The organism is Lujinxingia vulgaris (genome assembly GCF_007997015.1).
In the GTDB taxonomy this organism is placed as follows: Bacteria; Myxococcota_A; Bradymonadia; order Bradymonadales; family Bradymonadaceae; genus Lujinxingia; species Lujinxingia vulgaris.
Map to the genome: position 1 here is coordinate 115,344 of NZ_VOSM01000007.1, position 57,671 is coordinate 173,014.

Below are 57,671 nucleotides of genomic sequence, written 5' to 3' on the forward strand. Positions count from 1 at the left end.
TGGGATCGCGGCGCGCGCGTGGCCTGGGTTGTGTGGGTCTTGCGAGAAGGGTGTAGCGATGAAGACGAGCTGGAAGGTTGGGCGCGCCGCGCTGGCGCTTTGTGTGATGACGTGCGTGGTGGGCTGCGCCGACGGCGGCATTTTTGGCGGTTCGGGCGGTGACGATGACATCCGCGTCGATACGCGCCCCGATACGGGCGATGCCCCCGACGCCGGCGACCTCTCCGACGCTGGCGAGGATGCGGGCCTGGACGACGCCGGCAACCTCCCCGACGCCGACGACGTGCCCGATGCTGATACAGAGCCCGACACCAACACCGAGCCTGACACCGACGTCGAGCCCGAGCTGACCTGCGCGGACATCCTCGACACCAACTCGACCTGGAGCTTGCCGCTGGTCGGCCAGGCGCAGCTTCAGGCGCGCGCCGCCTTCGATGGGGAGGGCGTGTGGGTGACCTACGTGCAGCGCCCCGGCGAGTCCGGCACGCCGGAGCGGGTGTACGCCGCAAAAATGGGCTGCGACGCTGAGCTTCTGGTCGAGCCTTTTGAGGTTTCTACCTCGCCAGAGGTTCGTAGCCTTCAGGCGTCGCTGGCCGTCAGTGAGACGACGCTTTTTGTGGTCTGGAGCGAAGATGACCTCGAGGGCACCGTTCGCGCGCGCGCCTTCGACCTGGATGGCACGCCGCGCCAGGCGGAGTCGTTCGAGGTGACCCCCATTCTGAGCTCCGGCGGCGCCGTCAACACCATCTGGCAACCCGACGTCGCTGTCCTCGACAACGACGAAGCCATACTCGCCGCCTCCGCCCTCACCACCGAAGGCGCTCGGCTGGTCTTGCAGCGCTTCAACGCCGATGGCGAGCGCCTGCTCGACGGCTTTTTCCCTTACGCCATCGACACCTACGGCGATCAGACCGACCCGAGCGTGGCCGCCGACGACAACCGCCTGATCACCATGAGCTTTGTGGGCGGCGGATTCGACACCCCGCGCGTCTACCACGGCCAGATTTTGGCGGGCGAAACCAAAGCCACCCCCGCTGAAGCCATCGTCGCCCACCCCACCATCGACCTGAACCGGGGCGGTCGCCTCTCCAAAGGCCAGAACAACGGCCGCCACTGGCTGGCGTACAGCGGCGGCGTGGGCTTTGGAAACGAGATCATCGTCAAAGACGGCTCGCGCATGAGCGCCGGCAGCGACACCACCTCCAGCGCTATCGCCAACCGCGAAGCGCTCCTGGGCGACGTGGCCGCTGGCCCCACCGGCGGCGCGGTGGCCTGGATCACCCGCCAGTCCAGCGGCACTGCCCTCAACGTGCATGCGCGGCGCTTCCTGGCCAACGCGTCGGGCGACTTCACCTCCCAGGCCGCCCGTGTCGACCTGCACACCGGCGATCAGGCACGCATGCCCTACGGCGTCAGCATCGACCACGTCGCAGGCTCGGTCTACGTGGTGCTGTGGGGCGAGGGCGATGCGCCCAATACGCAGCGGGTGCGGGGGCGTTTTGTGAATCTCAATTAGTGTCGATCGGGGGGGCGTTGCGGGTGAGGCGGTCACACTTCATGGTAGATTTCACCACGGACGTGAAACGGTGCAGGAGAATGCCGATGGCAAGCGCAAAAGAAGAGCTGATCGCGTTTATTCGCGAGCTTCCGGATGACCTGACCTGGGGTGAAATGAAGCAGGAGGTTCTGTCCTATTTGCAGTATGTTCATTACGTCCGGTCGTTGGTGGAGCGTGGAGAGCGCGACATCGACGAGGGCAATACGACACCTCACGACGTTTTTAAGAAGAAGCGGGGGCTCGGTTGAGCGTCCGGCTTCGACTTAATCATTTCTTCTAAGCTCAAGCCCCCCATTCCATGCCCGCATTCATCATGAACAAACCCCCCGGCTGCATCACCGCCCGGGTGGATTTTGAGGACCGCCCGACGGTCTACGACCACGTGCCGAAGCATTTTGAGCCTCTGCCGCATGTGGGTCGCCTCGACTTCAACACCGAAGGTCTTTTGCTCTTCACCGACGACGGCAAACTCGCCCAGGCTCTTCTCAACAAGGACTACGCCGGGCCGACCTCGATGGAGGGGGACGCCTCGGACCTTTCGCCGATCGAGAAGGTCTATCACGTCAAAGTGAAGGCGAAGCTCGGGCCGGACGATCCGGTTCTCACAGCCCTGCAGGAGCCCCTGGAGTACGAGCCCGGTAAGTTCACGTTGCCGGCGCGCACCGGGTGGGTGGCGGAGCGCTCGAGTTGCACGTGGATCGAGATCGCCATCACCGAGGGGCGCCACCGGCAGGTGCGAAAGCTCTGCGATCGCAGCGGCCTGCAGATTCGCAAGCTGCGGCGCGTGCGCCTGGGCCCGCTGGAGCTGGGGGAGCTGAAGCTGCGCTGGTGTCGGCATCTGAGCGACGAAGAGCTCAAAGAGCTCTATGTGGCGGCCTTCGGCCATGACCCGCGGCCCTGGCCCGAGGGGTAAGGGGTCTGAGTCGCGCTTCTGTTCACGACAGAACGCCAGCTAAGGGGGCTGAGTCGTGGTTCTGTTCAGCCCAGAACGGGAGGTAAGGGGTCTGAGTAGCGGTTCTGTTCACGACAGATAGAGAGGTAAGGGGGCTTACCTGCGGTTCTGTTCACGACAGATAGAGAGGTAAGGGGGCTTACCTGCGGTTCTGGCTGTCGAGAATGGCAACTCAGCCTGCTTAGCTGCGGATTTACCTGAGTAAAACGCCAACTCAGGGGTCTGAGCTGTGGATTTACCTGAGTAAAACGCCAACTCAGGGGTCTGAGCTGCGGATCTACCTGAGTAAAACGCCAACTCAGGGGTCTGAGCTGCGGATCTACCTGAGTAAAACGCCAACTCAGGGGTCTGAGCTGTGGATTTACCTGAGTAAAACGCCAACTCAGGGGTCTGAGCTGCGGATCTACCTGAGTAAAACGCCAACTCAGGGGTCTGAGCTGCGGATCTACCTGAGTAAAACGCCAACTCAGGGGTCTGAGCTGTGGATTTACCTGAGTAAAACGTCAACTCAGCCCGCTTAGCTGTGGATTTGCCTGAGTAAAACACCAACTCGGTGTCCCGAGTCGTTGTCCTAAACAAAAAAACCCGGCGGCCGCGATGGCCTGCCGGGTTTTTTTGATCAGGGCAGGGGAGAAGGTGCGAGTCTTCGCCCCTGGCTGAAACTCAGGCCTGGATTTTTGAGATATCGGCGACGCCGAAGAAGAGGTCGCGCAGGCCGCTTAAGAGGGCGAGTCGGTTCTGGCGCAGGGCGGTGTCGTCGGTCATGACCATGACGTCGTCGAAGAAGCTGTCGACGGGGGCTTTGAGGCCGATGAGCTGGGCGCAGGCTTTTTGCCAGTCGCTCCTGGCGAGCGCGGCGTCGACCTCGGTGCGGGTGGAGGTGAAGGCGTCGAAGAGGGCTTTTTCGGCGTCTTCTTGCAGGAGCTCCGGGTTGACCTTGGGAGCTTCGCCGAGCTCGGAGGCCTGCTTGGCGAGAATGTTGACGACGCGTTTGAAGCCGATGGCCAGGGGCTCGAAGTCGGCCTGGTCGCGGAGGCCGGCCAGGGCTTTGACGCGGCCGCGGACCGAGGGGATGTCGGTGACGCCGGCAGCGAGCACAGCGTTGACCACATCGGTGGGGGCGGCGTCGCGCAAGAGATAGTCGAGGCGAGTGACGAGGAAGGCTTTGACTGCGCTGGCGAGGCTGGCGGTGTCGTCGTTAAGGACGCCGGGGTTTTTGGCCTGGTAGGTGGCGATGGCCGCGTCGATGAGCTGGTCGAGGGTGACGTTGTAGCCTGCGGCGTCGAGGATGCGGATGACGCCCAGGGCGGCGCGGCGCAGGCCGTAGGGGTCGGCGTTGGACGAAGGCACAAGACCGATGCCGAAGCAGCCGACGATGGCGTCGAGTTTTTCGGCGATGGCGACCGCCGCGCCCACATCGGAGCCGGGGAGCTCTTCGTCGGCGCCTTTCGGCAAATACTGGTCGTAGATGGCCTGCGCGACGGCCTCGTTTTCACCGGATTTTTGGGCGTAGGCGCGGCCCATCACGCCCTGGAGGTCGGTGAACTCGAAGACGAGCTGGGTGACGAGGTCGGCTTTGGAGAGGAGACCTGCGCGCTCGGCGTCTTGAAGGGCCTGGCCCTCCAGCCCCAGGGTTTTGCCGACGCGTCCGGCCAGCTCACCGATGCGTTCGGTGCGCTCTTTCATGGTGCCGATCTTGGCGAGCCAGACGACGCGCTCCAGGTCCTGGATGCGAGCTTCGAGCGGGGTCTTGAGGTCGCGGTCCCAGAAGAAGCGGGCGTCGTCGAGGCGAGCCTTGAGGACGCGCAGGTTGCCCTTGGCGACGAGCTCGGGGTCGCGGACGGGGGTGTTGTAGATGATGACGCAGGCGGCCATCAGGCCTGTGCCGTCGGGGTTTTCCAGCGCGAAGTAGCGCTGGTGGGAGCGCATCGAGCTGATGAGCACCTCCGGCGGCAGCTCCAGGTAGGCTTCGCTGAAGGGCAGGGTGACGGCGAAGGGTTTTTCGACGAGGTAGGTGACCTCGTCGACGAGCTCGGGGTCTTCGATGACGCGGGCGCCGATGGTCTCGGCGTGCTCTTTGAGGGCGACCTCGATGGTGGCTTTGCGGGCGGCGGGGTCGGGCTCGACTTCTGCCGCGCGCAGGTCGTCGAGGTAACCCGCGATGGAGCTGACCTCGATGGGGCCGGGGGCGGCGAAGCGGTGACCGTAGGTCTGGGTCTGGCTGGTGACGCCGGCGAAGCTCATCTTGACGAGCTCACCGCCGGCCACGGCCACGATCCAGCGCACGGGGCGCGCGAAGCTGAGCGAGAGATCGGCCCAGCGCATGGATTTGGGGAAGTTCAACTTGGCCAGGATGCCTTCGAGGAGGGCGGGAAGGATCTCGGTGGCGGGCTGGCCCTTTTCGAAAACTTTGGCGGCGATGTAGTCGCCCTTCTCGGTCTCGACGGTGTAGAGGTCTTCGAGGGCGACGCCCTGGCCGCGGGCGAAGCCTTCGGCGGCTTTGGTGGGCTGGCCGTCGCGGTAGGCGGCTTTGAGGGGGGGGCCTGTGCGCTCTTCGCTCAGGTCTTCTTGAGCGCTGGCGAGCTCGTCGATCAAAAGGGTGAGGCGGCGCGGGGTGCCCATGGTGCGGACGGCCCCGTGGGTGAGGCGGGCGTCGGCGGCGGCCTCAACGAAAAAGTCGCGCAGCTGGTCGAGGGCGGCCGGGACGAAGCGGGCGGGCAGCTCTTCGCAGCCGATTTCAAAGATAAATTCCATAGCATCACACCGGGGTCTGAAGCGGTTTAAACGTGGGGGGAGGCCGCAGGGGGCGCGGTTGGCCGGGGGCGTCGCTCAGCGCTGAAGGAGCGGGAAGCCCAGGGCCTCGCGATTGTCGAGGTGGGCGCGGGCGATGCCGCGGGCCAGGTTGCGGATGCGGCCGATGTACTTCTGGCGCTCGGTGACGCTGATGGCGCCGCGGGCGTCGAGCACGTTGAAGGTGTGGCTGGCCTTCATGATGTAGTCGTAGGCCGGCTGCACGAGCGCCTTCTCGATGAGCACTTTGGCCTGGGCCTCGAACTCGTCGAACCAGCGGAAATGCAGCTCGGTGTCGGCCTCTTCAAAGTTGAAGTGGCTGAACTCGACCTCTTCCTGGTGGCGGATTTGCCCGTAGCTGACGTCTTCGGTCCACTTCAGATCGTAGACGCTGTCGACGCCCTGCAAGAACATGGCGATGCGCTCCAGACCGTAGGTGATTTCTGCCGGGATGGGGCTGAGCTCAATGCCGCCGACCTGCTGGAAGTACGTAAACTGCGTGGCTTCCATGCCGTCGATCCAGACCTCCCAGCCGAGGCCCCAGGCGCCGAGGGTGGGCTGCTCCCAGTCGTCTTCGACCAGGCGCAGGTCGTGCTCGAGCGGGTCGACGCCGATGGCGCGCAGGCTGTCGAAGTAGAGATCGAGCACGTTGTCGGGGCCCGGTTTGAGCAAGACCTGAAACTGAAAGTAGCTTCCCAGGCGGTTGGGGTTTTCGCCGTAGCGACCGTCGGTGGGGCGGCGGCAGGGCTCGACGTAGGCCACCTTCCAGGGCTCCGGGCCTAAGGCGCGAAGGAAGGTGTGGGCGTTGTAGGTGCCGGCACCCTTCTCCACATCCCAGGGCTGGGCGACGATGCAGCCCTGCTCGGCCCAGAAGTTTTGGAGGGTGAGGATGAGATCCTGAAAAGTCGCTGCGCTCATGGTCGCTCGTGACAAAGTTGGGAGGTTCAATTTCTCAGACAGGCAAGGACATCAAAAAGGGGGCGCGCGCGGCGAACATGACCCGGGTACGAGGGCGTTACGCGCGACGGGCGCCGTTTATAGAGCCAAAAAAGCCCCATCACAAGGGGGCCATATCAAGGGAGCGTGGGAGGGCCCCGAAGTGGTCTGCCCGCGCCGCGTGCCCCGCCGGTTGCCGTGTGGGAGGGCCTTCTGTAGGGTGGCGGCCTTCTGCGGCCGGGCCGCCCGGGCGCGCGTTTTCGTCGAGGTTGCGCGCTGCGATCGGGAAGGCCAACGAGCCCCGCAGAAGAGCCATTTCTAACGACGATTTTTGAACGACGAGCGACGAACCATGGCGCAAGCGACGATGAAAAAACCAAACGTGGCCCTGGTGGGTGCAACCGGCGCGGTAGGCCGCGAGATGCTGGCGATCTTAGAAGAGCGCGATTTCCCGCTTGGCGAGCTGCGCCTGATGGCCTCGTCGCGCTCGGCCGGGGCGACGGTCCAGGCGATGGGTCGGACCACGGTGATCGAAGATCTGGATGAAGCCAGCTTTGAGGGCGTGGACATCGTGCTCAGCTCGGCCGGCGGCGCGGTGAGCAAGGCCTTTGCGCCGCGGGCGGTCGAGGCGGGCGCGGTGGTCATCGACAACACCAGCGCGTTTCGCATGGACCCGGACGTGCCGTTGGTGGTGCCGGAGGTCAACCCGCAGGCAATTGCGCAGCATAAGGGCATTATCGCCAACCCGAACTGCTCGACGATCCAGCTGGTGTGTGTGCTGGAGCCCTTGAAGAAGGCCGCGGGCCTGAAACGCGTGGTCGTGAGCACCTACCAGTCGGCCTCGGGCGCGGGTCAAAAAGGCGTCGACGAGCTCCTGGCCGGGGCGCGGGCGTATCTGGGCGGGGAACAAGAATCGAAGCCGGCGACGTTTGCGCATCCACTGGCGTTTGAGGCACTGCCGCAGATCGACGTGTTTATGGATGACGGCTTTACCCGCGAAGAAGAAAAGATGATGCGCGAGACACGCAAAATCATGGGTCTTGAAGGCGTGGAGATCGCCGCGACCTGTGTGCGCGTGCCGGTGGTGCGTGGTCACGGAGAGTCGGTGATGGTCGATCTGGAGCGGGCATTGGGCGTAGAGGAGGTTCGCGAGCTTTTGAGAGAAGCTGCGGGCGTGGCGGTGCTTGATGATCCGGCGCAGAACGCGTATCCGCTGGCTCGCAAGGCCGCCGGCACCGACCCCTGCTGGGTGGGCCGACTTCGCCAGGACCGCGACCGCCCCAACACGCTGCATTTCTGGGTGGTGGCCGACAATTTGCGAAAGGGCGCGGCGCTCAACGCCGTGCAGATCGCCGAGGCGCTCATCGCGCAGTAAGCAGGGCGCGGGCGAGCTAACTATGTTTCGATGGTGGATGGAGATTCGAGCATGATGAATTCGAAGAAATGGGCGTTGGCGCTGCTGGGAGCCACCGCGTTGGGGACGGTGCCTACTGGTGAGGCGGAGGCGCGCGACCCGCGCCAGTCTCAGTATGTGCAGAGTACGGAGGCTGCCGCGCTGGGTGACGCGCTCATCAGCGACAACGGCGCCACCATCACAGCGGGCATCGACGTCTGCCGCAAGCAGATTGAAGCCGACGCGCAGGTGAAGTTCTCCTTTACGACCACCTACGCCAGCGATCCCGCCGTGGGCAGCGCCGAGCAGTTCTTTGAAGGGCCCTACATCTACGAGCTGTCGCGGGGGGCGAACGACGCGGTCAACTGTCGTGAAGATGAGGCCCCCGACTGCCAGACGCTCGATGAGGATGCGCTCACCCTGGTCGATGGCGTGGCGGAGGTGGAGGTCGCGCTGCGCGAGCTGGTGGGGTTCAGCAACGCGGAGCTCTGCGAGACGGAAGCCACCGATATGGAGCATTTTGTGCAGCTTCATATCCTGACCGATCTCAGCAACCTGGAGACGGGAGCCGACTATACCGAGGGGCGGGTCATCATGGATCTGATCCGCCCGGAGGCTCCCGCGCTGGATAGCGAGGCGTACGCCACGGCCACCACGATGCGCCTTACCCTGGAGCTCTCCGAGGACGACGAAGACGATCTCTCCTACTACGCCGTGGTGAGCGCCGAACCCTTTGAGGCGGGGCAGCTCGATGAGGTGCCCGCCAGAGGGGATGGGATTTCGTTCACCGTTAACCCGGCCACTGGCGAGGGGGAGGTCGCGGTGAACCTCGAAGAGGGCACCGTGGCCTATGTGGCCGTGGCCGCGCGGGATGAAGCGGGCAACTACAGCCTGCTCTCCAACGACATTGAAGTCGAGGTGCTTGAGACCGAGGACTTCTGGGACTACTACGTCGATGCCGGCGGCGCGGAAACCGGCGGCTACGGGTGCGCCAGCACCGGCGGCAGCTCGACCAGCCTGTGGACGCTTCTGGTGGCGACGATGGTGCTGGGTGTGGGGCGACGCCGTCGCCGCCAATCTGACGATGATGCGCGCTGCGCTTGAACCTTATTCAATCTCTTCATGCTGTCTTTTGCAGACGCTCAAGGAGCCTGCTGATGAACCTCCCCAACCGAGCTCGCCGCATCTTCGGCCCGCTCGTCAGTGCCAGTGTCGTGATGATGGCCGCCACGCTGTGGGCGGCCTCGGCCAGCGCGCAGTCGCCGGCCAATGGTTTTTTTGAGTTTAAGGGTGGCGCGTACCGCCCGATGGTCGACCAGGAGTTCGGCGAGGGGGGCGGCCCCTTTGAGGCGTTCTTCGGGGGCGACTCGATGTTTCTGGGGGAGGTGCAGTACGACCACCACCTCTGGGATGGCTTTGGGAAACTGGGCCTGGCGTTTAACGCCGGCTACGGCTCGGTGAGCGGGCGTCTGCGCCTGCCCGACGGCGCGGAGGTGGATCTGACCGATGAGGCGCGTTTCCGGGTTATTCCGCTGCGCGCCGGGCTGGTGTACCGCTACGACTACAGCGCGCTGCATCACCGCATCCCGCTGGTGCCCAAGCTCGCTGCCGGGCTCGACTACCACCTCTGGCGCGTGGTCGGGGCCGATGGCGAGACCGCGGGCACGGAAGCGCAACGCGCCTCGGGGGGTAAGTTCGGCTGGCACGTTACCGCCGGTCTGAACTTCCACCTGGACTTCATCGACGAGGGTAGCGCGGCGGCCTTTGATATGAGCTGGGGCATCAACAACTCGTATCTTTTTGCCGAATACACCTGGGCCAACGTCGACAACTTTGGCGGCGAAGGCATCGACCTGAGCGCGCGTCATTTCGCGTTCGGGCTGGCGTTTGAGTACTGAGTGTGAGGGCGCCTCTTAAAGAGGCGCCTCAAGGCTCAGCGGCAGGAGCACCCGATGGTGCGAATCAGGCTGCATATCGCGTATCGGGGAACGGCGTACCACGGCTGGCAGATCCAGCCCGAAGACCGCACGGTGGAGGGGGAGCTGACCCGGGCGGTGAAGACGGTGCTGGCCACGGATGCGCCGGTGAAGGTGCAGGGCGCAAGCCGCACCGACGCCGGGGTGCACGCGCTGGGGCAGGTGGCGCATGTAGACCATGAGAGCCCCAGGCGGCTGTGGGATTTTGTGCGCGCGCTCAACGCGCTGACCGACGATGATATCTGCGTGACCCGCGCCGAGCTTGCTGGCGAGGGCTTTCATGCGCGGCATTCGGCCCGCGGCAAGATCTACCGCTACCGCATCTGGAACCACCGCTTTAACCACCCCTTTTTAGGCGATCGGGTCTGGCAGATGGGAAGCCGGCTGGACCTGGGGCTGATGCGTCAGGCCGCAGCGAGGATGGTGGGGACCCATGACTTCGGGGGCTTTCGGACCGCGGGCTGCGACAGCCCGACGACGGTGCGGGAGATGCGCCGCATTGAGGTGATTGAGGCCGGCCCCTCGATGCTGGAGGTGGAGGTCGAGGGCACGGCCTTTCTCAAGCATATGGTGCGCATCATGGTGGGCACGCTTGTGGATATCGGCACCGGGCGCATGGCGCTGGAGCGTCTCGATGAGGTCTTTGAGACTGGCGAGCGTCGGCTGGCCGGCCAGACGGCACCGGCCTGCGGGCTGACCCTGGAGCGTGTGTTTTACCCGGATTATCCCTGGGAGGATCCGCAGCCGGAGCTCGGCGGTGCTTACCTCTCGGAGGTGGGGGAGGGCTGAGCGCTGGCTTCGGGAGCCGGCGCTGGTTGAGGCGCGGCGTTTTGCTCGGCCACAAACGCGCTCTGTTCTTCTTTGCTCATCAGGGGGTAGCGCTGGCGCACCGGCTCCAGGTTGACGGTGATGTTGCGCTCGTCGCGGGTTTTCTGGACGAACTCCTGGTTAAAGCGCTGCGCGTTTCGGGCCATAAAGGTCTCGCGGAAGGCTTCGCGCTCGGCCTCGAACGCGTCGCGCTCGGCGCGGCTGCGGTCGACCATGCGGAAGACGTAGACGTCGTCGCGCGACTGCACCGGGGCGTTGACCGTGGGGTTGTTAAGCGTCAGTGAGGCGGTGGCCTGAACGACGTCTTCGACAAGCCCGATGCCCGGCACAAGGCCGCGGCCCTGAAGCGAGAAGGGCTCGGAGCGCACCGCTTCAAAGCCGGCGTTTTCAAGCTCGGTGACCATCGTCTCGATCTGGGCGTCGCTCAGCGCCTCGCCAACCGGAAATTTTTCCATGATGCCCAGGGCGGGCTCCAGGCGTCGGCGCGCCGAGTCGACCACCCCGCGGCTGCGCAGCAGGTGGGAGGCGATTTCGCGCTTGAGGGGGCGAGTCAACTCGAGGGGTTGTGGGGGTATGCGCTCGAGCACTTTGTAGGCGTACTGGCCGCGGGGGCCGCTCATCTCAAAGCCGATGTCTTTTGCGTCTTCTTCAAAGATCGCCGGGTTCTCGGGTTTGATCAGGAAGGCTTCCGGGCGCAGCTCCAGGCCCAGGCCGGCGGCGATGGCCTCGGCGTCTTCGCCGGCTTCCAGGCGTCGGGCAGCCTCGCGCACCGCCTCGGGCTTATCGCCGCCTTTGGGGCGGAGCACGGTCAGGCGCGCGGTCTCCGGGCGCATGTAGCGCTGGGGGTTGTCGCGGTAGTAGGCCTCGATCTCGTCGGCCATCGCCACCACGGCCTCATCGATCTCGCGGCTGGTGGGGGTGTTGGTGCCGCGCACGACGACCAGCGTGGCGGTGTCGTTGGCGGCCTCGTAGATGGCCCAGAGGGCCTCATCGTCAAAACGCTCGACCAGCTGCTGATGGACCTTTTCGGCGTAGACCATGTCGTCGACCAGGTGGCGGACGTCGTCTTCGCTTAAGCCGGCCTCATTGAGGTGTTTGCGCAGCGTGGCGCTCTCGTCGCTCTCTTCGAAGAGGGGCAAAAATGGCGCGAGCTGCTCCTGCTCGCGCACAAGTTTGATGCGATCTTCGGGGGTGATGCTCAGCTCCCACTCCTCGGCAGCCAGGCGCATCACCTTAAAGTGCAGCAGGTTGTTGACCAGGCTGGACTGGGCCTGCGGGGTGCGAAACCAGCGCTCGTCGGGCGCGGCAAAGGAGCCGTCTTCGCCGCGGGGGGCGAAGATGCGCAGGCGATCCACAGCTTTTTCCACCTCACCCAGGGTCAGCGAGACGCCTTCGCCACGGATGACCTCGGAGGTGGGGGCGGGGGGATCGGCGGGGTGTTCGGCTGAGTTATCAGCCGAAGCCTCCTGCGCGGCGGAGGTGTTCTCCGGGGCGCTCTCCTCGGAGCTGTCGCAGGCGGCCAGCACCAGGGCCAGCGCTAAAGCCAGCGAGGGCAGGGGGAGGCCGGGGCGGAAGGGATGTCGTCGTCGCGTCGAGCTTGCGCGCATGGGGACTCTCTGTTAGGAGGGGGCTCGCGTGAGCGGCCCTGAAAATTCAGGCGACCTTTCGCGAAGTGACCTTGCCACGGTGTGCCGTGGCGCTCAACAAACGATCGGTGCGCCTGTGTTCCGAAGACTCGGAGGGCGCGCCCGCGGTGGCTGCCATAGCAGCGTCGCCCCCCATGGCTGCTCCCAGCCCGGAGGCGAAGGCTCAGGGCGGCGCCGTACTTTCAAAAGGGAGACCTGTTATGGCCAAGAAAACCCCGCTGCAGATTGTCAAAGATGAGTTCGGTTCCAAAGCGGCGCTCGCTGAAAAGGTGATCGCGGTGCTCGATCGTCCCGAAGACGAGGAAGAAGCCCAGGCGTTTGAGCATGGCGTCAAGACCATGAGCAACACCAAGCTGCTTCGTCTGTGGAACGCCCACCAGCTTGTCAGCAGCAAGTTCGGCACCAAGGCCGAGCTGGTTGACGCCATCACCAAGGCGCGCTTCAAAGGCGGCAACGAAGACTACGCCCGCAAGCTGGGCACCTTCACCCTGCCCAAGCTTCTGGATGTGGCGCGTCAGCACAACCTGATCAAGATCAGCGAGCTTTCTCGCTAAAGCACCTGTGGCACCCGCCCGCGCTTCGTCCTGAAGCGCGGGCGTTTTTCTCTCTGGCGCACGCTCCTCTGCGTCCCTCCCTGCGAAATCCCCCCGCAACATAGTTGTGTTTGAGCCGCCAACAGACTACACTGTTGGGGCTTTATCGTGCGCCGGGCACGACGAGCTGAGCTGCGCGCAAACGATGGAATGCGGCGCGTTTAGGCAGGGTTACTCCCTCCTCGTAGCTCAGCGTTGTCGACTTGTCCAGCGCTCTCTCAGTCCCCCCAGCGCCGGTGGAATGTGCGTCCTCGCCATAGAGCCCAACGCTTGTACCCCGAACCCCTCGGGAGGCGCCAAACCCCGAGCGCTCCGCCCGCGCTCATTCCGTTTGAAGATGTGACATCGGCCTGGCGAGTTGGGCCCGTGCGCACTCCAGCGGCGAATCGGCATCGTACAGGGCCCCGGCCCCATCGCCTCGTTGAGCGATGGCGTCGTCAGTTGCAGGCCCTCGCCACACAGCCTCATTGGTAAGGAGAAGTCAAGGTGACCCCGTTTAAGGTTGGAGATAAGGCCGTCTACCCCGCACAGGGGGTGGCGGAGGTGGTGGGCATCGACACCAAAGAGATCATGGGCACGAGCCAGACCTTCTACGTGCTGCGCGTGATGGACTCGGACAAGCGCATCATGATCCCGGTCAATAACGTCAAAAACGTCGGGCTGCGCAGCGTGATGACCCCCTCGGAGCTTGATGAGGTCTACGACATTCTGCGCGAGCGCGACGTGGACCTGAACCAGCAGACCTGGAACCGGCGCTACCGCGCCTACCTGGAGAAGATCCAGACGGGCAGCCCCTACGAGATCGCCGCGGTGCTGCGCGATCTTAACCTGCTGAAGTTCCACAAGGCCCTGAGCTTTGGCGAGCGTAAGATGCTCGATAAGGCGCGGCGTTTGCTGGTGCAGGAGATGGCCGTGGCCAAAGACGCCTCCGAGGAGGCGGTGATGGAAGAACTCGAGCACATCTTCACGGCCTGATTTTTTCGCTCAGGAAAGCGCGTTGTGTGGCGTGAGTGCGACACAGCAGACGTTTTCGAAAGCACAAAAAAGCCGACGCCCCCCAGTTGGGAGCGTCGGCTTTTTTGTATCTGAATGCCTGCGCTAGCTTAGAGGCCGGCACCCAGGGTCAGGCAGATACCGATCTCTTCGTTTTCATCGCCGGAAGGAAAGCAGGGAGAGCCGTCGGCGCAGTCGTTGGCGTTGAGGCGGCAAATCTGCAGGCAGACACCGTCGGCGTTGGGAGTAAAGCCCGCTTCGGCGCAGACGAGCGCATCGCCGCCGCAGATGGCCGAAGATGTATCGCAGGCGTCATTGGCCGAGGTGTTGGCGTTGGGGCCCGGGTCCACACACACGCCGGTGTTGGGGCCGGCGGGCAGGCACACATCTTCGCCCTCGCAGTCCCCATAACCTCCGAAGGGCCGGCACGAGGCGCGGCAGATGCCCTGGACGCAGAGCCCGCCGTCGGCGCAGCTAAAGGGCTCGTCTTCGTCGCACTCTTCGCCAATCTCTTCATCGTCGCTGGTGGGGACGCAGAGGCCAAAGCCGCCGTCGTGCTCATAGGCCACGCAGGTCATGTCGTCGGTGGCGCAGCGAGCGCCCTGCTCGCAGTTGGAGAGGCAGACCCCGTTGGGCTGGCCTTCTTCGAGGTAGCAGTGGGTGTTGGGCGCCGGGCAGCTCGAGGAGGGATTGGAGCGATCGCCGTTGCAGATCCCCAGACAGGTCAGCTCGCCATTGCCCTCGAAGTTGGTGCAGATAAAGCCGTTGGCGACCTGGCCTTCAACCTCGCAGGGCTGGTCCTGGAAGTTGCAGACCTCGGGGTCGATGTCGATGCACTGGCATTCGTTGCAGATCTGGTCATCGCCGCAGCCGTCCTCACAGCAGGGGGCCTGCTCGCGCGGCAGGCACTCGCCGCGGTCTTCGGCGCAGAACTCGTTTTCGACGCAGTGCACGGGCACCCATGCGGTCTGACCGTCGGGGGCGGCGTCGCAGCGCAGCGCGGTCTGCTCATCGGCGCAGGCGCGATCACCTTCGTCGCAGGTGCCGGGGATGATGTCGGTGTCCGGCTCAAAGGAGTCCGGCAGATCCGAGTCCGGCGTATCGGCGTCAGGAAGATCGGTGTCCGGCGTATCTGCGTCGGGAAGATCGCTGTCGGGAAGATCGGCGTCGAGCGAGCTCATCGGGCGGCAGCGGCGCTGGGTGCACACCAGGCCTTCGACGCAGTCCTGGTCGAAGCGGCACTCCTGGCCGGGGAGTTGCTGGCGGGCTTCAAAGTCGATGCCGCAGCCGGAGAGCGCGAGCATCAGAAGCGAGATGGCGAGCAGCCAGAGAGAACGGGGGAGGTGGTTCATAAAAAAATCCAGAGAAGATGCGCGCGCAGGTCGCGAGAAACATCAGGGCGTTGAGGCAGGCGCGCGGCGGTCCGAGGGTATCGTTGAGGTTGTAGTACAGTGTGGGACGTGAAGCAAACAATCGCGCTCGCGGGGCGCTCGACGGGGGAAGAGCGGCGCTCTAGTCTGGGGGCGAAACGGATGAGGCTGGTGCCGGTGGCAAAAGGCGTCCCCCTTCAAGGGGTTTGCGAGGTTGCTGTGGTCTTTTTGTTTACACTCACGATCTTCTTGAGCGCGCTGCTGCTCTTTATGGTCCAGCCGATGGCGGGGAAGATGCTGCTGCCCTCGCTGGGAGGCACGCCCGGGGTGTGGAACACCTGCATGATGTTCTTTCAGGCGGTGTTGCTGCTGGGCTACCTCTGGGCGCACGGGGTCTCGCGTTTGCGGGCGCTGCCGCAACTTCTGCTGCACGCTCTGCTGCTGGTGGCAGCGCTTGTGGCGCTGCCGCTGAGCATGGACCGGATGGCGCTGAGCAGCCCGCTGTTGAACTCGCACCCTAACCTCTGGCTGCTGGCGGCGCTGGGGCTGGGCGCGGGGCTCCCCTTTCTGGCGCTCTCAACGACCTCACCCTTGATTCAGGCCTGGTTTGCCCGGCTGAATCACCGACGCTCCTCCGACCCTTATTTTCTGTATGCAGCGAGTAACGGAGGGAGTTTGCTGGCGCTGCTGGGCTATCCGCTGCTGGTGGAGCCGGTGTTCGGGGTGAGCGCGCAGGCGTCTCTGTGGAGTGGAAGTTTTGTGGTGCTGGTGATGCTGCTCCTGGTCTGCGGTGTGGTCACGCTCAAGGTGTCGCCGGGGTATCGGGCCGCGCCTGCGCCGGGGATTGAGGCCGCATCAAAACATGCAGTGGCTGCGCCGGCCGACGACGGGGCGACGCCCGAGGTGGACGCGCGCCAGAAGGTGCTGTGGACGCTTTATGCCTTTGTGCCCTCCAGCCTGATGCTGGGGGTGACGACCTACATCAGCACCGATGTGGCGGCCTTTCCGCTTCTGTGGGTGATCCCGCTGGCGATCTACACCGGCTCGTTCATCGTGGTGTTTTCCGCATGGCGCCTGAACCTCTCGGGGATCGGGCGAGTGATGAGTCTGATTGGTACGGCGCTGCTGGTAGCGTGGATTATGGGGGCGACGCATCCGGCGTGGTTGCTTTTGCCGCTGCATATCATCTTTTTCGGGATGGCGGCGTTGATGGTGCACGGGCGCCTTGCGGCGTCGCGGCCTTCGGCCGCGCACCTGACGAGCTTTTATCTCTACATGTCGATCGGGGGTTTGCTGGGCGGGGTGTTCAACTCGCTTGTCGCGCCGCTGATCTTCGATCGCATCTGGGAGTACCCGCTGATGATTATTGTGGCGTGTGCGTTGCGTCCGCAGTCTTTTGCCGACCGAGCCGACCCGGAGCGCCGGTGGAAACAAGCCGCCCCGGTGGTGGCGACGGTGCTGATGGTGGTGAGCATGGTGGCGCTGGAGCGCCTGGATGTGGCGATGAGTCAGGCCACGGCGGTGATCTTCTTCGGCATCCCGGCGGTGGTGGCCTACAGCCAGGTGGAGCGGCCGCAAAGGCTGGGGATGGGGCTGATGGGGGTGCTGGTGGCTTCGTCGTTTTTCGGCGGGACGCTGGGGCAGGTGGTCTTTAAGGAGCGCTCGTTTTTCGGGACAGTGCAGATGGTGGAGACGCCCGCGCTCTACCAGATGATGCACGGGGGCACGGTGCACGGGCAGGCCATCAAAGATGAGGAGGGCTGCTCGCCATTGGCCTACTACCACCCGCAGGGGCCGACCGGGGCGATCTTTGAGCTCTACCAGCGCTCGCGCTTGCAGCCGCGCATCGGGGTGTTGGGGCTGGGGCTGGGGGCGCACGCCTGTTACGCGCGCCCTACCGACACGATGACCTTTTATGAGCTGGACCCCACGGTGGTGGAGGTGGCGCAGCGTTTCGGGCCTGTGGGGCGCTCGCCAGCCGGTGATCTGCGCTATGTGGTGGGCGACGCTCGCATTCAGCTGGAGCAGGATGAGGTGGCGCCTTACGGGATGCTGATCGTCGATGCGTTCAGCTCCGATGCGATCCCGATTCATCTTCTCACCGTCGAAGCGTTTGCACTCTACCTTGAGACGTTGCAGCCGGGCGGGATCCTGGCGGTGCATATCTCCAATCGCTACTTTGACCTGGAGCCCGTGCTGCGCGGACTTTCGGAGGCGCACGGGCTTGAGCTGAGGCTCTGGGATGATCTTGAACTCAGTGAGGCGCAGCTTGCCAGCGGACAGCAGAGCTCGACCTGGGCGGTGATGACGGCAGACCCGGCGAAGATCGAGACGCTGCAGGCCATTAAGTCGCAGTGGCGGCCCTCGGAGGGGCCGGCTCTTGTGTGGACCGATGACCACGCCAACGTGCTCAGCGCCTGGCGGCGCTGAGGGCCTGCTTCGGTGGTCGGGCCGTTGTCTTCGCCCCGGCCATCTGTTAGAAGTCGGGGCGGTATTTGGTGCCAGAGATCACCCTGTTGATAAGCGAGAGACGCTTGAAAAAGTACTTCCCACAGCTGCTCGTGATCGCGCTTTTTGGGTCCACGCTCCTCGGGGGATTGGTCGGCTGTGCCGGCTCCAAAGAGGCCGAGGTGACCGACGAGGGGCCCGCCACGCTCAGTGAGCAGCGCGCCCGCGGAGGAAACCTCTCGCGCGAGGGGCTTACCCCGGAGCTTGCGGATCTGAACGGCGACGACACCCCCGATCAGTGGGTGTTGCGCGACGACCAGGGGCGTCTGGTGCGTGTGGAGCGCGATCTGAGCTTTAACGGTCAGGTCGACCTCTGGCAGCACTACAATGAGGGCGAAGAGGTCATTGAAGAAGAGATGGACCTGGACCTCGACGGGCGCATCGACATGGTCACCTTCTATGAGAAGGGCAAGGTGGCGCGCCGGAAGTTGACGATGGGTTTTGATGGCAGCTTCCCCATCGAGAAGTTCTACGACAGCGAGGAGCGACTGCTGCGCGTGGAGCGCGATGAGGACGGCGACGGCCGGCCCAACGTCTGGGAGTATTACGAAAATGGCGAGCGAGTGCGTATCGGCTGGGATACGACCGGTGATGGTCAGCCGGATACCTTCGATCAGCTCTGAGCGCCTGGCCTGAGAGGCCGCCCGCGCCCAGGCGCGGATCTCCAGAAAAGATAGTGGCTGCGCCGCCTGTTCAGGGCGGCGCAAGCGTTGAGGCAGTAGAGATGTACCGCGTCGAACAGGTGTTGGTCCCACTGGACTTTTCAAATTTCAGCCGCAGCGCCCTGGCGCTGGCGAAGGCGCTGGGCGGTGAGAGCCCGGTGCGCGTGCAGCTCGGCCATGCGCTCGAGCCGATGGCGCCCTATATGCGGCGAGTGCTCTTTCCTTATGCAGCGCTGGGGGAAGACGACCGGGCCTTTGAGGCCGAGCTTGTTGAGGAGGCTCGCGCCGAGCTCGAGCGCAGCTTTGAGATCGATGATACGTTGCGCCGCCGCCTGGTCTCGGAGCCGATCGTGGAGATCGGGCCTGGCCGCCAGGTGGTCAGCGACTGGACCTCGCGTTTTGATGTTGAGGCGATCGTGATGGGGGCCTATGGCGAGAGCGGCCTTGTCTCGGACGGGCTGGGTGCGACGGCGCGGCGCGTGCTGCAGACCTCGAGCCGCCCGGTGATTCTGGTGCGCCAGCATGATCCGCGTCCGCAGCTTAAGCGCATTGTGGTGGCGCTTGATCTGGAGCCGACCAGCGCCGGGGTGCTGGAGGTTGCGCTGGGCATGGCGCTGCAGCATGGCTGTGAGCTGGAGCTGCTCTTTGTGCTTCCTTCGCCGCTGGCTGCCGATAGCGCCGGGCTGTTGAAGAGCCAGGTGAAGTTCGATGAGCGGCAGGCCCGCGGGCGCCTTAAGGGTAAGATCGAAGCGCTCTTTGAGCGTACGGTTGAGGCGGTGGAAGTTCCCTTCCCGCAACGCGATCAGGCCCGCAAACTTACGGACAACACGCGGGTGGAGAGCGGGGAGCCGGCCGCCGAGATCGTGCGTCGCGCCTACGAGATCGATGCGGATCTGGTAGTGGTCGGTGCGCGCTCCAGCGCCAGCACCGGGGGCCTGGGGACGGTCGCTGAGGCGGTGGCGCGTCGGGCCAGCTGCCATGTGATGGTGGTGCCGCCGGCGGCGCAGACCACGCCGCTGACGCGCGACGACTGAGAGGCGTCAGGTGTTGAGAAGGTCTCTCGAAGACCTGCGGCTGGTATAAAAAAACCGCGCTCCGACCGGAGCGCGGTTTTTTTTGTGGTCGCCCGGCACTCCGGGCGACCTTTTTTCGTAGAACATCCGGGGGATGTTCGCCGTAGGCGGCTCTACGCCGCCTGCGGCGAAAAGCTCAGATCACACGATGGACTTGAGCTTCTCGGTGAGCGCCGGGACGATCTCGAAGGCGTCGCCCACCAGGCCGAAGTCGGCGACCTGGAAGATGGGGGCGTCGGCGTCTTTGTTGATCGCCACGATGGTCTTGGAGCCCTTCATGCCGGCCAGGTGCTGGATGGCACCGCTGATGGCCACGGCGAAGTAGAGGTCCGGGGCGACGACCTTACCGGTCTGGCCGATCTGCCAGTCGTTGGGGGCGTAGCCGCTGTCGACGGCCGCGCGGCTGGCGCCGACGGCACCGCCGAGGGTGTCGGCAAGATCCATGATCATCTGGAAGTTCTCGCCAGACTTCAGACCGCGACCACCGGCCACAACGACGGCGGCGTCGGTGAGCTCGGGGCGCTCGCTCTTGACCTGATCGAAGGAGACGAACTCGGCGTTATCGGCGGCGGTCACGCCGGCGTCAAAGGCCTCGACGGAGGCTGCGTCGCCCTCGGCCGGGGCTTCGAAGTCGGTGGTGCGCACGGTGACGACCTTGACCGGGGTCACAACTTCGACGGTGGTCAGGACGTTGCCGGCCCAGAGGGGACGGCGGAACTTGATGCCACCATCATCGAAGACGGCGATGGCGTCGGAGACCATGCCGGCGTCGAGCCTGGCAGCCACGCGCGGGAGCAGGTCTTTGCCGGTGGTGCTCGACGGAGCGGCGACCACGGTGGCGCCGATGGCCTGCGCGGCCTTGACCACGGCCGGGGCGTAGGTCTCAGCCAGGTAGTTTTCAAAGACCGGGCTGTTGGCGTAGTGCACCTTGCTCACGCCGTATTTGGCGACTTCGCCGGCGACGGCGTCGACGCCGTTGCCCAGCACGAGCACGTGAACCTCACCGCCGGTCAGGGCTGCGGCCTGGCTGGCGAAGGTGATGGTGGGGAGGGTCACTTTACGAAGCTTCCCGTCGAGATGTTCGGCGACAACGAGTACGTTGGCCATGGGGGTTCCTCACATGCAAAAGGTAAAAACCAGTGGAGATCCTTGCGGAGCATCACCCGGCGCTAAAGGCCAGGGGAGGCGCGCGGCTTAGAGGACCTTGGCCTTGTTCTTGAGACGGTCAATGAGGGTGTCGATATCCTCAACGATCTCGCCGGCTTCGCGCTCTTCGGGGGCTTCGAAGAGAAGGACGTTGACCTTGTTGGCCGTGTCCACGCCCAGGTCGGAGGGGGTGAGGGTCTCGAGCGGCTTGCGCTTGGCCTTCATGATGCCCGGGAGGCTTGCGTAGCGCGGCTCGTTGAGGCGTAGGTCAGCGGTGATGATCGCCGGCAGCTTGACGCGCTTGGTGGCGGTGCCGCCGTCGACTTCGCGACCGACGGTGGCCCAGCCATCGGCGACTTCCAGGCTGTAGGCGAAGGTGGCCTGCGGGTAGTCCAGGTAGGACGCCAGGATCTGACCGGTCTGGTTGCGGTCGCTGTCGACGGCCTGCTTGCCCATCACGACGATGTCGGGGGACTCGCGGCGAATGACTTCAGCGAGCACGCGGGCGACCGCGTCGCTGTCGAGATCTTCGTCGGTCTCGACCAGGATGCCGCGGTCGGCGCCCATGGCCATCGCGGTGCGGATCTCTTTGGTGGCAGCCGAGGGGCCCACCGAGACGACCACGATCTCGCCGCCGTGCGCTTCTTTGAGCTTGATGGCCTCTTCGACGCCGTACTCGTCAAAGGAGTTCATCTTGTACTCGACGCCGTCGGTGACAACGCCGGTCTGGTCGGGCTTGATCTTGACCTTCATGTCCGGGTCGGTGACCCGCTTTACAGTCGTGAGAATCTTCACGTTCAGCCTCCTTAAAAGGGGAGTAAGGGTGGTTAATCCAGTGTGGGGGGCTCGCGCACAATCAGCCCGTCGATGATCATCGTCGAGATCTGTTCGGCCTCGTCTCTGACGTCGGTGGGGGCGCTGCGCGAGAGTGTGAACTGCAAGAGGACTTCATCGAGCGCGCCGAAGAGCGCGCGGCCGACGAGCCTGCTGTCCAGGTCGGTGCGGAAGATGCCCTCATTCTGGCCCTGGTCAATCAGGCTATGAAGGATCTTCAGATAATCGGCAAACTTGGGGTTTTTATACTCTTTGACAAACTTTGAGCTCTGGCGCAGCTCGACGGTGATGAACTCGGCCAGATCGCGGTCTTCGACGGCGAGTCGAAAATGCAGGTGAACAAAGGCTTTGATGCGCTCGATGACGCCGCCCTCGACCGCGTCGAGCTCGGTCTGGAGGCGGGCGATGATCCACTCCATACGATCTTCGAAGAGGGAGATGAGCAGGTCATCTTTGTTCTTGAAGTAGAGGTAGATCGTGCCGTCGGCGACGCCGGCCTCGCTGGCGATCTCGGAGACGCGGGTGTTGTAGAAGCCTTTTTTGGCAAACGCGCGCAGCGCGCCTTCGAGGATGCGCTCGCGTTTCTCGGTGCTGCCGCGCTGCTTTTCAGAATCTGCCATAGAGACCAGTGCTCGTAAGGAAGTCGAGGGCGGTTGAAACGCTGAATGAATGCCCATTCAGTTTTTTAGTCACGCCTACGGATGCTGTCAAGGTGGCCACCCGGAGCGCGGGAGTGGCGGATCGCCGCAGGAGGCGCTGCGCCTTACTCAAGCGGGTAGCGACCGCCGCTGCCCAGGGAGTAGCGGGGCATCAGGCAGCCGGCCACGCTGCCGGTGGAGGTGTCCTGGAAACCGAGCATATTCTGACCCAGGGTCAGCTCGAAGTTCGCGCGCATGGTGGTGGTGCGGTTGTCGAAGCTCTCGATGGTCACCGTGCCGCTTTGTCCGTGGTAGACGAAGCGATCGTCGTCGTCGAGGGTCTCGTTTTCGTTCACGTCGTAGCCGAGCTGCACGCAGATGGTGTCGTTGTCGACGGTGCACTCGAAGCGCTCGAGATCGGTGCGCCCTTCGCTGCCGGTGACGGCTTCGGTGGCGTCGACGACCTGCAGGATGACGGGGGCCTCGGCGGTGCGATCGCTGAGCGCGTCGATGAGGTTCTCTGCGCTGCGGCTGTCGGCGAGGTTGAGGATGAGATCGGCCTGGCCGCTGCCGTCGGGCAGGGGGCGGGCGCCCAGGTTGACGAGGATGCCCTCAGCGCTGATGGCGCCTTCGATGGTGGCGCGGGGAAGATCGATCTGGGTGGTGCTCTCAGCGCCCTCGATGGTGGCGCGCACATAGGCGCTCAGATCATCTTCGGCGCAGCGCTCCTGGGGGGCGACTTCAACGGGGTCGTCGCCGCAGGCTCCCAGCAGGGCGGGGGCGCTCAGGGTGAGGATGACGAAGAGAAGGCTGTGGGGCAGGCGCGTGGGCATGATCAGATCGTCTCCAGAGGGCCGGGGGGCAGGGGGCGGTCCAGGCGCAGGTTATCGATGAGGCGAGTGTGCCCCAGACGCGCGGCGATGGCCAGATGGGCGGGCTTGCCGCTTAAGTCGTCGTCGGGGGTGTAGGCGGTGAGCGTGTCGGGGTGGACGAGCTGCACGTATTCGGGGCGAAGATCAGCCGCCCCGGAGAGCGCGCTGTGGGCGCGCTCCAGAAGGTTGGCGGCGCTGCGCTCACCGGCCTGCCAGGCGCGCTGTGCGTCGACCAGGGCGCGGGCGATGGCGGGCGCCTGGCGGCGCTCCTCCGCGCTTAAGTAGCGGTTGCGGCTGGAGAGGGCGAGCCCGTCGGGCTCACGTACAGTGGGGACACCGACGATCTCGACGGGCACGTTGAGGTCGGCCACCATCTTGCGCACGATCGCAAGTTGCTGAAAGTCCTTCTCGCCAAACACCGCGACATCGGGGCCGGTGAGGTTGAAGAGTTTGGTGACGATGGTGGTCACGCCCACAAAATGGTCGGGGCGGTTGGGGCCGCAGAGGGTCTGGTCGAGCTCGCTGACTTCCACGCGGGTGCTGTGGTCGGGGGCGTAGATCTGCGACGTTTCGGGCATGAAGAGCAGGTCGCAGCCGAGCTGCCGGCATTTTTCGGCGTCGCCTTCGGGGTCGCGCGGGTAGCGGTCGAGGTCTTCGCCGGGGGCAAACTGGGTGGGGTTGACGAAGATGCTCACGATGAGGTGGTCGCAGTGCTCTCGGGCCTGGTGCATCAGGGCCAGGTGGCCTTCATGAAGAAAGCCCATGGTGGGCACCAGGGCGACGGTGCCCCGGAGGTTGCGGCGCGCGTCGCGCAGTGCAGTGAGGCTGGAGATGATCTCCACGGCAGATCCTTAGCGAGGGGGTTCGCCGCACATCGCCCGTTGCGGGGCGCGACGCGCGGCGAGGGTCGTTCAGTAGGAGTGGTCGTCGTCGGGGAAGCTGCGCTGGCGAACTTCATCGGCGTAGGCGGTGAGCGCGTCGACGACGGTGGCCTCAAGGCTTGCAAAATGTTTGACGAAGCGAGGCTTAAAGTCGGTGTTCATGCCCAGCATGTCTTGCAGCACCAGGACCTGGCCGCTGGTGTGAGGGCCGGCGCCGATGCCGATGGTGGGGATCTCCAGCGCTTCGGTGACGCGTGCAGCCAACTCGGAGGGGACCATCTCTAAGACGATCATGAAGGCGCCGGCGTCTTGAAGGGCTTTGGCGTCAGCGAGCAGGCGGTCGGCGGCCTCATCGTCGGTGGCCTGGAGGCGGAAGCCGCCGAAGGCGTGCACCGACTGCGGGGTGAGCCCGAGGTGCCCACAAACCGGGATGCCCGCGCCGGTCATCCGCGCGACCATCGGGGCCAGCTCCTCGCCGCCTTCCACTTTAACCGATTGCGCCAGGCCTTCTTTGAGGAGGCGGCCGGCGCTGCGCAGTCCGTCGTCGGCCGAGGCCTGGTAGCTCATAAAGGGCATGTCGGCCAGGATGTGTGCGGACTGGTTTCCGCGCATCACCGCGCGGGTGTGGTAGATGATGTCATCGACGGTCACAGGCACGGTGGTGTCCTGGCCCTGGATGACGTTACCGAGGCTGTCGCCGATGAGGATGATGTCGATGGGCGACTTCTCCACCAGGCGGGCGAAGGTGTAGTCGTAGCAGGTGACCATCGTCAGCGGGGTCTGCTGGCGGTAGGTTTTGAGAAGATCGCGGGTGGTCTTTCGGCGGGCCATACGTCGTGCCTCATTGAACAAGCAAACGCGGCGCAAAAGCGCGGCGACCAGGGGGCCTATCTGGCGGCCATCCTACGGTCGGGGTCTGCGGGGGTCAATGGGGCTTGGGCGCCCGGCTTAGAGCAGGTGGAGGCGGGCGTAGAGGCCGATGCGCGGGGTGTAGCCGATGATGCTGTGGCGGACGCGGCGCTCGTTATCGACGATGTAGATGGTGGGGTAGGAGCTGACGTTGAAGCCTTTGCCCAGCGCGTCGGTGCCCAGGTAGACGGGGTAGTCGATGTCGTTCTCGTCGACGAAGGCGCGCAGGGTGTCGCGGTCGCTCCAGTCCATGGCCACGCTGATGACGTCGACGTCGTCGCGACCTTCGGCGTGGCGGTGCATCGCCGAGATCACCGGGGACTGGGCTTTGCACACGCCGCACCAGGTGGCCCAGAAGTAGATAAGGGTGCGATCGGCGGTGAGGTCGTCGAGCTTAAGCTCGGAGCCGTCGGCCAGGTTGATGAGCGTGGCCGGAGGCGCCGGGGTGTCGCGCTCGATGAGATCGCGGGTCTGATAGCTTGTGATGGCCCAGAAGATGATGGCGAGCACAAGAAGATCGACGCCCCATCGCCCCCACCAGGTCGATCGCAGGCGTTGCCAGCGGGTCGGTGGGGGCGATGGGGCGTCGGGTGAAGCGGTGGACTTGCTCACGAATTACTCACAGCGGCCCAGGACGCATTTTTTGCTGCCCGGGCAGGCAGCGTCTTCACCGCAGGGGATGACATTGCGGTTCCAACGCAGGAAGGGAGCGACCACGCGCTGGTCGGTCTCCGGGACTTGCGGCCCGTAGAACATAAGGCTGTTGTAAGCGGTGTCCAGATCGAAGCCATCGGCGGCGCTGCGGGGGATGCTGCGCTCGAAGTTGCCGTCGAGATCGGTGACGTCGACTTTGACTGAGCTGGCGTAGGGGTTACCCACCAGGCGCAGGCCGCTGGAGAGGTCACGGGTGGCGTTGGCGATGTCGCGGAAGGTCTCGGTGACGTCGGGCTGGCAGACCGAGCCGGCCTCGCCGCCGGTCTGCTCGACAACGTGCTGGATGCCGTGGGCAACCGATCCCTGCTCGGCGGTGGCGCAGGCCTGGCCGGGGATCCAGTGCAGGCCGTAGACGATCGCGCCGATGTCGGGGCGGGCGAGCCAACCCAGCCAGGGGTCGAGGAAGGTCTCAAGTTCGGCCTGAGTGGAGGAACTGATGGAGTCGCCCATACCCGAGATCATCTGCCCGACGAGCTCTTCGCGCTCGTCGGTCACGGTCACGAGGATGATCTGGGCGTTGGGGCGAATCTTGTCGACGGCGCCCTGAGCACGCGGCAGCGAGCGATCGATGGCGGCCATGCCCATCGTCAGGGTGTACTCGTTTCCGGCGGTGGAGACATCGTTGAGGCGGTCGGCGATCGCCTGCGGGTCGCGGGTGAAGCCGCCGCCGATAAGCGCGCCGTTGTTGCCGTCACCGCCACCGATGCCGCCAATGCCCGAAGGAGGACGGCAGGGACCACCGAGGTCCATATTCGGAAAGCCGGGAATCGGTTGTTGATTGCCCTCGTCGGGGCCAGGCCAGAGCGAGCGGAAGTCGTAGCTGAGGGCCTCATCTTCCTGGATGCCGTCGCAGTCGACGCCGGTCACACCGATGCGCCAGTCGACGCCGGCTTCATTGAGGAGGTTGGTGAACTCTTCGGCGAACCCGCTGAGCGCGGATTGCACCGAACTCATCGAGCCGGAGGCGTCCATCGAGATGATGATGTCGACCTCGGTGGTGTCGCGCAGGGTAAGCGAGACGCACTCATCGCTCATCGTCTCGCCGGCCATCGCCAGGGCGGTGCCGCCGGCGAGGTCTTCGATGGCGAAGCGCGCGGCATGGTCGGGCTGGTCGTAGCGGCCCTGGGTGGTGATGCCGCCGACGATGATGACCTGCTGATCGGAGCGCATCACCGTCTTGTAGCTCAGGTGCAGGCCGGAGTCGTCGGCCGAGGAGGCCTCGTTGAGCTCATAGACAAGGTCGGAGGCGCCGATGCCAAAGATCGAGGCCAGGATCTTGTCGCGGGCCTCACCGGGGGTGTCGGCGGTGGGGATGCGCACGTGGTTCATCACCGAGGCGTTGTAGCCGTCGTGGGTGCGGTAGGTGCGGCCGCTGCCTTCGCGCGCGGACTCATCGTAGCCGGGGATGGCGCTGATGGTGTCGCTGAGCCAGTAGGCCATGTCGGTGGCCGTGGTGAAGCCCGAGCGCGGGTTGATCGAGACGATAAAGCCCGCGTAGCCCTGATCGGCTTCTTCGAGCACGTGGGCGTGGGGGTTGCGGTCAAAGAAGGTCAATGGCGAGACGTCGGCACCGCGGCCCACCGCCAGCAGGTAGTCGCCGGCGCGGTGCAGGATGAACTGCGGGGAGCTCATCGGCGCGACATCGGTCGTCTCGCAACTGTGGTAGGTGGCCGTGGCCGGGTCCTGGGGCTCGAAGGGGTCGTAGGAGCCGTCAGCCGGCGGGTTCCAGGGGGCGGGCTCGTCGGAGTCGCAGTCCTGGAAGAAGGGGCAGTCCGGATCGTAATCAGGATCTTCGTCGTCGCCCGGATCGTCGGGATCGTCGGGATCGTCGGGGTTGTCGCCCTCGTCGACGCAGCTGCCGTCGACGGGGTTGTAGCGCTGACCCTCGTCGCATTGACGGGCCACACACTCGCCGGTGACGGGGTTGGCGGTCAGGCCGGGATCGCACTGGCCTTCGACGACGTCGTCGCTGCAGGCGGCCAGCAGCAACAAGCCAGAGAGGAGAAGTAGAGAGCGTTTCACCATGGGATCGTCCATTTCATAAGCCGCCGACGGAAGGCGTCGTTGCGGCGCGAATCAACTCGTAAGGGGCCAGATTATAGGCAGGTGAGCGTTGACTTTACAAGTTTCGCGCGGGGCGAGTCTTCGGCGCTTAGCTTTGAGATGTGCACGCTTAAGACTTCGTCCATGCCGAACTGGCGAGGGAGGGCTTATGTCAGCTTCATTGAAAGGCGGGTTGTGGGGCGGGATCGCGGTGGTATGCCTGGCGTTGATGACGCCCGGGGTGGGGAGCGCGCAGGAGGAAGAGGCGCTGCCTTCGGTTGAGGAGGTCAACGCGCACCTCGATAAGCTCTACCGCTCCGATAGCGCGAAGTCGCAGATGACGATGACGATCAAGCGTGATGAGCGCGAACGGGAGCTCAGCGTGCAGGGTTATAGCCAGGGCGAGGAACGGGGGCTTTTTGTGATCACAAGCCCGGCCCGGGAGGCGGGCACCGCCACGCTGCGCACCTCCGAGGGGCTCTGGAACTACGCGCCTCGGGCTGACCGCTTGATGCGGGTGCCCTCGGGCATGCTTTCGGAGGATTGGATGGGCAGCCACCTCACCAACGACGACCTGGTGCGCGAGACGAGTTTTGAAGAGGACTTCGAGGTGGAGCTGAGTTGGGGCGAGCGCGATGGCGAGCGGGTGCTTGAGGCGACGATGGTCCCGCGCGAGGGCGCACCGGTGACCTACTCCAAGATCGAGTACGCGCTCGACGCCGAAAAATGGACGCCGATCGAGGCGGTCTATTTCGACGGGGAGGAGGCCGTGCGCACGATCACGTTCAGCGATGTCAAAGAGGTCGATGGTCGGCCGATCCCGCACCAGGTGGAGGTGCGGCCGGCGGACGCCCCGGGGGAGTTTACGCGCATGGTCTACGATGAGCTGGAGTTCGATGTGCCCATCGAGGATGCGATCTTCACCCAGCAGGGGATGCGCCGGCAGGCGCGGCAGTATCGCGATCAGAGCTAAAGGGAGTGTTTTACGCCGTCACCGTGAAGGCAAGAAGCTCGGAAGGGGCACCCGCCTGATCGCGGATGCCCCTTCCCGGTGGAGCTTGTGTGTGGTGCTAAGGTGTTGCTTTTATTGTGTTTTCTGGATTTGTTTGGCCAGGGCGCGCGTGGCGATCTTCGCCATGCGGGCGTCATCGCCGGCGGCGATGATTTCCAGGCGCTCGGTCACGCGGGGGCCGTGGCCGTAGGCCAGGGCGCGCACCGCGTCGGCGCGCACCGAGGCGTCTTCATCGCCCAGGCGCGCCTCGATCGTGGCGAGTACCTCGGCGTCGCCGCCTTCCAGGTAGCCCGCGCCCAGGACGAGCAGCGCCATGCCGCGCAGGTCGTCATCGGCGGCGGTGGTCAGCGTGATCAGCGCCCGGCGCACCTCGGGGGAGTTGAAGTTCGAGAGCATCGAGGTGGCGCGCCAGCGGCGGTACACAGTCGCCTCGGCGTCGGTGGCCACCTCAAGCAGGCGGGCCTCGGCGTCGGGGAAGCGCTCCAGCACCTCGGGGGTGGGGAGCGCGTCGATGGTGTTGAGGAAGTCGTCAAAGTCGGCGTCGGCTTCCAGCGCGTGGTTGTGCTGGGCCAGGGCCGGGGAGGCCGCGCCCATTAGGAGCGCCATAGCCAGTAGAATCGATGTCAGAATGCTGCGCATAAAGTTCTCCAGATCGTGCAGAAAGCGTGCGGGTTGCGGCCGCCTCAGTTTTTCACCCAGGGGTTATTACGCATCACGATACCCTGCCACTCCGAGAGGATGTCGCCACCGCCGGTGGCGTGCATCAGGTAGCTCTCGTCGTTTTGCGGAGTGTCGGGCAGGGGGTCATGCATCTGGGGGCCACCAAAGGGGTTGTTCTCGGAGGTGTGAAAGAGCCCCATATAATGCCCCAGCTCGTGGGCGAAGATGTGGGAGACGGGCGGGCCGCCCGGGATCTGATGGCTCATCACAGCTACGCCGCTGGCCACGGTGCCCTTGACGTGCACCGGGCCAGGGATGCCGCCGGAGATGCCCAGGACGCCGCCACCGCCGCCGTCAAAGATGCTGCGCAGGCGATCGACAAAGAAGATGCTCGGACCATCGAGCGGGGCGCGCTCCGAGTTGGTCAGAAGCTCGGCGAAATCGCCGGTGCCGGTCATGATGTCTTCGATGTCCTGAAAATCTTCATCGACATCAAGGTAGGCAACCTCACCGATCTCGATGCCCACCTGGGCGTAGATCTCGCCGAGCTCTTCGAGGGTCTGCTGAAACTCGGGGTCGGTCGGGGCGCTCTCGGCGGTCCAGCCGTCGGAGCCGGTGAAGAAGAGGTTGAGATCGAGGGTGCCGGTCTCGGGGACTTCATCGCCGACGACGCGGGCGTGAATGGTGACTTTGACGCTGCCGTCGCGAGGCTGCGGGGCGGCGAAGGGGCTGCTGGAGTAGCGGCCCTCAACCGAGAGGATGTGGCGGCCCGGGTCGACGCGGCTGGCCGGGTTGTTGGGGGCAAGCGCGGCGAACGCGCCGATGCGCGCATAGATGCGGTTGTTGCAGTTGTTGGCGCACAGGCCCTGGCCGTCGGAGTTCCAGCCTCCGCGAATGACCTCGAAGCCCTCAGGGCCTTCCCAGCTGTTGAGCGCGTAGGTAAGGCGGTCGCTGCCTTCGATGGTCACGGCCAGCGAGAGGATGTTCTCGGGGACCGAGAGGCAGAGCTCCTCACTGAAGCCTGCGGGGTGGTCTACGTCGAAGCGGTCGACGAGCTTCACCGTGGCGACTTCGCCCGGGGGAACTGCCGCGAGCGCGTCGCGGTCGACGGGAAGTGCGATGTAGCCCTCGCAGAAGTCGGGCAGAGGATCGGGCTCCTCGACCACGAAGATGGGCTCTTCGGTGGGGCTGTCGTTGTCGCAGGCCAGGAGGAAGGTCGAGCACAGACCGGCGACAAGAAGCCGGGTCGTACGGGAGAATGAGGCGGAGGGCACCATGAACTAACCGAAGGCATGAAGATCTGTGGAAGCCTGCACCAACCGGCCACACCCTCCCGGTGGGGGGACGGCGAGCTGGCGAAGCCGAGGAAACATCAATCAGCGCGTATGAAGCTGACGGCAGCGGAGCATAGTGACCGACCCGCAGAGGGTCAAGCTGGCGGCTCGGGGCCGTCGCTACGCGGTATGCGACCGGTTCGGACAAAGATGTCCGGGGTGTGGTTTGTGTACCCCGACGTGGAGTGAGGCGTTGGTAAAATCGCGGGGGTGTTTGCGGCGATGTTGCGCTAAAGTCGGGGTGCGGAGGAGGTGGCACGGCTGCTGCAAGTCAATCTGCCAGCTGCGCCTTTCGCCATGATGCCCACCCCACCGGCCCGACGTGGGGGCAGGCGCGAGGGTCGTCAGCGCGATGGGTGGCGTCGACGCGCGGCGTCGTAACTTTACTTTGCAAGTTCAACATGCGAAATCACACCTTAGCCCGCTCGGACCACGTGGCGTGACGTGACGTGGTGACTCGACGCCTCCCGGAGACCTCGGGTTTACCCGCCTGGCGCAGCCCCTGAGACATGATCTGATGACCGAATCTCCCGAGACAGAGAGCCCCTCGCTGGTAGGGACGCTCATTGAGGGTAAGTACCTGCTGGAGCGCGAGCTGGGCGCCGGCGGCATGGGGGCGGTGTATCTGGCGCGCCATAAGACGATTGAGCGGGAGGTGGCGATCAAACTCCTGCACCGCTCGCTGGCCTCGGATGCTTCGATTCGGCGGCGCTTTGAGACCGAGGCCCGGGCGATCGCCAGGCTGAGCCACCCCGGCTGCGTGATGCTCTATGAGTTCGGGCTGGAGCCGGAGCTGGAGGCGCTCTACGCGGTCTTTGAGTATGTGAAGGGGCGCTCGCTGGAGAAGTGGGCCGGGCAGAAGCTGGCGATCGACGATGTGCTCGATCTGGGGAGGCAGGTGGTCGCGGCGATTGAGCATGCGCATAGCCAGAAGATCATTCACCGCGACTTAAAGCCCGACAACATCATGGTGACCATCGCCGACAGCGGGAAGCTGGAGGTGAAGGTGCTCGACTTCGGCATCGCGCGCATCGCCGAGGATGATGAGACCCAGGACCAGAGCCGCCTGACGAAGATGGGGCAGATGTTTGGCACGCCGCCTTATATGAGCCCGGAGCAGATTCGGGCGCGGCTGAACATCACCTTTGCGACCGACATCTACTCGATCGGCGTGATCCTCTACGAGCTTATCGAGGGGCGACTTCCCTTTTTGGCGGACTCACCGATTGAGACGGTGATGCTGCACCTCAATGAGGAGGTGCCGCCGATGGTGCGCAGCGATCTTCCGGAGGAGCTGCGCCAGATCGTGATGCGTTGTCTTGAGAAGGATCCCGACGATCGTTTCGGGAGCTGCACCGAGCTTCGCGAGGCGCTGGATCGGGTGGTGGTGGAGGTTGGCGAGGTCACAGCCCTGACCGATCTGGGTGGGGTGGCCGATCTGCGCGGGGGCGCGCCGGTGATGGCCGGGGAGCTGGGCGGGGAGCCGACTGACCCGGAGCCGCCGAGTTCCGATCCGATGGTGCACGCCCACGCCACCGATCTGGCCTTTGGCCACGCGCCGACCCTGGGGGCTTCGGCGGATAGCTGGCAGGGCACCACGTCGGACGACGTCGGGGTCGCGGTGCAGGTCGGTGCAGCCGGCGGTGGAAATGAGGCGCAGGCGGGGTTTGCCAGCGCGCAGACCGTGCCGACCGCCGGGCCTGGCGAGGCTGACGCGCACCCGAGCGCTGCGGCGGCCGGCTCCGGGGCGACGCCTGCGCCGGAGGCTGCGATGCAGCAGCCCGGGCGCGGCTACCATGCCACCGAAGACGCCGCTGCGCCGCGCCAGGCGCCGGAGACCTGGGAGGAGATGGCCAACCCCACCCAGCGCAAGACGCTGGTGGTGTTGATGGTCGTCATCGGCGTGGCGGTGCTGGTGCTGGCCGGGGTGATCTTCGGGATGAGCGGGGAGTCCGAGGATGCCGACGATGCCGCCGGCGCAGCAGAAAACCTCGCTGTCGAGGATGGTGAGGCGGCACCGGCCCCGGCGTCGCCCGGAGAAGGCTCGGTCGGGGGCAGTGAGACTGAAGAAGGGGCAAATGCCCGCGCAGGGCAAGGCGATGAGGCCCCTGGCCCGGGGGATGCTCTGTCTGCTGCGGGGGCGCCTGGCGAGGTCGCGATCGAGAAGGACGCGGCCGTGGAAGATGCCCCGGCGCTCGGGGCTGGCGAGGGCGCAGGCGATCAGGCGGAGCGCAGCGTCGGGGCTGGCGAGGAGGTGGCCGGGGCCCGCGACGATCGCCAGGCCGAGGAGAAGCAAGAGGTTGCGCCCGAGCGTCGTGCGCCGACGCGCACGACAAACTCGCCGGCCAGCGCGCCTGAGGCCGAGGAGCCGGAAGAGCCTGCACGTCTTCGCCTTAACCGCACCCGTCGCCTCAAGAAGGCCGACGAAGAAGCTGAGTCCACCGATGAGCCGGCCCGGCTGAGTCTGCCGCGGCGCTGAATCATAAAGAGGGAGCATGAACATGCCGAGCCGAACGATGATGCGCGCTGCTGCACTGGCGCTGGGATGGAGCCTGGTGATGGCGGCCTCGGCCCCGGCCTGGGCCCAGGAGGGCGACGCCTACCAGGAGATGTTGCGTCTGAGCGCCGAGGCCCAGGAGCAGTACGACGCCGGCCAGCTTGGCGAGGCGGCCGACACTTACCGTGAGGCCTATGCGGCGTATCCGCAGCCGATTTTGCTCAAGAACGAGATGATCGCGCGCTACCTGCTCGAAGAATGTGAGCGCTCGGTGGAGCTGGCGCAGGGGTTTGAGGCCAGCGGGGAGGCGACCGCCGAAGATGAGCTCGATATCGCGGCGGTCTACGCGGACTGCTCGCTGGTGCTGGCCGAGGCCTCGCTGGAGGCCGGGGAGCTTGAGGCGGCGCGCGAGCAGCTCAAGCTCGGGGAGGCGCATTGGGACGCGTCGCTGGCGGTGGAAGGGGAGGCGCTCTTTGAGCGGCTGGGTAAGGCCCAGGCTGAGCGCGACGCGGAAGATGAGGCGCAGAGTGCGGCCGCGAGCGCGGCGATTGAAGCGCCGCCCCGGGTGGGGGGACCGCCGGTGGGCGGCTGGGCGCTGACCGCCGGCGGGGTGGTGGGGCTTGTGGGGGCGAGCGCCTGGTATCTGAGCAGCCGCGGCAAATTTGAGGAGCTGCAGGAGGTGGCTGCGGATGGTCGGGATCGCGCGCGCTACGAAGAGCTCTCGGCCAGCGTGTCGACGGCGCGCTGGGGCGTACCGACGCTCTATGCGCTCAGCGGCGTGGCCACCGTCGGCGGGATCCTCTGGGTGGTGATGCAGAGCGGCGACGAAGCGCCGGCGCTCACGGTGATGCCCGAGGTTGGCGCACAGAGCGCCGGCGCCCGACTCCGACTGCGCTTCTGAGCGCGCCTGGAGCGTCGCGCGCCGGTTGACCTGTGTGCGCGAGTTCTTTGTATGGCGACATCCCGGGGGGGAGTGCGTTTCATCCACCTGTGGTGCGGCGCTGCCCCTGCGGCTGGCGAGCGGCGTTGTGATGCGTGTGAAGACGCGTCGGGATGCGGCCGTGGCCTGACCTTTGCAAAGTAACGTTATGTTTCTGACGTTTCTCATAGCGCGCGAAACAGCGCATTGCGCCCCGCGCTCCCCACGGGCTCAGGGGCGCAGTACCGGTGATAACGAGGCAAAGATGACACACCCCCTGAAGCGAGCAACGCCTGTGGCGCTGCGACTTCTCTGCGCTCTGGCGCTCTGCGGCGCGATGGCCTGTGGCGAGTCGGGAAATTACGATGAGGCTGCGCCCGGCGGCTCCGATGAGGATCGCGACTACAATGCCGATGCAGGCATGGGCGCGCCTGATGAAGATCATGACCCGGGCGAGCCGCCTCCCGAGATCGAAGAGCAGATCGTGGAGCGAGTGGCCGCCACCGACCGCTACATCTTTGTGCCGACGGGGCGCGAAGGGGGCGACCAGGTCGCGCTGATCGACGGAGAGACTTTTCAGGTGGAGCCGATTCGCGTGGGGCTTAACCCCCAGGCGGTGGTCGCCGCCGAGGTCGAGGAGGTCGGGGCGGTGGCCTATGTGTGGAGCGAGGGGACCTCGACGGTGGCGATCGTGCGCGCCGATGTGCGTGATGAGCGCGACAGGCCGGACGTGCGTGTGGTGCGGGTGCCCCGCGAGGTCAACCAGCTGGTGGTGGCTCCGGGCGGGCGCTACGCGCTGGCGTACATCGACCCGGAGCTTCCGCTGCCGACCCAGGGGAGTGCGGTCTCGTTGCAGACGATGGCGCTCATCGCCCTGGGCGATGCGCCCGGCGAAGATGAGGCGCATCAGCTCTCGGTGACGCGACGCATTGAGTCGATCTCCTTTAGCGATGATGGCGAGTATGGCTTTGTGGTGGGTGAGGAGGGCATCAGCCGCATTGCGTTTGAAGATATTAAGGATGACGCCTTTGTGCCCACGCTCGATCTGGGGGCGGCGACGCAGGACTTTCCGCCTCGCGATCAGGAAGCGGCGTTTACCGCCGATGCTTCGAGCATGATCTTGCGCAGCTCGCAGCTCTCCGGGCTGGGGCTCTTCCGGTTGTCAGTGGAGGAGCTGGCGGTGGCCGAGCAGCGGATGCTCCCGCTCCCCGGCGTGCCCACCGATGTGGAGCTTCTGGAGCGGGAGGTTGAGGGGGAGCTTCGCCGCGAGGTGCTCTTTGCGATGCGCGAGCAGGGGCAGGTGGGGCGTTTTGATCTGGACGCGGCGCTGGCCGCCGAGAGCGATGAGGCGGCCGCAGCGCTCGTGGAGCTCACCGATGTGGAGGGGGTGGAGACGGGCATCGCGCGGCTGACGCCGGATGAGCAGTCGCTGCTGGTCTTCTCGACCCTGCCCGCGTTGCCGGGAGTGGGACTTCTGGATGTGGGCACCGGTGGGGTGCAGACGGTGACGCTGCGCAATCAGATTCGCACGCTGGCGCTCTCTCCCGACAGCCAGATCGCCGTGGTGGTGCATCGCCCCCAACCCGGCAGCGCCCCGGGCGGTGCGAGCTGGGAGGAGCGTTTCCGCTATGAGCAGGGGCTGAGCCTGTGGGACCTGGCCACGGGCTATGTGCGCCCGGTGGTGCTTGAGGCCGAGCCGCAGTCGGTGCTGATGGTCGAGTCTCAGACCGGGCCGACCTGGCTCTACGGATTGTTGGCCGATGAGGGGGGCGCAGACTTCGGGGTGGTGCGCATCTCCCTGGAGACCTTCGGCGTGGAGGTTTTGCCCATCCCCCGGCGTCCGGCCCAGATCGGGGTGGTCGCCGACCAGGTCTTTGTGACCCAGGAGGACGGCCAGGGGCGCGTGACGTTCTTTGATATTGAGACGGGCACCCAGCGTACGATCAGCGGGTTTGAGCTCAACGCGGAGGTGCAGTGATGCGAGGTCAGAAGTTCGCGATACAGCTGCTGATCGCAGCGCTTGCGGTGTTCGCCACAGCGGCCTGCGGTGGCGAGTCGGCCGGCCCGCCGGGCGGCACCAACGACGCCGACGCCGGAGGCGACTATCAGCCTCCGACCGATGACGGTGATCTCGGTGAGCCGCAGCCCCCGCAGCCGGAGGTGCCCGAGACGTATACGTATTCGCAGCCGGCGATCGTGGGCGATAAGGTCTACGTGGCCAATGAGACGCTCGACGCGGTGGCGATCATCGACAGCCGCAGTCTGGAGATTCAGGCGGTGCCGGTGGGTCGTGCGCCCACGAAGGTCGTGGCGCCGGCGGATGGCGCCGGCGACGACGCGCGGGTGATGGTGCTCAATTCGGGCGACCACACCGTGTCGTTGCTCGACCCGGAAGGTGGGGAGAGCCTGCACGTGCCGGTGATGCCGCACGCCAACCGCCTTCAGGCCACGGCCTCGGGACGATTCGGGGTGGCCTGGTACGACAGCTCCGAGCCCGGCCCGGCCGGCGACCTCTCGGCCGTGACGGTGGTCAGCAGCGCCGGCAGCTTCGATGTAGCGGTGGGCTTTCTGGTGCGTCAGGTGCTCTTCGACGAGGTCGGTGAGCGCGCGCTGGTGGTCAGCGATGACGGGGTGAGCGTGCTGGATCTGGCGGCGATTGAGAGTGATCGCTTCGTCGCCCCGCGCCCGCTGACGCCGCCTGGCTTTGAGGCCGTGGACCCCGCCGAGCTCCGGCTGCACCTCGGCCCCCAGGGCGACACGCTGGTGGCCTGGACACCTTCGCAGCCCTTTCTCTTTGTGAGTGATTTGAGCGAGGACACGCGCGTTGCGATCGCGCTGGGCGCCCCTCCCACCGGCGCAGCGCTTAGCGAAGCGACCCTCGTGTTTGCGCTCAGTGAGGCTGACCGCCTGCTCACCATCACCCTCCCCGAGGGGCTGGAGGCCGCCCGCGCCGATCAGGAGGCCCGCGGTCTGTGGGTCGACGGCGCCTTTGTGCCGCCCCTTGCCGAAGACGCCTTCGTGGACTCGGAGGGCTTTGTTTACCTGAGCATTGAGGTGCCCGCGCTGGGCTCGGTGGTCTTGAGCGAGGATGCCTCGGTGGCGATGGCCTTTACCACCAACCCGCAGGAGCAGCGCGCGGTGCTCGTGGCGATGGCCGGCCTGGAGCAACGCACGGTGCGTTTTGAAAAAGAGGTGCGCGGGGTGCTGGCCGATGAGGATGGCTCGACCTTTCTGGTGATTCACCCGCGTCGGCCCGGCTCCCGCGAGGGGCTGACGCCCTCGGACCCCGAGTTTGTGGAGCGCAGTCACGGCTTCTCGGTGCTCGATATCGGCACCGCCCAGACTCGCCTGGTGCTCACCGAGCTTGAGATTGCGCGCGCGGTGCTCTTTGCGCCCGACACCGGCGACGCCTTCGTTTACCTCAGCTACGAGAACCCCCAGCCGGGGGCGGCGGAGCTAGTGGCGCATCGCGAGATCGTGCGCGTCAACCTGGGCACCTTCCGCAGCGAAGTGATGCGGCTCTCGGCGCTCCCTGACGCTATGGGGCTTATCCCGGGGAGCGGACGCGTCTACGTCAACCAGGTGCACCCCCAGGGGCGAATCACCTTTGTGGAGGCCGCCACCGGGGAGCGTCAGACGGTGACCGGCTACCAGCTCAACTCGGGGATCTTTTGATGATGATGATGTTCAAGAAGACGCCGCCCGGTGCGGCAATTGAGGCAGTGATGCAGACGAATAAACCCCTGGCTGTGGCGCTCACCGCGCTGACACTGATGGCAGCGGGCTGCGGCCCGATTGAGCCCGAGCCCTGGACCGACGATCAGAACACCTTTGGCCCGCTTCAGGTCGGCGAGGAGCTGGTCTATTACGATGAGGTCCGCGACGAGCTGGTGATGGTGGAGCCGACCCGCGATGCGCTCTGGGGCGAGCTGAAGGTCGAGCGGATGGAGACGATGCGCCAGGTCAGCGTGATCGAGGCGCTGGGCGACGATGAGAGCATTTATGTGCTGGGCGGTGGCGCCACCCCGGAGCTTCGCCTGCATAACATCGTGGAGGGGGGCACGCGCACCATCGCGCTCAACAGCCCCTACGACCGTGCCGACATCGACCCGCACGGGGAGTTTATGGTGCTGCGTCACTCCGGCAGCCAGAACACCGATGAGGCGCGCAACCTCAACGAGGTGGCCGTCATCGATCTTCGGGAAGGGGCCGACGAGAGCGCGGAGGTGCTCACGCTTTTCAGCCGGGCGCGCGACGTGGTCTTTGCGCCGCCTTTTGAGCTCGATGGCCAGGAGTACCGGCTGGCGCTGGGGCTTGCGACAAGCGAGATCACGCTGATGGACCTGGACGCGGAGCGCCCCGCCGACAAGTTGCGGGCGATTCCGCTGACGGTCAGCCAGGCCGACACCCCGCGTACGCCGGTGCAGGTGGAGGTTGTAGTCGAGGAAGATCCGCAGGCGCCGGGCACCGTCAGCATCTTTGTGCTGACTGATGTGGGCAGCGACATCACCCAGATCGTGCTGCAGCCGGCGGCGCGCGCCGAGAGCAACCGTCGGCTGGATATCGCCATCAACCAGCTCTACGCCGGGGCGCGGCCCGTGAGCTTTGAGGTGATGGATTTAGAGGAGGTGGGGCGGAGGATCTTTGCCATCGACGGGGCGCAGCCCCGCTTTACGATGGTCGATGTGCTCAGCGGGGAGTCGGATACCTACGCGCTTCCGCTGGGACGCGCGGCCACCGAGCTTGTGCGCTTTGAGGCACCGACCGAAGACGGGCAGGGCACTGAGGCGCGTCTGATGGCCTACAGCGCTAATGACACGCTGGTGGCGATGATTCGCCCGGAGCTCATCACGCTGAGCAGTGAGACGCCCACGGTGGGTAAGAGCGTGGAGGCGATTCGGCTGCAGTCGGCGCCCCGGCGTGTCTGGGTCGACGAAACGGAAGACCTGCAGCGGGTGCTTGTGGCGCATAACTCCGGGTTTTCGTTGATCAATTTGAACACGAGTCGGGCGAGTTATATCGCCGGTGCCGGCGTCATCAGTGGTGTGGTGCTGCATGATGGCGAGGCGTTCGGGGTGTATGAGAACGCCGCCGGGGTGGCGCGTCTGGAGATTGAGAGCGGGCGCACGAGCAGCGCGCGCCTGGACCTTGCGGCGCGCTCGGTGGCGCTGATTGCCTCACAGGATCTGCTGGTGATCGACCACGGCGGCGCCGGAGGTACGCTCACGCTGATTCCCACCAACGATCTGCAGACGGCGCGGGCGCGCTCCTTCTTTGAGGTCACCCGCCAGAATGTGCTCAGCCGATGAGTCCGGCACCCCTGAAGGAAACGATGAGGTTGATGATGAGAGATACGACGAAGAGCGCGCTTACGCTGGGGATGCTGGTGGCCGGAGCGATGGGGTTGGGGATGCCGCAGGCGCAAGCGCAGGAGGTTCAGGCGCAAGCAGCGCCGGGGCAGGAGGTCCCGGGGCAGCAGGCGCCGGTGGCCGATGGTCTGCGCTACAGCCTGACCTACTCGGGGCGTTTTGTGCCGGCGACCAACGACGCGGTGGCCATGGGCCTGGGCACCGGGCCGGCGTTGCGCCTGGGCGTGGAGGGCCTCTTTATGGAGGAGCTCGGCCTGGGCGTGGTGGTGTACGGCGATACGCGCAGCGCGACGCCTTTTAATAACTCCATGAAGTTGGACTGGGAGCGCACCGCGGTGATGGCCGAGGTCGACTATGGGATGCGCTTCTTTAATGATCGCCTGCGCCCGGCCGCGCGTCTGGGGCTGGGGTACATGCATCACGAGCTGGACCTCTACGCCGACGGCGGCACCTCCGCCAACTGGAGCAACCGCTTTGAAGGCAGCGCCGGCTCCTTTGCGTTTACGGCGCAGGCAGTGGTGGATGTGACCCTATTGCAAAACAGCTCCCGCACCCTCTCGCTGGCGCTGACCGGGGCCTGGGGGCTTGCGGGCCACACCAGCGCGAACTTCGATGCGATGGAGCCGGTCTACGCCGACAGCGATCGGGTGGAGCGCGCACCGATCGACGCGGGCGCGGCCGGGGCGTTTCGCCTGGGCGGAGAGATCGGGTTTTCGCTGGTCTGGCAGCCCTGATCCAGCGGCCCTGTGCGGGGCGGGTTTCACGAACGGTTGAGCGGCTGATGGAAGGGGGGGCGCCGACCTGCACACTTGACACTGAGCCTCGAAGTTTCCAGATTGTGCGAGCCGGACTCGCCGCCTTCAAAAGGCCTGGCGAGTGTGGACTCTGAGCGCGGTTACGGCCCGCTGCGCCACTTTCACGATTCAATCTGGAACTTTTTGAGGAGTCCACACCCCATGGCGAGCGCAGAGAACGTCCCCACCCCCGAGAAAGCCCCGAAATCCCATGCCGCACCGCCTGCCGAGCGCAAGGCGCGCCCGCCGGTTGACCCCTCGGTGCTTCGTCACCGCGAGCTCAAAGATGGTGAGTTCTGGCGGGAGATCCCGGCCTTTGCCAATGTGAGCGAGGAGGAGTTCCTCGACTACAAATGGCAGATGAAGAACTCGCTCTATGGCGAGGACAAGCTCATTGAGCTGATGGAGGGGCTGGCGCCCAAAGCGTTTGTCGACGATGTGCTGCGCGGCTTTCACCTGGCACCGATGGCGGTGCGGGTGACGCCGTATCTTTTCAGCCTGATCGACTGGAACGACCCGCTGCACGACCCGATCCGCACGCAGTTCATTCCGGTGGCCTCTCGTTTGACGGTGGACCACCCGATGCTCACCCTGGACTCGCTGCATGAGCAGGCCGACGCGCCGGTTGAGGGTCTGACTCACCGCTACCACGACAAAGCGCTCTTTCTGCCCCTGGACACCTGCCCGGTGTACTGCCGCTTCTGCACGCGCAGCTACGCCATCGGCGTGGACACCGACGTGGTGGAGAAGGTCAGCCTGAAGGTCAGCCCGAAGCGCTGGGAAGAGGCCTTTGCCTACATTGAGAGCCGCCCGGAGCTTGAGGACATCGTCATCAGCGGGGGCGACGCCTACAACCTGGCGTTTAAGCATATCGAAGCCATCGGCATGCGCCTCCTTGAGATCCCCAACATCCGTCGCATCCGCTTTGCGACCAAGGGGCTGGCGGTGATGCCGATGAAGATCTTGAGTGACGATCGCTGGCTCGACGCGGTGACCCGTGTGGCCGAGCACGGTCGCAAGGTGCACAAGCAGGTCGCCATTCACACCCACTTCAATAACCCCAACGAGATCACCGAGATCAGCCGCCGGGCCACCAACACGCTCTTTGAGCGGGGGATCACCGTGCGCAACCAGTCGGTGCTCCAGCGCGGGGTCAACGACGATCCGGAGACGATGCGTCTTCTGGTCAAGCGCCTGGGTGAGATCAACGTCGAGGCCTACTACGTCTACCAGCACGATATGGTGCAGGGGGTCGAAGATCTGCGTACCTCGCTGCAGACGAACCTCGATATCGAGAAGTTCGTGCGCGGCGCGACGGCCGGCTTCAACACCCCGACCTTTGTGGTGGACGCGCCCGGCGGCGGCGGCAAGCGCGAGGCGCACTCCTACGAGCATTACGACCGGGAGACCGGTGTGAGTGTGTACAGCGCGCCCTCGGTGAAGCCGGGACAGCTCTTCACCTACTTTGATCCGCTTCACAGCCTCAGCGAGTCGGCGCGCGAGGATTGGAAGGACGCCGGCAAGCGCGAGCAGATGGTTCAGGACGCGCTCTCGGCGGCGCGTAACCACCAGGGTCAGCGCTGAAGTCGTGTGCAGAACTTCCTCGCCAGGGGTTGAACTGGCGAGGAGGGCGACGAGGATTGAAGAGACGGCGCGGGGAGGCTCCCCGCGCCGTCTTTTTTTGTGGCGACGCTGCCCCGGCGGTATCACGTTCGGGGGCGCTAAGTGCGCGTTGGATTGATTAAAACACGCACCACGTGCGTCGAAGCAGCGTGAGCGGTTGAAGTGCCTTGCCGCTGGCGTGATTAAATTCAGTAGCTCCTGGCAAGTGCGAGGTCGATATGCGTTGGATTCAGGTGTGGTTGGCGGCGGTGGTCACAGCGGCGGTGCTGGTGGGATCGGCCACAGATGCCCAGGCGGTGGTACGCGCGGGCGTGGACGTGCGCTGGCTGCCGGTGGCCATCGAAGAGACCAAACTCGAAGAGGTTGAGCTGGGCGGGAGTCAGCGCCAGATCGAGAGTCTGGGCGCCGGCGCTCGGTTGATGCTGGGTTTTGACGCGTTTGCGATCGGCGGGAAGGTCAACTTCGCGCGCCATACCTTCGCCGACCCGGAGCTGAGCTACACCCAGGTCGACGCCAACCTGCACGCGCGTTTTATGGTTCCATCGACTCGCCTGGCGATCTATGCGGAGGCCGGGCCCTCGATTGCGCTGGACCTTGCCAGCACCGGGTATAATGCCGGTGTGGGGGCGGAGGTCGATGTGCTGGGCTGGCCGGTGCTCGACCTCAACTTAGGGATCGGGGCTCAGTACGCCCGGGTGCCGGTTAACGCCGGTCCGGGGGAGGAGCGGATCAACGAGGGTTTGCGCGCTATCGTCTACGTGGGCTTCGATTTTTCGATTTGAGTGCGTCCGAAGGTCGGTCTGCTCGCGCGTTCGCAGACCGCCTTTTGGGCTAATTTCTTGCGGGTGTCCCCGCTGCGATCAAGGCTCGTGCGTCCAGAGCCGGGAGACACGATGTCTCCGTGACCGCAGCATCAGACACGGACGCCTTGCATGCAGCGAGAGTGGTATTTGATCGACGATGAGGGAATTCATCGTCTGGATTTAGGGGAGCAGAGCTCAGTGGAGTTCTGGGACGGAGAGGGCAGCCCGGATGAGGAGACCGGCCAGTGGCCGGGGTTTTCGCAGGTGGTCATCGACGCCTCGCCATCGCGGGTGGTCGAGGCGCTCAAGCGCACCGCGCCGATCCTGGAGATCGGGCTCAGCGAGGTGACCGCCCAGCCGGAGCGATGGGAGGGCGGCGTGATGGTGGCCACCGATGGTCCGCTGACCCTGGTGGCGGAGCCGGGCGTCGATCTGGATGAGCGTTTTCTGGGGGCGGAGTGGGCCGAGGAGCTCTTCAGCGAGCTGCGCTGCAGCGGGGCGTTCTTTGGCTATGAGCCGCACCTGGGCAGCCTGCACCTGACGATGTACGAGGAGGGACACCCGCGCTTTGCCTGGTGCGACTCGTTGTTGCCCGGTCCGAGTTATGCGATGGTCTTCGAGTCCGACGGTCGGTGCACCAACGAAGATCCGCGTCAGTTTGCGCTGCGCGAGTTGGAGCTTCCGCCGACAAGCCCCCTGCTGGATCGCTACCACTTTGTGTGGGCCAACCTGCGCGCGCTCGGTCTTGAGGAGCTGCGCCCGGAGCTTGAAGCCCTGCCGATTGTGGCGGCGATGCAGATCCAAGAGAGCGACGAGGAGAGCGCATGATCAAGCGTATGTTGAGCGTGTCGGCCCTGATGGTGAGCGTGATGATGATCTCGGGCTGCGGGAACTTCGGCGGTGCCGTGGTGGGCGCGGAGTGCCGCGACGATCGCGACTGTGCCCCGGAGAGCCGCTGCCTGCGTGACGGAAATTACCCCTTCGGGATGTGCACCTACTCCTGCGATCGCCACGATGATTGCCCGCTGGACACCGCCTGTGTGGATCGCAACGGCGGGGTGTGCCTGCCGATGTGCGAGCGCTCCCTGGATTGCCGCGAAGATTACCGCTGCGATGATGTGCGCGATGAGCGTGGCGACGGCCGCACCAATGTGTGCGTGGGCGACTGAGCCTCGCCAGCAGCAATGCGTTTGAGCCGGCCTCCTTTTAAAGGAGGCCGGTTTTTTTTGTGGGTCGCTCCCTTGCCGGCCATCGATCTGAGAGTAAGGTGTCGACCGACTGCGCGCGACGGTTCGGCGCGCGCCTGCCCGCCCTCGCCATCTGTTGTCCCCCTCCCCGAAGCGAGTGAACCCGATGCATCTGTATATCAGCCCGCGAATTGAGCAGCTCATTGATCTGGCGATCGATGAGGATGAGATCGGTTTTGATGTGACCTCCCAGGCCTTTTTTGCCGGGGAGTGGGGCAGAGCCGAGCTTGTGGCCAAGCAGGATTTTGTGCTGGCCGGCGCGCCGGTGGTCCGCGCGGTCTTTGCCCGGGTGGACCCCGCTATTGAGGTTGCGTTTGAGCGGGAAGATGGCGCCGCGTTTCAGCATGGCGAGGTGGTCGCGAGGTTGCAGGGGCCGACGGTCTCGCTGCTGAGAGGGGAGCGCATCGCGCTGAACTTTATGCAGCGCATGAGCGGTGTGGCCACGCTGACCGCGTCTTTTGTGGCGGCGCTTGGCGACTCACAGACGCGCGTGGTGGACACGCGCAAGACCCTCCCCGGCTGGCGTGCGCTTGATAAATACGCGGTGCTCTGCGGCGGCGGGGCCAACCATCGCTACAACCTGGCCAGCGGGGTGATGATCAAAGACAACCACATCGCCGCGGCCGGCTCGGTGGCTGAGGCGGTGCGGCGAGTGCGGCTGCAGGCGCCGCACTCGGTGCGGGTAGAGGTGGAGATCGACGCGGTGGAGCGGGTGAGTGAGGCGCTGGAGTCGGGGGCCGAGATCATCATGCTCGATAATATGAGTCGCGCGCAGATGATTGAGGCCGTGGCGATCATTCGCCAGCACGAGCGTGGCGCGCATGTTGTGATCGAGGGCAGCGGCAATATGACCCGCGAGCGCCTCAAGGACCTGGGTGATGTCGGGCTGGATATCATCTCGGTCGGCGCGCTGACGCATTCGGCCAGCGCGGTGGACGTCTCGATGAAGTTGCGCGAGAGCAGCGGGAGCAAAGGATGAGCGGGCAGCAGCAACCTCCGATTATGGTGCACTCCGAGGTGGGTTCGACCAACGATGAAGCGCTCAAGGCGCTTCATCAGGGGGCGCCGCATGGCAGCGCTGTGGTCGCTGAGCAGCAGAGCGCCGGGCGCGGCCGCCGCGAAGATCGGGGGCAGCGTCGGGTGTGGTATTCGCCGGCCAACGCCAACGTGTACCTCTCGGTGGTGTTGCGGCCGAAGCTCGATGCCTCGCGAATCTCCGGCATCACGCTGGCCTGCGGCGTGGCGATCGCCCAGGCGCTGCGCGAATTGGGCGGGGGCGATGTGCGGCTGAAGTGGCCCAACGATCTTTATATCGGCGATCGTAAGCTCGGCGGCATCTTAAGTGAGGCGGCCACCGGCGTGGGCGGGCTTGAGGGCGTAGTGGTGGGCGTGGGCATCAACGTCAACGTGCCCGGTGGGGAGTTTCCCGCCGAGCTTCGCGACCAGGCGACGAGCCTTTTGAGAGAAAACGGGCGAGTTTTTGATCGTCTAAGGATCATCCAGGCGGTGCGCGGGGCGATTCTGGGGGCCTGCGCGGGTCTGGAGGCCGGCGGGCTGGAGGACTTCATGGAGGCCTTCGACACGCTGGACGCCGCGCGCGGGCGCGAGGTGCGTTTTGAGCAGGAGGGCGTGGCGATGCGGGGTGTGGCCGATGGCCTCTCGGCCCAGGGGGGGCTGTGGGTCAAGCGCGACACTGGCGAGCGTGCGGAAGTGATGGCTGGCGAGGTGACGATCTGCGGGTTGGGCCGCGGTAAAGAGGGTGGGGTTGTGGCGTTGCCGGCGCGACCCGCTGCCGAGGTTGAGGCCTATGTGGAGCAGCTTCTGACGGCGCAGCCGGCCGCACCGCCGCAGGCGCGTCGGGTGCGCCGGCGCTTTAAGCTGCGCGCCAACGAGCGTGTGGGGGCGCGCTATTGCCGGCTGGAGGTGGAGGTCGACGCGGAGTTTGCGGCCAGCTACCTGCGTCCGGGGCAGTACACGACGGTGGGGATCGAGGGGCATCCGCCCAACTTCTATGTGATCGCCGGGGCGCGGGGGCCGGTGTGGGAGTTTCTGATCGAGGCCGAGGGCGACCTGGGGAGCGCGCTCTCGGAGCTGGGTGTGGGGGCCGAGGTGGAGGTGAGCCTGGCCGAAGGCGGCGGGTTTGAGCCGGCGACAGCGCGCGCCCGAAACGCGCTGCTCTTTGCCAGCGGCAGCGGCATCGCCGCGGTGCTGCCGCTTATCGACCGGTGGCTTGAAGCGCCGGGCGGTCCGGAGTCGATCGCGCTTTTCTACGGGGAGCGCCACGAGCACGATCGGGCGTACGCCGAACGTTTGAGGAAGCTGGAGGAGGCGGGCGTGGCGGTTTACCTCGCTGCTGAAGAGGGCAGGGAGTTTCGCTACGTTCAGGACGCCTTTGAGGCGACGGGGCTGCCGGTACACGAGGCGGCGGTGTATGTGAGCGGTGCGGCGGTGATGATCAAGGCTGTGACCGAGCGGATGATGGCCGCAGGCATTGACGCCAGCCGCATTCACATCAACATCTGAGCCTGAGCCCTGACCTTTGACGCGTAGCCGGCCCATCTTGTCGAGGTGGGGGGGCTGGGCTATGCTGGCGCGCCCGTTCGGGGCAACTTTCTTGAAGATTCGTGCGCCTGACGCACACCTGATTGAGTGAGGAGATGTCATGTCGACGCCCGTATACCGTTTGATGGCTCATGCCTTTGTGGCGACGCACACCTGGGAGGCGTATCCGGATGTGCGCGAAGCGATGAGCAAGGCGGGGCTGAATAAGGACGGGGTGGAGCGCGGCAAGGCGCTGCTGGCCGAGGCGGAGGCGCTGGTCGCCGCGCGTAAAGAAGAGTCCGCCGAAGATCGCATTGGCGAGCACGCCATCCATATGGCCGTGGCCGAGCTGGAGATGTGGTTGCAGACGGTGCGCGCCACGCTTCGCCATAAGGTGAAGGCCGAGGAGGTCATCAAGCGCGCGCTCGATCATCACTTCCACGCCAGCGAGCACACGCTGAGTGCGGTGGCCGGTGCGCTGCGCACTCTGGCGGTGCTTCGGACCGACCCGCGCGTTGCCGAGGGGTTCGACTCAAGTCGCGCGCTGCACGACCTTCTGATTCACGGCCAGACGCTCTTGACCAAGGTCTTTACGCTGACGCGTCAGCGCCTGGAGCCCGGCCTGGGCACCGCCGTGGCCCCGGCCTATGAGGCGTTGGAGGCGCACCGCGGCAAGCTCATCAGCTGGCTGGTGGAGCTCGATCGCGCGGTGAGCAACGTGGGCGATCGCCCGGACGTGGTGGGGCTTATCGGCTATGTGCCCGCCGGCGTGGGGCTGCCGCTGGGCGGCGCGTCTTTTGCGGTGACCCTGCACCAGCGCGCGCAGCAGAGCCCGCCGGACCCCGCCGCGGCCAGCGCCGACTGCTCGGGATGGTCGATCGGGCGCCAGGGGCGCAACCGCGAGAACCTGGGGCCGGGCTTTATTGAGCCCTCCTTCGACTGAGCGCGTTTTTGCGGGGGGATTCGTGATTTTGAGACGGGTCTAATGTTTAACCTGAACCTGTGGTGGCGATGAAAGACGATCTTTACGGCATCCTGGGCGTCTCGAAGAAAGCGGACGCGGCCACGATCAAGAAGGCGTATCGAAAGCTGGCGCGGGAGAATCACCCGGACGTCAACCCGGGGGATGCGGCGGCCGAGGAGCGTTTTAAGCGCATCTCGGCGGCCTTTGATGTGCTCAGCGATCCTAAAAAGCGCAAACTTTACGACGAGTTCGGCTTCGATGGGTTGCGTGAGGGCTTTGATGCCAAACGCGCCCGTGCCGCCCGCCGCCGGGGGAGCGCGACGTCGGCGAGTTTTGAGGGGGGCGCGAGTTTTGAGGATATTTTTGGCTCGATGTTTGGCGGTGGGGCCGGACCCGGTTTTGGCGGGGCGGGCTTCGGGGGCGGGGCGGTCAACCCGCTCAAGGGGCGTGATAACGTCATGCCGATCGATCTTGAGTTCATGCGCGCGCTCAAGGGCACCGAGCTGACCTTCTCGGAGGGCGAGACGAAGACCTTTACGGTGCGCGTGCCGGAGGGGACGGACACCGGCGATCGTCTTCGCATCAAGGGAAAGGGTGGGGCGGCGCCGCGTACCCGACAGGGCAAGGGCGAACGGGGCGATCTTCTGCTGGAGTTCAAGGTCGGGCCGCACCCGAAGTTGCGGCGCGAAGGGCTCGATCTTTATCTGGATGTGCCCATCACGGTTCCCGAAGCGGTGTGCGGGGCCTCGATCTCGGTGCCGACTCCCTGGGGGGACTATACGGTGAAGGTGCCCGAGGGGGTGAACTCCGGGGCGAAGTTGCGGCTGAAGGGCCAGGGGGTCAAGCGCGGCACCCAACAGGGCAACTTCTATGTGGTCTTGCAGGTGCACACGCCCGACCGCATCGATGATGCGACGCGCAAGGCGGCCACGCAGCTGGCCGGCGGCTACAGCAAGGACGTGCGGGCGGGGTTGCAGCTGTAAAGTGGGGAGGCGGCGTTTAGCTTTGAGTAGTACGCCGTGAGCCAACGTTGACGCCATGTCTGCTGCATAGAGAGCACCCTGAGCTGCGTTGCAAATCCTCGACGATGCTAAGAGCATCGCCTGTGGTTTGCGCCTTGCTCACGTCACTCTCAATCTCGCATCCAAAGGCGTCACCATTGCCTCACGGCGTTGTAGAGACGCTGTAGAGGCGTCCTGAGCGAATCGACAACCCGGGGGGGAAGGATGAGACGCTGGCTGGTGGCGTGCGCCTTGTGGGCGTGTGTGTTGGCGCAGAGCGGCTGTCAGACGGGGCCGGCCTGCGGAGACTTTCCGCTCGAGGCCGAGACGCGGCAGTGCATGGTCTCGACGATCGACGCGATGGTGCGTGATCATTACCCCTTCGCCGAGCAGAAGGGGGTCGATATGACGTTGTTTTTCAAGGGTTTATGGGCCTCGCTCGACGATCCGGAGCTCGACGATGAGTCTTTTGTGCTCTCCCTGGCGCAGTCGTTAGCGATGCTCGAAGACGGGCACACGCGCCTGGAGCGCTACCGTCTGGAGGAGGTGGGTGCGCCGCCGGTGAAGCTGGCGCTGCGCGGCGAACACGTGGTGGTGCGCAGCGTAGCGCCGGGGGTGGGGCTTGAGCCCGGGGAGGTGATTGAGGCCATCGACGGCCGGCCCGCCCCCCCGGTGCTCCGCAGCGCTTTGGCTTCGGCCGAACGCGGCACCTCTGGCGAGGTCTTGCTCCTGGGCGCTGACGCTGCGCTCGCCGGCGAGGTGGGCACCGATGTGACGCTGAAGACGGCCTCGGGGCGCGTCGTACAGCTCACCCGACACGCCGTGCTGCACGAGCCCTTCATCCGCCGATTTGGCGATGTCGGCTACCTGCGCGTCAAAACCTTCGGGTTCATCGATGACCTCGATCGCCTTGATCGCCTCATGAACGAGCTGATGGACACCCGGGGGCTGATCATCGACCTGCGCGATAATGGCGGCGGCTACCCCTCGGTCAGCGACGGGCTCTTCGGGCGTCTGGTGGCTGAGGACGGCGCGCCCTTTGCGCTCGTCGACCGTCAGGGGCGCGTGCATCGCCATATGCAGGCGCGCTCGCGCGGTGAGACCTACCCTGGCGAGGTTGTGGTGCTGGTCAATGAAGGCACCTTTTCGGCCGCCAACTACTTCGCGCACCGCATGCGTGAAGATCATCGCGGCGTGCTCCTCGGAGAGCGCACCGGCGGTGGCGCGGCGTCCCCGGATCGCGGTCTGATGCTGGTCGATGGCCTCTGGTTTCAGGTCTCGACCTATGTGGTGGAGACCTTAAGCGGCCACAACACCGAAGATGGGTTGGAGCCAACCATCCCCCTCGCCGGGGCGGCTGCCTGGTATGAGGTGGTGCCGGAGCAGGGGGCGCTCAGCGAAGAGAAGGACGTGCTGCTGCAGCGCGCGCGCCGCTACCTGGAGGGGGTGCAATGAGCCAGCGACACGTTGTGGCGGCGGTGGTGCTGATGGCGACGATGCTCACCGGTGCGACCACCCTCGCCGAGGAGGGCGCGCGGGCGACGCTCGACCTCAACGCGCCTTCGGTTGAGGTTGAAGAAACGCTGCGCGAAGACGCCGTGGCGTCTGAAGAAAGGAGCACGCGGCTCTTCGGGGTCGGCGTCTTTACCCGCGGGGGGATGGCGGCCTACCGAGCGGTGGCATGCGGCTGTTTTGACCGAAAGACCTGGCGCGCCGGCCTGGGAGCCCGGGTGCACGTGGGCCCCTACCTCGCTGCGGAGGTGGGCGTGCAGTACGGCATGATGATGCTCGGTGGCAACTTCCCGCTCAACGGCTGGGAGTTGGCTGCACGCTGGCAGCCAGCCCCCCACGCCACCGCTCGCGCTGTGGCCGGGCTCTACACTCGCCTGGGTTTTTCCTCGATGCAGGTCATGGGCATGCGCTCGGTCGGAGCGCCCGGTGTGAGCGCCGCGTTGGGGTGGTCGCTGGAGCTTGTGCCTATGCTCTCGCTGGAGGTTGAGGCCGGCGCGCAGCGCCATTTTGGTGCCATGGCCCACTGGCAGCTCGGCGGGCAGCTGGGTCTGGCGACGCGTTTTTAGACGTCGGGACGACCCCCAACGCAAAAAAGCCGCCCGTCGCCGGGCGGCTTTTTTGTCAGCGTCGGTGGCGATAAGCCGCCGACGCGTCATGCCTGTGAAGCTTAGAGCGGAAGGCAGGCCGTAGCGTCGGCCACCGCGCCGAAGAAGTCTTCGCCGGCGCTGCCGCTGATGCTCAGGCCGGTGCAGCCCACAAGCTCGCCGCCCGTGCCGACGTGGATGCCGTGCCGGCCGCTGCCGGTGATGGTCAAGTCGCTGACCGTGACACGAGAGTCGTCGTAGATCATGAGTGCAGATTGGGTTTCGGAGTCACCGGTCCAGCGTTTTGAGCCAGCATTGCTCAGCTCTACGTTGATGAGCTTGTTGTCGGGGAAACGGCTCGCCGCGAAGCGAAAGCCTTGCCAGTAGCCGGAGAGCTCCTCGGTGCCCTTGAAGACAATCGTGTCGCCGTCGGTGGCGTCTGCGGTGAGCCGGCCACCGTTGACGTCGATGCCCATGTCACTCTCAGCTTCAAACGTTGAGCCCGGGCTCAGCGTGAGGTGGCCCTCGACGATGACGCTGGCGCTCAGGCGTACAGGAACCTCAAAGGCAGGCCAGGTCTGGTCGCGGGTCAGCTTGGTGACCGCGCCGGTGTTGTTGTAGAAAACCGTTACAGCCTGGCGATCGTTGTCGACAAACGCCAGATCGGCGCTGAAGCCGCCGATCTGATTGGGGCGCGTAAGCAGAGGATTGGCGTTATTGCTAAACGTCGATCCGCTTACGTTGACTTCTCCCTCGCGGGTCGCCGCGTGGAGCGCGGCGTAGTCGTTGTTGTCGAAGGTCGTGTTCTCGATGGTCAGGCGCGAGGCGTCACCATCAATAAAGACCGCGCCCCGAGCATCACCGTTGCCGCTGTAGGCTTTGCCGCCACCGTGGGCGATGAGCGCATGGCTGATCCGGTTGTTGGTGGAGGACGCATTCTCGAAATGAATTCCACCCCAGCCGCCACGCTCCCCATTGACGGCTTGAAGGGTAACGCGGGCGCTTTCGGTGCCGGCGATATTCAGAGAGCCGGTGTCAGCGGCGATGGTGACGCGGGCGTCCTGGGCGAACTCCAGCGTGGCGCCGGCGGCGATGGTGATGTCGGCTTGCACCGATAGGTCGCGCGTGATGCGGTAGGTGTAGCCCGGCCAGGTGCCCGAGAGGGAGACCGTCGAGGCGGAGCCCGTCATCAAGATATGATCCGCGTCGTTCTCGCTGATCACCAGATCGTCTCCGAGCCCCACGAAGTGGTTGGGGCGAAGACGCAGCGGGAGCTCGTTGTCGGTGAAGCTCGTGGTCTCGACGGTGACGGTGCTCGCGTCGCCGTCGGCGTGAATGCCGGCAAAGGCGTTCTGCTCAAACGCGCAGTTCGAGACGCTCAGGCGCGACTCACCGCGCACGTAGACCGCCCCTTTGGAGGTGTCCGAGCCGGTGAAGCGCTCGCCACCGGCGTGGCGGATCGTCACGTACTCGAGCACGTGGTTCGAGGTGCCCGTCTCGTTGATGTAGATGCCGCCCCAGTAGCCGCGCTCCTCGTCGACGCCGCGGATGAGGATCCCGTTATCTTCCTCACCCACCGCCTCAATGGTGCCGGTGCCGCTGAGCGTGATGGAGCTTCCGGCGCCCATGAAGACGGTCGTGCCGGCTTCGATGACCAGCTTGCCCGAGGAGACGTTGAGCGGGTTGTTGATCTGGTAGCAGCTGTCGCTGGAGAGCGTGGCGCCACCGGAGGCTTCGCCGCTGTTGATCTCTTCGCAGCTATCCGGGTCGTTGGGGCGATCCTGGGGATCGTCTTCCGTGACGCAGCCCACGCCCATGGTGAGGCAGAGACCGCCGATAAGGGTGAGGTTGGCAGTGCGTTTGATCAAGGTGTTCATCGTACCCTCCCAAAACATCAGGTAGAGAAAAGGTCACCCGGGTGGGTGAAGGACAACAACAGTGTTGTGCGCTTTAGACGAGGTCGCGAGCGCGATATTCAACGATAAGGAGGGTCTATCAGTACTTTTTGCGTAACGCAAAAACAAAGCGCTGGAGCGCGTGCTCAGGCGCCTGAGTTGAGTTGTCGCGCGCAAGCGGCGATGGCCGAAGCCAGGGTGGCCGGAGGGTGGAGCAGGGCGGCGAGCTCGGGGAGAGTGAGCCCGGATCTCAGGGCGACGGCCAGCTCCATAATGGCGTTGGCGGCGCCGGGTGCCAGCAGGCGCGCGCCCAGAAGTTGGTTGGAGCGGCCATCGACCACCAGCTGAATCAGGCCGTCTGGGGCCTCACTGAAGGCGCCGGCGGGGTGGTCGCGAAGATCGAGGGTGAGGCAGCGCGCCTCAAAGCCGGCCTGGCGGGCCTGGGCCTCGTCCCAGCCCACCGCGGCCAGGGGCGGGTCGGTGTGAATCACAAAGGGGACGGTGGGGGTGTAGCCGGCGGTGCGCGAGGGCATCACGGCGTTCTGGGCGGCGAGCACCGCGTCGCGGGTGGCGGCGTGGGTGCGGGTGCCGCGGCCGATGACGTCGCCGGCGGCGAAGATGGCGCTGTGGGCCGTGCAGAAGGACTCGTCAACGTGCACAAAGCCGCGGGTGTCGCGCCTGACGCCGAGCGCCTCCAGGCCCAGGCCCTCGGTGGAGGGGCGGCGGTTGTCGACGACGACCACGCGAGCAGCCTCCCAGTGGGTGGGGGCGCCCCGGTGGGTACCCAACGCACGGGTGCGCGCCCTGCGGCGCTCCAGGTGGGTGACCTTGGAGCCGAGCACCACCTCGATGCCTTCGGCCTGCAGCGACTCGATGAGGCGCGTCTCCAGCGCCTCGCTGTGGTCGGCGTCCAGGAGGCGATCTTCTTCGTGGAGGATCGTGACCTGGGCACCCAGGCGCGCGAAGGCCTGGGCGTAGGTCAGGCCGATGTCGTTGATGCCAAAAAAGATCAAAGAAGGGGGGAGCTGCGAGCAGGCGATGAGGTCGCGCAGGCTCCAGGTCTCGGCCTCTTCGATGCCTTCGACCCGGGGGGGCTGCGAGGTGGCGCCGCAGGTGAGCAGCACGCGATCGGAGCTCCAGCTGCGTTTACCCACCTCGACCCGAAGCTCCTCCTCGGCGCCAAGGCTCAGGGTGGCGCGCCCGTCAACGAGCTCCACCCCCGACCGCCGGCGAAGTTCCGCCACAAGGCTCGTGTGCGCGCGTTCGATGCAGTCTTGCACATGCGTGCTCAGCGCCTTTAAGTCCACATCGAGGGTGGCGCTGCCAGGGCCCGGCAGGCCCGGGTGGGCGGCGCGGTGGCGAAGGGTGGCCGCGCGCATAAAGAGGCGCGCGGGAAACACGCCCACGTGCAGCGCGTTGCCGCCCAGGGGCAGCCCGTCGTTGACCAGCGTGACGCGCGCGCCGTGGTCGGCGGCCCACATCGCCGCGGTGCAGCCCGCCGAGCCGCCGCCAATGATCGTGAGGTGAAGAGGAGCTTCTTGCTCGTCGTGTGTCGCCATGGTTCGGGGCCCCCGCCCCCCGGGGGTAACCCGCCGCGCCGCGCTCACGAGACCCCGCTCGTCACCCGGCGTGCACGCCCCCTCGTACTGGTTAGCTGTGATGATGCGTTGGTTTTCCGACGTCGTGAGTCGATCTTGATGCTGCGGTGCTCGCGATGCAGCAGACCCGACGTCAACGCTGGCTCCCGGCGTCTTCATGACCGCCGCGACAACGCCCTCAGCCCGCTCTTCAACAACGTTTGCTGAGGGCGCAAATGCCCCCAAAACAAGCGCACCCGCGCCGTGTTTTCAAGGCCCCCGCTTTTTAATGTCCGTGGATGTTAAGGCACGCGCAGCAAGATGCGATCGATGGCCGCGGCCTGATCCTGGCGGGCCATGCTCAGCCACTGCGCCCGCGCGATCTGCAACGCCCGCCGCGCCCGGGCAAGTTTGCCGGCGCGCAGCGCTCGCTCTCCGGCGTCGCGCGTGATCACGGCCAGATCGGCGTCGACAAAGCCCGTCGTCTCCAGCAGCGGCTCGCCATGGGCCAGGTGATAGTCCCACTGCTCCCAACGCTGGTGGTGGGCGGCCGCCGGCAGATTCGCCAGGTGGGCAAAGGCCAGATACCCCCCGCGTTGGGAGCCCTCCACCAGCGTGAGCACCTTGCGGAAGAGGGGTGCGGCGTCGTCGACGTGGTTCTGCACAAGGCGCACCATGCCTAAGTTGACCAGCACCACCACGTCGTCGGCCATGCCGATGCGCTCGAGCATCGCCAGCGACTCCAGGTAGGCGCGCTCGGCCTGGTGCAGATTCCCCACCTGGCGATGCACCTCACCGAGGTTATTGAGCACGCTGGCGACTTCGCCGACGTCGCCAAAGCGCTCAAAGACCTCGCGGGCGTGCAGGAGCATGGCCGTGGCGCGTTGCGGATTGCCCAGCGTGGTGTAGAGCGCGCCCAGCGCCATCTCCACGCGCGCGAGCTCCAGATCTTCGCCGGCCTGGCGAAAGAGCTGGCGGGCGCGGCGGTAGTGCTGCTCGGCCTCATAATATTCGCCGGCCCAGTAGCGCAGCTCGGCCAGGGTCTGGGAGGTGCGGGCCTGGCCGATGACGTCGCCGGTGGCCTCAAAGATGGCGCGGGCTTCCTCCACAAAGACCAGCCCCTCGGGGATCTGGCCGCGGCGGTTGGCCACGTCGGCGCGCAGCTGCATCGCCCAGCCCATGATGCGCTCGTTGGCGCGGGCGCGACCCACGGCGATGGCGCGATCGAGGACCTCGTCGGCGCCGGCGAGCTCGTCCTGGCGGATGAGGATCATGGCGCGCTCGAGCCAGCCCTCGGCGCGGCGCGCGTCGTCGGGGGCCACGCGCAGCTCGTCGAGCAGCGCCTGGTAGCGCTGCAGGTGGGCGTGGGCCAGCTCAAACTCACAGCGCACCCGGGCCTGGCCGGCGGCCTGAAGCATCGGCTCCAGCGCCTCCTCGGGGAGCCCCGCGGCGATGAGGTGGCGGGCCCGGCGCAGGGCCAGGCCTGGCTGTGCTGGTGAGTAGAGCTCTTCGAGGGCCCGGGCGCAGTGGGCGTGGTGGGTGCTCAGGCGGCCCTGCTCCTCGGCCAGTCGCACCAGCGTCTCGCGCAGCGCCTCGTGGGTAAAACTCCAGCCCTTGCCGGCCAGCGTCGCCAGATCGGTGGCGACCATCTGGTCGACGGCCAGCAGCGGCAGCGGCACGCCTTCTTTGCGGCAGACGGCCTTCCACTCCCGGCGGTGAACCTCGGTGCCGAGCACCGCGGCGAGCTCCAGGCCGAGCAGCGCGTCGGAGGGGGCCTCGCGCAGATCGTGGCGCACGATCTGGCGCAGGCGCTCGCGAAAGACCTGGTGGATGTCGGTGGGCATCGCCCCGGACTCCCCCTCCACCAGCTGAAAGCCTCCGGGGCCAAGCTGCAGAACGCCGCGCTCCACCCAGTCGCCCACGAGCTGCACCGCATAAAGAGGGTTTCCGCCGGTGCGCGCGGTGACCTGCTCGACGAGCGTGGCGTCGAGGCCCAGCAGCTGGCTTACAAGCTCGCGCTGATGGGCGTCGGCCAGCGGCCCCACGTCGATGGTGGAGACGGGCTCCTGACCGGCGAGCTCGCGCAGGCGCTGGCGAGCCAGCGGACGCTCCAGAAGCGCGTCGGTCTGCACCGTGCCCACGACCAGGAGCGGCAGGTTTTTGGCTTCTGGCGAGCGCTGAAGATGCTCCAGCCAGGCCAGCGCGTCGTTGCCCCATTGCAGATCGTCGAGCACGACCAGCAGGGGGCGCGTGCGCGAGAAGCGGCGCAGGAAGCGCTCGATGACCACGTAGCGCTCCGCCGGGGTGCGGAAACGAATGCGCGCCTCATCCTCGCGGTAATCGGGGAGGGTGGCCGCGCAGATGATCTCGGTGAGCGCCAGGCAGTCGTGCAGATCGTCGGGGCCCAGAGAGGTATCCGAGACGCTCTGGCGCACCCGCTCGAGCACCCGCTCGCGGGCGAGCCCCACGCAACGCAGGTGGTTGGCCATCATGCCGCCCAGGCCGTCGGCGGGGCCTTCGAGCGGGCTGTGGGTGGCGGTGAGCGGGGTGGCCGCGCCCAGCTCGTGGGCGCGCTCGGCCATCCAGCCGGCCAGGCGGCTCTTGCCGGTGCCGGTGCCCCCGCGCAAGAGCGCCACCTGCGGGCGGCTGTGGTGGGCGACCTCGCGCAGGGACTCCCAGAGGGCGTCGCGCTCGGCGTCGCGGTTGACCAGCGGCACCTGGCGCAGCCCGAAGAGCCCCAGCCCCACGCCCACCATCTCCAGCGAGAGGGGCGGGGCTTCTTTGCGATGCCAGGTGCGCGGCACGTTGTAGGCCGCGCCCACCGCCCGGTGACGCGGGGAGGAGGGGGGGCGCTCCAGGGCGCGCAGCTCCGGGACCGAGGGCGGGGAGTTGATCACGTCGCTCAAGATCTCGGTCATCCCCAGGTCGTCGACGCTTGAGGAGGGGGCAAGCGAGGGGTTCAAGGGGGCCACAAAGCCCAGGAGGCTCGGCTGGCCGGGGCGCTCCTCGCCATCGGGCTCCCCCAGCGCAAAGAGGGCCTGGGCGGCGTCGGCCGCGCGCTGAAAACGATCCATGGGGTTTTTGGCCAACAGCTGCCCGAGCCACACCCCGAACTCCCGCGGCACCGCAAAAGGCGCGCGCAGGGGCGGAAGCATCCCCTGGAGGTGGCCACGCAAAATCGCGTCGGTGTCGCCGTCGCGAAAAGGCGGCTCCCCGTCGACCAGCCAGTAGGCCAGGCACCCCAGCGCGTAGAGGTCGGTCCAGGGGCCGTGATCGCGCCATTGGCCGGTGATCTGCTCCGGCGACATAAAGCGCGGGGTGCCCGAGATCTTGCGCGGGGTCTCTTCGTTCTCGAGGTGCTCGTCGTCGAGGGCGTGGGCCAGCCCGAAGTCCGAGAGCTTGAGCTGGCGGCCCTGAGCGTCGTCGACAAAGAGCACGTTGGCGGGTTTTAAATCGCGGTGGATCACCCCGCGGGCGTGGCTGTGGGCCAGCGCATCGAGGATGCGCACCAGGATGTTGCGCACGTGCCACCAGTCCAGCGTGCTGCGGTCGAGATCCTGGAGGCTGTAGCTGGCCAGCTCCATCGCCAGCCAGGAGGAGCCAGCCACAAAACGCCCGGCGGTCTCACGCTCGATCTGCGGGCTGACCTCCCCGCAGTCAAAGACCATGATGATGCCCGGGTGGTGCAGCCGGGCCACCGCGCGGACCTCCGCGCGCAGCGCGGAGCTGAAATGCGGATCGCGGGCGCGTCGGGCGGACATCACCTTGACGGCCACCTCCACCTCGCGGTCCAGGTGCACCGCGCGAAACACCTCTCCCATGCCACCCTTGCCGGCGCTGGCAAGAATGCGAAAGGGGCCAAAATGGGTGGGATCTACGGCAGATGGCACAGCTTAAGGTCCGCGGACGAGGGAACTCGGAGCCAGGAAGGTCGGTGAGCCGGCAGTGTAGACCAGGACGGCGCCGAATGGAAAAGGGAAGGCACCCCACAATGCAAAAGGTGCGCATACGACTACGGGGCGTC

General features: G+C 65.8%; 46 protein-coding genes. 29 read left to right on the forward strand and 17 right to left on the reverse strand.

Annotated elements, in window-relative coordinates:
• Positions 1-58: 58 nt before the first annotated feature.
• The 3 genes from FRC98_RS21605 (at position 59) to FRC98_RS14480 (ending at position 2,471) form a co-directional block, all read left to right on the forward strand.
• The gene (locus FRC98_RS21605; protein WP_230467652.1) at positions 59-1,516 is read left to right on the forward strand and encodes a hypothetical protein; all 1,458 of its coding nucleotides are present in this window, start codon (positions 59-61) and stop codon (positions 1,514-1,516) included.
• 86 nt (positions 1,517-1,602) lie between these two features.
• On the forward strand, positions 1,603-1,806 hold the full coding sequence (locus FRC98_RS14475) for a hypothetical protein (RefSeq protein ID WP_146982150.1): 204 nt from the start codon (positions 1,603-1,605) through the stop codon (positions 1,804-1,806).
• A 65-nt stretch (positions 1,807-1,871) separates the two neighbouring features.
• On the forward strand, positions 1,872-2,471 hold the full coding sequence (locus FRC98_RS14480; RefSeq protein ID WP_230467636.1) for a pseudouridine synthase: 600 nt from the start codon (positions 1,872-1,874) through the stop codon (positions 2,469-2,471).
• 702 nt (positions 2,472-3,173) lie between these two features.
• Here FRC98_RS14480 and glyS read toward each other — a convergent pair.
• Entirely contained in the window at positions 3,174-5,264 is a 2,091-nt protein-coding gene (gene glyS, locus FRC98_RS14485) for a glycine--tRNA ligase subunit beta (protein WP_146982152.1), read from the reverse strand.
• A gap of 75 nt (positions 5,265-5,339) precedes the next feature.
• On the reverse strand, positions 5,340-6,218 hold the full coding sequence (gene glyQ / locus FRC98_RS14490) for a glycine--tRNA ligase subunit alpha (protein WP_146982153.1): 879 nt from the start codon (positions 6,216-6,218) through the stop codon (positions 5,340-5,342).
• A gap of 385 nt (positions 6,219-6,603) precedes the next feature.
• On the opposite strand from glyQ, the gene FRC98_RS14495 reads away from it, so the two are divergent.
• Genes FRC98_RS14495 through truA form a run of 4 tightly spaced genes read left to right on the forward strand, consistent with a single transcriptional unit; the run spans position 6,604 to position 10,394 of the window.
• Entirely contained in the window at positions 6,604-7,611 is a 1,008-nt protein-coding gene (locus tag FRC98_RS14495) for an aspartate-semialdehyde dehydrogenase (protein WP_146982154.1), read from the forward strand.
• Positions 7,612-7,662: 51 nt separating this feature from the next.
• Positions 7,663-8,733, forward strand: coding sequence for an MYXO-CTERM sorting domain-containing protein (locus tag FRC98_RS14500; RefSeq protein ID WP_230467637.1), 1,071 nt, complete (start codon positions 7,663-7,665; stop codon positions 8,731-8,733).
• A 53-nt stretch (positions 8,734-8,786) separates the two neighbouring features.
• On the forward strand, positions 8,787-9,527 hold the full coding sequence (locus FRC98_RS14505) for an MXAN_2562 family outer membrane beta-barrel protein (RefSeq protein WP_146982156.1): 741 nt from the start codon (positions 8,787-8,789) through the stop codon (positions 9,525-9,527).
• Positions 9,528-9,581: 54 nt separating this feature from the next.
• Positions 9,582-10,394 carry a tRNA pseudouridine(38-40) synthase TruA gene (gene truA, locus FRC98_RS14510; RefSeq protein WP_146982157.1) on the forward strand — a complete coding sequence of 271 codons (813 nt, stop codon included), beginning with the start codon at positions 9,582-9,584 and terminating at the stop codon, positions 10,392-10,394.
• Here the strand turns inward: truA and FRC98_RS14515 are convergent.
• Entirely contained in the window at positions 10,367-12,040 is a 1,674-nt protein-coding gene (locus FRC98_RS14515) for a peptidylprolyl isomerase (RefSeq protein WP_146982158.1), read from the reverse strand. The two genes, truA and FRC98_RS14515, sit on opposite strands and share 28 nt — an antisense overlap.
• Before the next feature lie 239 nt (positions 12,041-12,279).
• Here FRC98_RS14515 and FRC98_RS14520 point away from each other — a divergent pair, with 239 nt between their 5' ends.
• On the forward strand, positions 12,280-12,633 hold the full coding sequence (locus tag FRC98_RS14520) for a hypothetical protein (RefSeq protein WP_146982159.1): 354 nt from the start codon (positions 12,280-12,282) through the stop codon (positions 12,631-12,633).
• A 525-nt stretch (positions 12,634-13,158) separates the two neighbouring features.
• Positions 13,159-13,647, forward strand: a complete 489-nt coding sequence (locus tag FRC98_RS14525) for a CarD family transcriptional regulator (RefSeq protein WP_146982160.1) — start codon at positions 13,159-13,161, stop codon at positions 13,645-13,647.
• A gap of 128 nt (positions 13,648-13,775) precedes the next feature.
• Here FRC98_RS14525 and FRC98_RS14530 read toward each other — a convergent pair whose 3' ends face one another.
• Positions 13,776-15,017, reverse strand: a complete 1,242-nt coding sequence (locus tag FRC98_RS14530) for a hypothetical protein (protein ID WP_146982161.1) — start codon at positions 15,015-15,017, stop codon at positions 13,776-13,778.
• A 237-nt stretch (positions 15,018-15,254) separates the two neighbouring features.
• Here FRC98_RS14530 and FRC98_RS14535 point away from each other — a divergent pair, with 237 nt between their 5' ends.
• From FRC98_RS14535 to FRC98_RS14545, 3 genes are all read left to right on the forward strand, one after another.
• Positions 15,255-17,465, forward strand: coding sequence for a fused MFS/spermidine synthase (locus FRC98_RS14535; protein ID WP_146982162.1), 2,211 nt, complete (start codon positions 15,255-15,257; stop codon positions 17,463-17,465).
• Between the two features lie 104 nt (positions 17,466-17,569).
• Positions 17,570-18,166, forward strand: coding sequence for a hypothetical protein (locus FRC98_RS14540; RefSeq protein WP_146982163.1), 597 nt, complete (start codon positions 17,570-17,572; stop codon positions 18,164-18,166).
• 101 nt (positions 18,167-18,267) lie between these two features.
• Complete coding sequence (locus FRC98_RS14545; RefSeq protein ID WP_146982164.1) at positions 18,268-19,239, forward strand: universal stress protein; 972 nt, start codon at positions 18,268-18,270, stop codon at positions 19,237-19,239.
• 180 nt (positions 19,240-19,419) lie between these two features.
• Here the strand turns inward: FRC98_RS14545 and FRC98_RS14550 are convergent, their stop codons facing one another.
• From FRC98_RS14550 to FRC98_RS14585, 8 genes are all read right to left on the reverse strand, one after another.
• Positions 19,420-20,385 carry an electron transfer flavoprotein subunit alpha/FixB family protein gene (locus FRC98_RS14550; protein WP_146982165.1) on the reverse strand — a complete coding sequence of 322 codons (966 nt, stop codon included), beginning with the start codon at positions 20,383-20,385 and terminating at the stop codon, positions 19,420-19,422.
• Positions 20,386-20,472: 87 nt separating this feature from the next.
• Positions 20,473-21,219 carry an electron transfer flavoprotein subunit beta/FixA family protein gene (locus FRC98_RS14555; protein ID WP_146982166.1) on the reverse strand — a complete coding sequence of 249 codons (747 nt, stop codon included), beginning with the start codon at positions 21,217-21,219 and terminating at the stop codon, positions 20,473-20,475.
• A gap of 32 nt (positions 21,220-21,251) precedes the next feature.
• Positions 21,252-21,878: a TetR/AcrR family transcriptional regulator gene (locus FRC98_RS14560; protein ID WP_230467638.1), complete on the reverse strand. Its 627-nt coding sequence runs from the start codon at positions 21,876-21,878 to the stop codon at positions 21,252-21,254.
• Between the two features lie 143 nt (positions 21,879-22,021).
• On the reverse strand, positions 22,022-22,729 hold the full coding sequence (locus FRC98_RS14565) for a hypothetical protein (protein WP_146982168.1): 708 nt from the start codon (positions 22,727-22,729) through the stop codon (positions 22,022-22,024).
• A gap of 2 nt (positions 22,730-22,731) precedes the next feature.
• The gene (panC, locus tag FRC98_RS14570) at positions 22,732-23,610 is read right to left on the reverse strand and encodes a pantoate--beta-alanine ligase (RefSeq protein ID WP_146982169.1); all 879 of its coding nucleotides are present in this window, start codon (positions 23,608-23,610) and stop codon (positions 22,732-22,734) included.
• Between the two features lie 69 nt (positions 23,611-23,679).
• Positions 23,680-24,480 (reverse strand): 3-methyl-2-oxobutanoate hydroxymethyltransferase, encoded by an 801-nt coding sequence (gene panB, locus FRC98_RS14575; RefSeq protein WP_146982170.1) that lies wholly within the window; start codon positions 24,478-24,480, stop codon positions 23,680-23,682.
• A gap of 117 nt (positions 24,481-24,597) precedes the next feature.
• Positions 24,598-25,170, reverse strand: a complete 573-nt coding sequence (locus tag FRC98_RS14580; protein ID WP_146982171.1) for a TlpA family protein disulfide reductase — start codon at positions 25,168-25,170, stop codon at positions 24,598-24,600.
• 3 nt (positions 25,171-25,173) lie between these two features.
• The gene (locus FRC98_RS14585; protein ID WP_146982172.1) at positions 25,174-27,297 is read right to left on the reverse strand and encodes a hypothetical protein; all 2,124 of its coding nucleotides are present in this window, start codon (positions 27,295-27,297) and stop codon (positions 25,174-25,176) included.
• A gap of 187 nt (positions 27,298-27,484) precedes the next feature.
• Between FRC98_RS14585 and FRC98_RS14590 the strand changes: the two genes are divergently transcribed.
• Complete coding sequence (locus FRC98_RS14590; RefSeq protein ID WP_146982173.1) at positions 27,485-28,288, forward strand: outer membrane lipoprotein-sorting protein; 804 nt, start codon at positions 27,485-27,487, stop codon at positions 28,286-28,288.
• Positions 28,289-28,399: 111 nt separating this feature from the next.
• Here FRC98_RS14590 and FRC98_RS14595 read toward each other — a convergent pair whose 3' ends face one another.
• On the reverse strand, positions 28,400-28,966 hold the full coding sequence (locus FRC98_RS14595; protein ID WP_146982174.1) for a HEAT repeat domain-containing protein: 567 nt from the start codon (positions 28,964-28,966) through the stop codon (positions 28,400-28,402).
• Between the two features lie 44 nt (positions 28,967-29,010).
• A complete protein-coding gene (locus FRC98_RS14600) occupies positions 29,011-30,264 on the reverse strand; it encodes a zinc metalloprotease (protein WP_146982175.1) in 1,254 nt (417 codons plus the stop codon).
• A 574-nt stretch (positions 30,265-30,838) separates the two neighbouring features.
• Between FRC98_RS14600 and FRC98_RS14605 the strand changes: the two genes are divergently transcribed.
• The 16 genes from FRC98_RS14605 (at position 30,839) to FRC98_RS14680 (ending at position 50,157) form a co-directional block, all read left to right on the forward strand.
• Positions 30,839-32,800 carry a serine/threonine-protein kinase gene (locus FRC98_RS14605; RefSeq protein ID WP_146982176.1) on the forward strand — a complete coding sequence of 654 codons (1,962 nt, stop codon included), beginning with the start codon at positions 30,839-30,841 and terminating at the stop codon, positions 32,798-32,800.
• Positions 32,801-32,822: 22 nt separating this feature from the next.
• Positions 32,823-33,719, forward strand: a complete 897-nt coding sequence (locus FRC98_RS21610; protein WP_230467639.1) for a hypothetical protein — start codon at positions 32,823-32,825, stop codon at positions 33,717-33,719.
• Between the two features lie 283 nt (positions 33,720-34,002).
• Positions 34,003-35,715 carry a hypothetical protein gene (locus FRC98_RS14615; RefSeq protein ID WP_146982177.1) on the forward strand — a complete coding sequence of 571 codons (1,713 nt, stop codon included), beginning with the start codon at positions 34,003-34,005 and terminating at the stop codon, positions 35,713-35,715.
• Positions 35,715-37,412, forward strand: a complete 1,698-nt coding sequence (locus FRC98_RS14620) for a YncE family protein (protein ID WP_146982178.1) — start codon at positions 35,715-35,717, stop codon at positions 37,410-37,412. The genes FRC98_RS14615 and FRC98_RS14620 overlap by 1 nt, the downstream gene beginning before the upstream one ends.
• 50 nt (positions 37,413-37,462) lie before the next feature.
• Positions 37,463-39,046: a hypothetical protein gene (locus FRC98_RS14625; RefSeq protein ID WP_146982179.1), complete on the forward strand. Its 1,584-nt coding sequence runs from the start codon at positions 37,463-37,465 to the stop codon at positions 39,044-39,046.
• Between the two features lie 35 nt (positions 39,047-39,081).
• Positions 39,082-39,840 carry a hypothetical protein gene (locus tag FRC98_RS14630; RefSeq protein ID WP_146982180.1) on the forward strand — a complete coding sequence of 253 codons (759 nt, stop codon included), beginning with the start codon at positions 39,082-39,084 and terminating at the stop codon, positions 39,838-39,840.
• A gap of 222 nt (positions 39,841-40,062) precedes the next feature.
• On the forward strand, positions 40,063-41,484 hold the full coding sequence (locus tag FRC98_RS14635; protein ID WP_146982181.1) for a KamA family radical SAM protein: 1,422 nt from the start codon (positions 40,063-40,065) through the stop codon (positions 41,482-41,484).
• Between the two features lie 257 nt (positions 41,485-41,741).
• Positions 41,742-42,305, forward strand: coding sequence for a hypothetical protein (locus tag FRC98_RS14640; RefSeq protein ID WP_146982182.1), 564 nt, complete (start codon positions 41,742-41,744; stop codon positions 42,303-42,305).
• A 150-nt stretch (positions 42,306-42,455) separates the two neighbouring features.
• On the forward strand, positions 42,456-43,154 hold the full coding sequence (locus tag FRC98_RS14645) for a hypothetical protein (protein ID WP_146982183.1): 699 nt from the start codon (positions 42,456-42,458) through the stop codon (positions 43,152-43,154).
• Entirely contained in the window at positions 43,151-43,495 is a 345-nt protein-coding gene (locus FRC98_RS14650; RefSeq protein WP_146982184.1) for a hypothetical protein, read from the forward strand. Before FRC98_RS14645 ends, FRC98_RS14650 begins: the two co-directional genes overlap by 4 nt.
• Positions 43,496-43,679: 184 nt before the next feature.
• Positions 43,680-44,552, forward strand: a complete 873-nt coding sequence (nadC, locus tag FRC98_RS14655) for a carboxylating nicotinate-nucleotide diphosphorylase (RefSeq protein ID WP_146982185.1) — start codon at positions 43,680-43,682, stop codon at positions 44,550-44,552.
• Entirely contained in the window at positions 44,549-46,096 is a 1,548-nt protein-coding gene (locus FRC98_RS14660) for a biotin--[acetyl-CoA-carboxylase] ligase (protein WP_146982186.1), read from the forward strand. The genes nadC and FRC98_RS14660 overlap by 4 nt, the downstream gene beginning before the upstream one ends.
• 139 nt (positions 46,097-46,235) lie before the next feature.
• Positions 46,236-47,057, forward strand: a complete 822-nt coding sequence (locus tag FRC98_RS14665; RefSeq protein WP_146982187.1) for a hypothetical protein — start codon at positions 46,236-46,238, stop codon at positions 47,055-47,057.
• 68 nt (positions 47,058-47,125) lie between these two features.
• Positions 47,126-48,061 (forward strand): DnaJ C-terminal domain-containing protein, encoded by a 936-nt coding sequence (locus FRC98_RS14670; protein ID WP_146982188.1) that lies wholly within the window; start codon positions 47,126-47,128, stop codon positions 48,059-48,061.
• Between the two features lie 243 nt (positions 48,062-48,304).
• The gene (locus FRC98_RS14675) at positions 48,305-49,534 is read left to right on the forward strand and encodes a S41 family peptidase (RefSeq protein WP_146982189.1); all 1,230 of its coding nucleotides are present in this window, start codon (positions 48,305-48,307) and stop codon (positions 49,532-49,534) included.
• The gene (locus FRC98_RS14680; protein ID WP_146982190.1) at positions 49,531-50,157 is read left to right on the forward strand and encodes a hypothetical protein; all 627 of its coding nucleotides are present in this window, start codon (positions 49,531-49,533) and stop codon (positions 50,155-50,157) included. Before FRC98_RS14675 ends, FRC98_RS14680 begins: the two co-directional genes overlap by 4 nt.
• A gap of 101 nt (positions 50,158-50,258) precedes the next feature.
• On the opposite strand, the gene FRC98_RS14685 is transcribed toward FRC98_RS14680, so the two are convergent.
• From FRC98_RS14685 to FRC98_RS14695, 3 genes are all read right to left on the reverse strand, one after another.
• Positions 50,259-52,052 carry a right-handed parallel beta-helix repeat-containing protein gene (locus FRC98_RS14685; RefSeq protein WP_146982191.1) on the reverse strand — a complete coding sequence of 598 codons (1,794 nt, stop codon included), beginning with the start codon at positions 52,050-52,052 and terminating at the stop codon, positions 50,259-50,261.
• A gap of 164 nt (positions 52,053-52,216) precedes the next feature.
• The gene (locus FRC98_RS14690; RefSeq protein ID WP_230467640.1) at positions 52,217-53,629 is read right to left on the reverse strand and encodes a dihydrolipoyl dehydrogenase family protein; all 1,413 of its coding nucleotides are present in this window, start codon (positions 53,627-53,629) and stop codon (positions 52,217-52,219) included.
• Positions 53,630-53,949: 320 nt separating this feature from the next.
• Positions 53,950-57,537, reverse strand: a complete 3,588-nt coding sequence (locus tag FRC98_RS14695; protein WP_146982193.1) for a serine/threonine-protein kinase — start codon at positions 57,535-57,537, stop codon at positions 53,950-53,952.
• Positions 57,538-57,671 lie beyond the last annotated feature (134 nt).

Coding starts and splice junctions, on each gene's coding strand:
- FRC98_RS14545 (WP_146982164.1), top strand. CDS start 18,268: ATGTACCGCGTCGAACAGGTGTTGGTCCCACTGGACTTTTCAAATTTC.
- nadC (WP_146982185.1), top strand. CDS start 43,680: ATGCATCTGTATATCAGCCCGCGAATTGAGCAGCTCATTGATCTGGCG.
- FRC98_RS14475 (WP_146982150.1), top strand. CDS start 1,603: ATGGCAAGCGCAAAAGAAGAGCTGATCGCGTTTATTCGCGAGCTTCCG.
- FRC98_RS14500 (WP_230467637.1), top strand. CDS start 7,663: ATGATGAATTCGAAGAAATGGGCGTTGGCGCTGCTGGGAGCCACCGCG.
- glyS (WP_146982152.1), bottom strand. CDS start 5,264: ATGGAATTTATCTTTGAAATCGGCTGCGAAGAGCTGCCCGCCCGCTTC.
- FRC98_RS14495 (WP_146982154.1), top strand. CDS start 6,604: ATGAAAAAACCAAACGTGGCCCTGGTGGGTGCAACCGGCGCGGTAGGC.
- FRC98_RS14650 (WP_146982184.1), top strand. CDS start 43,151: ATGATCAAGCGTATGTTGAGCGTGTCGGCCCTGATGGTGAGCGTGATG.
- FRC98_RS14505 (WP_146982156.1), top strand. CDS start 8,787: ATGAACCTCCCCAACCGAGCTCGCCGCATCTTCGGCCCGCTCGTCAGT.
- FRC98_RS14675 (WP_146982189.1), top strand. CDS start 48,305: ATGAGACGCTGGCTGGTGGCGTGCGCCTTGTGGGCGTGTGTGTTGGCG.
- FRC98_RS14620 (WP_146982178.1), top strand. CDS start 35,715: ATGCGAGGTCAGAAGTTCGCGATACAGCTGCTGATCGCAGCGCTTGCG.
- FRC98_RS14605 (WP_146982176.1), top strand. CDS start 30,839: ATGACCGAATCTCCCGAGACAGAGAGCCCCTCGCTGGTAGGGACGCTC.
- FRC98_RS14625 (WP_146982179.1), top strand. CDS start 37,463: ATGCAGACGAATAAACCCCTGGCTGTGGCGCTCACCGCGCTGACACTG.
- panB (WP_146982170.1), bottom strand. CDS start 24,480: ATGGCCCGCCGAAAGACCACCCGCGATCTTCTCAAAACCTACCGCCAG.
- FRC98_RS14615 (WP_146982177.1), top strand. CDS start 34,003: ATGACACACCCCCTGAAGCGAGCAACGCCTGTGGCGCTGCGACTTCTC.
- FRC98_RS14685 (WP_146982191.1), bottom strand. CDS start 52,052: ATGAACACCTTGATCAAACGCACTGCCAACCTCACCCTTATCGGCGGT.
- truA (WP_146982157.1), top strand. CDS start 9,582: ATGGTGCGAATCAGGCTGCATATCGCGTATCGGGGAACGGCGTACCAC.
- FRC98_RS14690 (WP_230467640.1), bottom strand. CDS start 53,629: ATGGCGACACACGACGAGCAAGAAGCTCCTCTTCACCTCACGATCATT.
- FRC98_RS14550 (WP_146982165.1), bottom strand. CDS start 20,385: ATGGCCAACGTACTCGTTGTCGCCGAACATCTCGACGGGAAGCTTCGT.
- FRC98_RS14565 (WP_146982168.1), bottom strand. CDS start 22,729: ATGCCCACGCGCCTGCCCCACAGCCTTCTCTTCGTCATCCTCACCCTG.
- FRC98_RS14635 (WP_146982181.1), top strand. CDS start 40,063: ATGGCGAGCGCAGAGAACGTCCCCACCCCCGAGAAAGCCCCGAAATCC.
- FRC98_RS14640 (WP_146982182.1), top strand. CDS start 41,742: ATGCGTTGGATTCAGGTGTGGTTGGCGGCGGTGGTCACAGCGGCGGTG.
- FRC98_RS14595 (WP_146982174.1), bottom strand. CDS start 28,966: ATGCGCAGCATTCTGACATCGATTCTACTGGCTATGGCGCTCCTAATG.
- FRC98_RS14645 (WP_146982183.1), top strand. CDS start 42,456: ATGCAGCGAGAGTGGTATTTGATCGACGATGAGGGAATTCATCGTCTG.
- FRC98_RS14515 (WP_146982158.1), bottom strand. CDS start 12,040: ATGCGCGCAAGCTCGACGCGACGACGACATCCCTTCCGCCCCGGCCTC.
- FRC98_RS14590 (WP_146982173.1), top strand. CDS start 27,485: ATGTCAGCTTCATTGAAAGGCGGGTTGTGGGGCGGGATCGCGGTGGTA.
- FRC98_RS14600 (WP_146982175.1), bottom strand. CDS start 30,264: ATGGTGCCCTCCGCCTCATTCTCCCGTACGACCCGGCTTCTTGTCGCC.
- FRC98_RS14670 (WP_146982188.1), top strand. CDS start 47,126: ATGAAAGACGATCTTTACGGCATCCTGGGCGTCTCGAAGAAAGCGGAC.
- FRC98_RS14520 (WP_146982159.1), top strand. CDS start 12,280: ATGGCCAAGAAAACCCCGCTGCAGATTGTCAAAGATGAGTTCGGTTCC.
- FRC98_RS14560 (WP_230467638.1), bottom strand. CDS start 21,878: ATGGCAGATTCTGAAAAGCAGCGCGGCAGCACCGAGAAACGCGAGCGC.
- FRC98_RS14480 (WP_230467636.1), top strand. CDS start 1,872: ATGAACAAACCCCCCGGCTGCATCACCGCCCGGGTGGATTTTGAGGAC.
- FRC98_RS14585 (WP_146982172.1), bottom strand. CDS start 27,297: ATGGTGAAACGCTCTCTACTTCTCCTCTCTGGCTTGTTGCTGCTGGCC.
- glyQ (WP_146982153.1), bottom strand. CDS start 6,218: ATGAGCGCAGCGACTTTTCAGGATCTCATCCTCACCCTCCAAAACTTC.
- FRC98_RS14680 (WP_146982190.1), top strand. CDS start 49,531: ATGAGCCAGCGACACGTTGTGGCGGCGGTGGTGCTGATGGCGACGATG.
- FRC98_RS14630 (WP_146982180.1), top strand. CDS start 39,082: ATGAGAGATACGACGAAGAGCGCGCTTACGCTGGGGATGCTGGTGGCC.
- FRC98_RS14665 (WP_146982187.1), top strand. CDS start 46,236: ATGTCGACGCCCGTATACCGTTTGATGGCTCATGCCTTTGTGGCGACG.
- FRC98_RS14530 (WP_146982161.1), bottom strand. CDS start 15,017: ATGAACCACCTCCCCCGTTCTCTCTGGCTGCTCGCCATCTCGCTTCTG.
- FRC98_RS21605 (WP_230467652.1), top strand. CDS start 59: ATGAAGACGAGCTGGAAGGTTGGGCGCGCCGCGCTGGCGCTTTGTGTG.
- FRC98_RS21610 (WP_230467639.1), top strand. CDS start 32,823: ATGCCGAGCCGAACGATGATGCGCGCTGCTGCACTGGCGCTGGGATGG.
- FRC98_RS14660 (WP_146982186.1), top strand. CDS start 44,549: ATGAGCGGGCAGCAGCAACCTCCGATTATGGTGCACTCCGAGGTGGGT.